53 protein-coding genes (2 of these 53 cut by a window edge) are annotated in these 57,671 nt (G+C 57.1%); 38 read left to right on the plus strand and 15 right to left on the minus strand.

Annotated features, from left to right (window positions below; translation table 11 throughout):
- A protein-coding gene (locus K7R21_RS00285) for an IclR family transcriptional regulator (protein ID WP_185244751.1) crosses the window boundary here: on the minus strand, positions 1-68 show its 5' end (the start). Its footprint begins 754 nt before the window's first position; 68 of the gene's 822 nt are visible here — the first part of the coding sequence; its start codon is at positions 66-68; its stop codon lies off the left edge, out of view.
- 870 nt (positions 69-938) lie between these two features.
- On the opposite strand from K7R21_RS00285, the gene K7R21_RS00290 reads away from it, so the two are divergent.
- The 10 genes from K7R21_RS00290 (at position 939) to K7R21_RS00335 (ending at position 12,974) form a co-directional block, all read left to right on the plus strand.
- Complete coding sequence (locus K7R21_RS00290) at positions 939-1,445, plus strand: MarR family winged helix-turn-helix transcriptional regulator (RefSeq protein WP_185244752.1); 507 nt, start codon at positions 939-941, stop codon at positions 1,443-1,445.
- 821 nt (positions 1,446-2,266) lie between these two features.
- Complete coding sequence (locus K7R21_RS00295) at positions 2,267-2,668, plus strand: MarR family winged helix-turn-helix transcriptional regulator (RefSeq protein WP_224981187.1); 402 nt, start codon at positions 2,267-2,269, stop codon at positions 2,666-2,668.
- Positions 2,669-2,702: 34 nt separating this feature from the next.
- Entirely contained in the window at positions 2,703-4,493 is a 1,791-nt protein-coding gene (locus tag K7R21_RS00300) for a glycoside hydrolase family 15 protein (protein ID WP_224981189.1), read from the plus strand.
- 46 nt (positions 4,494-4,539) lie between these two features.
- Entirely contained in the window at positions 4,540-6,090 is a 1,551-nt protein-coding gene (locus K7R21_RS00305) for a TIGR00341 family protein (RefSeq protein WP_224981191.1), read from the plus strand.
- 7 nt (positions 6,091-6,097) lie between these two features.
- Positions 6,098-6,865: a 4-hydroxy-tetrahydrodipicolinate reductase gene (locus K7R21_RS00310; protein ID WP_185244755.1), complete on the plus strand. Its 768-nt coding sequence runs from the start codon at positions 6,098-6,100 to the stop codon at positions 6,863-6,865.
- Positions 6,866-6,886: 21 nt separating this feature from the next.
- Positions 6,887-9,145, plus strand: a complete 2,259-nt coding sequence (locus K7R21_RS00315; protein ID WP_224981193.1) for an alpha,alpha-trehalose-phosphate synthase (UDP-forming) — start codon at positions 6,887-6,889, stop codon at positions 9,143-9,145.
- Positions 9,145-9,930, plus strand: a complete 786-nt coding sequence (gene otsB, locus K7R21_RS00320) for a trehalose-phosphatase (RefSeq protein ID WP_185244757.1) — start codon at positions 9,145-9,147, stop codon at positions 9,928-9,930. The genes K7R21_RS00315 and otsB overlap by 1 nt, the downstream gene beginning before the upstream one ends.
- A 24-nt stretch (positions 9,931-9,954) precedes the next feature.
- Positions 9,955-10,821 (plus strand): GNAT family N-acetyltransferase, encoded by an 867-nt coding sequence (locus tag K7R21_RS00325; protein WP_224981195.1) that lies wholly within the window; start codon positions 9,955-9,957, stop codon positions 10,819-10,821.
- A gap of 193 nt (positions 10,822-11,014) precedes the next feature.
- Positions 11,015-12,175 (plus strand): Na+/H+ antiporter NhaA, encoded by a 1,161-nt coding sequence (gene nhaA / locus K7R21_RS00330; RefSeq protein WP_224981197.1) that lies wholly within the window; start codon positions 11,015-11,017, stop codon positions 12,173-12,175.
- A 334-nt stretch (positions 12,176-12,509) separates the two neighbouring features.
- Positions 12,510-12,974 carry a universal stress protein gene (locus K7R21_RS00335; protein WP_185244760.1) on the plus strand — a complete coding sequence of 155 codons (465 nt, stop codon included), beginning with the start codon at positions 12,510-12,512 and terminating at the stop codon, positions 12,972-12,974.
- A 40-nt stretch (positions 12,975-13,014) separates the two neighbouring features.
- On the opposite strand, the gene K7R21_RS00340 is transcribed toward K7R21_RS00335, so the two are convergent.
- Both K7R21_RS00340 and K7R21_RS00345 read right to left on the minus strand, forming a co-directional pair.
- On the minus strand, positions 13,015-15,618 hold the full coding sequence (locus K7R21_RS00340) for a plasma-membrane proton-efflux P-type ATPase (RefSeq protein WP_224981198.1): 2,604 nt from the start codon (positions 15,616-15,618) through the stop codon (positions 13,015-13,017).
- A gap of 9 nt (positions 15,619-15,627) precedes the next feature.
- Positions 15,628-15,990: a SpoIIAA family protein gene (locus K7R21_RS00345; RefSeq protein ID WP_185244762.1), complete on the minus strand. Its 363-nt coding sequence runs from the start codon at positions 15,988-15,990 to the stop codon at positions 15,628-15,630.
- A gap of 1,802 nt (positions 15,991-17,792) precedes the next feature.
- Here K7R21_RS00345 and K7R21_RS00350 point away from each other — a divergent pair.
- The 10 genes from K7R21_RS00350 to K7R21_RS00395 all read left to right on the plus strand — a co-directional run bounded on the left by K7R21_RS00350 (position 17,793) and on the right by K7R21_RS00395 (position 27,140).
- Complete coding sequence (locus K7R21_RS00350) at positions 17,793-18,266, plus strand: hypothetical protein (RefSeq protein WP_224981199.1); 474 nt, start codon at positions 17,793-17,795, stop codon at positions 18,264-18,266.
- 187 nt (positions 18,267-18,453) lie between these two features.
- Positions 18,454-18,756 carry a hypothetical protein gene (locus K7R21_RS00355; RefSeq protein WP_224981200.1) on the plus strand — a complete coding sequence of 101 codons (303 nt, stop codon included), beginning with the start codon at positions 18,454-18,456 and terminating at the stop codon, positions 18,754-18,756.
- 309 nt (positions 18,757-19,065) lie between these two features.
- Complete coding sequence (locus K7R21_RS00360) at positions 19,066-20,616, plus strand: hypothetical protein (RefSeq protein ID WP_224981201.1); 1,551 nt, start codon at positions 19,066-19,068, stop codon at positions 20,614-20,616.
- A 454-nt stretch (positions 20,617-21,070) separates the two neighbouring features.
- Positions 21,071-21,715, plus strand: coding sequence for a hypothetical protein (locus tag K7R21_RS00365; RefSeq protein ID WP_224981202.1), 645 nt, complete (start codon positions 21,071-21,073; stop codon positions 21,713-21,715).
- 48 nt (positions 21,716-21,763) lie between these two features.
- The gene (locus K7R21_RS00370; protein ID WP_224981203.1) at positions 21,764-22,138 is read left to right on the plus strand and encodes a hypothetical protein; all 375 of its coding nucleotides are present in this window, start codon (positions 21,764-21,766) and stop codon (positions 22,136-22,138) included.
- A 56-nt stretch (positions 22,139-22,194) separates the two neighbouring features.
- Positions 22,195-22,767 (plus strand): hypothetical protein, encoded by a 573-nt coding sequence (locus K7R21_RS00375; RefSeq protein WP_224981204.1) that lies wholly within the window; start codon positions 22,195-22,197, stop codon positions 22,765-22,767.
- A gap of 199 nt (positions 22,768-22,966) precedes the next feature.
- Positions 22,967-23,854, plus strand: coding sequence for an ArdC family protein (locus K7R21_RS00380; protein WP_224981205.1), 888 nt, complete (start codon positions 22,967-22,969; stop codon positions 23,852-23,854).
- Between the two features lie 254 nt (positions 23,855-24,108).
- Positions 24,109-25,110, plus strand: coding sequence for a tyrosine-type recombinase/integrase (locus K7R21_RS00385; RefSeq protein WP_224981207.1), 1,002 nt, complete (start codon positions 24,109-24,111; stop codon positions 25,108-25,110).
- A gap of 87 nt (positions 25,111-25,197) precedes the next feature.
- Positions 25,198-26,082, plus strand: coding sequence for a PIN domain-containing protein (locus K7R21_RS00390; RefSeq protein ID WP_224981209.1), 885 nt, complete (start codon positions 25,198-25,200; stop codon positions 26,080-26,082).
- Positions 26,083-26,816: 734 nt separating this feature from the next.
- Positions 26,817-27,140, plus strand: a complete 324-nt coding sequence (locus K7R21_RS00395) for a hypothetical protein (RefSeq protein ID WP_224981211.1) — start codon at positions 26,817-26,819, stop codon at positions 27,138-27,140.
- Positions 27,141-27,333: 193 nt separating this feature from the next.
- Here K7R21_RS00395 and K7R21_RS00400 read toward each other — a convergent pair whose 3' ends face one another.
- Positions 27,334-27,663, minus strand: coding sequence for an Ig-like domain-containing protein (locus K7R21_RS00400; RefSeq protein WP_224981214.1), 330 nt, complete (start codon positions 27,661-27,663; stop codon positions 27,334-27,336).
- A gap of 49 nt (positions 27,664-27,712) precedes the next feature.
- Positions 27,713-28,186, minus strand: a complete 474-nt coding sequence (locus tag K7R21_RS00405) for an Lrp/AsnC family transcriptional regulator (RefSeq protein WP_224981215.1) — start codon at positions 28,184-28,186, stop codon at positions 27,713-27,715.
- Positions 28,187-28,352: 166 nt separating this feature from the next.
- On the opposite strand from K7R21_RS00405, the gene ald reads away from it, so the two are divergent.
- Positions 28,353-29,468, plus strand: coding sequence for an alanine dehydrogenase (ald, locus tag K7R21_RS00410; RefSeq protein ID WP_224981217.1), 1,116 nt, complete (start codon positions 28,353-28,355; stop codon positions 29,466-29,468).
- Between the two features lie 163 nt (positions 29,469-29,631).
- Here ald and K7R21_RS00415 read toward each other — a convergent pair whose 3' ends face one another.
- Together K7R21_RS00415 and K7R21_RS00420 are read right to left on the minus strand one after the other, a co-directional pair.
- Positions 29,632-30,483, minus strand: a complete 852-nt coding sequence (locus K7R21_RS00415) for an ABC transporter substrate-binding protein (protein ID WP_224981218.1) — start codon at positions 30,481-30,483, stop codon at positions 29,632-29,634.
- Positions 30,483-32,360, minus strand: coding sequence for a TonB-dependent receptor plug domain-containing protein (locus K7R21_RS00420; RefSeq protein ID WP_224981219.1), 1,878 nt, complete (start codon positions 32,358-32,360; stop codon positions 30,483-30,485). The genes K7R21_RS00415 and K7R21_RS00420 overlap by 1 nt, the downstream gene beginning before the upstream one ends.
- Before the next feature lie 362 nt (positions 32,361-32,722).
- Here K7R21_RS00420 and K7R21_RS00425 point away from each other — a divergent pair, with 362 nt between their 5' ends.
- The 6 genes from K7R21_RS00425 to K7R21_RS00450 all read left to right on the plus strand — a co-directional run bounded on the left by K7R21_RS00425 (position 32,723) and on the right by K7R21_RS00450 (position 37,296).
- A complete protein-coding gene (locus K7R21_RS00425; RefSeq protein WP_224981220.1) occupies positions 32,723-34,666 on the plus strand; it encodes an ATP-binding protein in 1,944 nt (647 codons plus the stop codon).
- A gap of 172 nt (positions 34,667-34,838) precedes the next feature.
- The gene (gene hgcA / locus K7R21_RS00430) at positions 34,839-35,984 is read left to right on the plus strand and encodes a mercury methylation corrinoid protein HgcA (protein ID WP_263630503.1); all 1,146 of its coding nucleotides are present in this window, start codon (positions 34,839-34,841) and stop codon (positions 35,982-35,984) included.
- Between the two features lie 9 nt (positions 35,985-35,993).
- On the plus strand, positions 35,994-36,287 hold the full coding sequence (hgcB, locus tag K7R21_RS00435) for a mercury methylation ferredoxin HgcB (protein WP_224981223.1): 294 nt from the start codon (positions 35,994-35,996) through the stop codon (positions 36,285-36,287).
- Positions 36,288-36,369: 82 nt separating this feature from the next.
- Positions 36,370-36,669: a DUF1540 domain-containing protein gene (locus K7R21_RS00440; protein WP_224981225.1), complete on the plus strand. Its 300-nt coding sequence runs from the start codon at positions 36,370-36,372 to the stop codon at positions 36,667-36,669.
- A gap of 145 nt (positions 36,670-36,814) precedes the next feature.
- A complete protein-coding gene (locus K7R21_RS00445) occupies positions 36,815-37,003 on the plus strand; it encodes a ferredoxin (protein WP_224981227.1) in 189 nt (62 codons plus the stop codon).
- Positions 37,004-37,023: 20 nt separating this feature from the next.
- Positions 37,024-37,296 (plus strand): hypothetical protein, encoded by a 273-nt coding sequence (locus K7R21_RS00450; RefSeq protein WP_224981228.1) that lies wholly within the window; start codon positions 37,024-37,026, stop codon positions 37,294-37,296.
- Between the two features lie 126 nt (positions 37,297-37,422).
- Here K7R21_RS00450 and K7R21_RS00455 read toward each other — a convergent pair whose 3' ends face one another.
- Positions 37,423-37,902: a ferritin-like domain-containing protein gene (locus K7R21_RS00455; RefSeq protein WP_224981230.1), complete on the minus strand. Its 480-nt coding sequence runs from the start codon at positions 37,900-37,902 to the stop codon at positions 37,423-37,425.
- A gap of 488 nt (positions 37,903-38,390) precedes the next feature.
- On the opposite strand from K7R21_RS00455, the gene K7R21_RS00460 reads away from it, so the two are divergent.
- Both K7R21_RS00460 and K7R21_RS00465 read left to right on the plus strand, forming a co-directional pair.
- Positions 38,391-39,437 (plus strand): DMT family transporter, encoded by a 1,047-nt coding sequence (locus tag K7R21_RS00460; protein ID WP_224983390.1) that lies wholly within the window; start codon positions 38,391-38,393, stop codon positions 39,435-39,437.
- Positions 39,438-39,482: 45 nt separating this feature from the next.
- Positions 39,483-40,010, plus strand: a complete 528-nt coding sequence (locus K7R21_RS00465) for a DUF4337 domain-containing protein (RefSeq protein WP_224981233.1) — start codon at positions 39,483-39,485, stop codon at positions 40,008-40,010.
- A gap of 282 nt (positions 40,011-40,292) precedes the next feature.
- On the opposite strand, the gene K7R21_RS00470 is transcribed toward K7R21_RS00465, so the two are convergent.
- The 4 genes from K7R21_RS00470 to K7R21_RS00485 all read right to left on the minus strand — a co-directional run bounded on the left by K7R21_RS00470 (position 40,293) and on the right by K7R21_RS00485 (position 46,282).
- Complete coding sequence (locus K7R21_RS00470; RefSeq protein WP_224981235.1) at positions 40,293-41,981, minus strand: amidohydrolase family protein; 1,689 nt, start codon at positions 41,979-41,981, stop codon at positions 40,293-40,295.
- A gap of 234 nt (positions 41,982-42,215) precedes the next feature.
- Positions 42,216-44,342 (minus strand): methyl-accepting chemotaxis protein, encoded by a 2,127-nt coding sequence (locus K7R21_RS00475; protein WP_224981237.1) that lies wholly within the window; start codon positions 44,340-44,342, stop codon positions 42,216-42,218.
- Positions 44,343-44,818: 476 nt separating this feature from the next.
- Positions 44,819-45,940, minus strand: a complete 1,122-nt coding sequence (locus K7R21_RS00480; protein WP_224981239.1) for a glycosyltransferase family 61 protein — start codon at positions 45,938-45,940, stop codon at positions 44,819-44,821.
- Between the two features lie 111 nt (positions 45,941-46,051).
- The gene (locus K7R21_RS00485) at positions 46,052-46,282 is read right to left on the minus strand and encodes a hypothetical protein (RefSeq protein WP_224981240.1); all 231 of its coding nucleotides are present in this window, start codon (positions 46,280-46,282) and stop codon (positions 46,052-46,054) included.
- Positions 46,283-46,670: 388 nt separating this feature from the next.
- Here K7R21_RS00485 and K7R21_RS00490 point away from each other — a divergent pair, with 388 nt between their 5' ends.
- On the plus strand, positions 46,671-47,498 hold the full coding sequence (locus K7R21_RS00490; RefSeq protein ID WP_224981241.1) for a transporter: 828 nt from the start codon (positions 46,671-46,673) through the stop codon (positions 47,496-47,498).
- A gap of 92 nt (positions 47,499-47,590) precedes the next feature.
- Here K7R21_RS00490 and K7R21_RS00495 read toward each other — a convergent pair whose 3' ends face one another.
- Entirely contained in the window at positions 47,591-48,499 is a 909-nt protein-coding gene (locus K7R21_RS00495; RefSeq protein WP_224981242.1) for an AEC family transporter, read from the minus strand.
- Between the two features lie 146 nt (positions 48,500-48,645).
- Between K7R21_RS00495 and K7R21_RS00500 the strand changes: the two genes are divergently transcribed.
- The 7 genes from K7R21_RS00500 to K7R21_RS00530 all read left to right on the plus strand — a co-directional run bounded on the left by K7R21_RS00500 (position 48,646) and on the right by K7R21_RS00530 (position 55,018).
- Positions 48,646-49,410 carry an NADPH-dependent F420 reductase gene (locus K7R21_RS00500; RefSeq protein ID WP_224981243.1) on the plus strand — a complete coding sequence of 255 codons (765 nt, stop codon included), beginning with the start codon at positions 48,646-48,648 and terminating at the stop codon, positions 49,408-49,410.
- A 170-nt stretch (positions 49,411-49,580) separates the two neighbouring features.
- The gene (locus tag K7R21_RS00505) at positions 49,581-50,231 is read left to right on the plus strand and encodes a fibronectin type III domain-containing protein (protein ID WP_224981244.1); all 651 of its coding nucleotides are present in this window, start codon (positions 49,581-49,583) and stop codon (positions 50,229-50,231) included.
- A gap of 1,017 nt (positions 50,232-51,248) precedes the next feature.
- The gene (locus tag K7R21_RS00510; protein WP_224981245.1) at positions 51,249-51,836 is read left to right on the plus strand and encodes a hypothetical protein; all 588 of its coding nucleotides are present in this window, start codon (positions 51,249-51,251) and stop codon (positions 51,834-51,836) included.
- Positions 51,837-52,203: 367 nt separating this feature from the next.
- On the plus strand, positions 52,204-52,878 hold the full coding sequence (locus tag K7R21_RS00515; RefSeq protein WP_224981246.1) for a hypothetical protein: 675 nt from the start codon (positions 52,204-52,206) through the stop codon (positions 52,876-52,878).
- An 88-nt stretch (positions 52,879-52,966) separates the two neighbouring features.
- On the plus strand, positions 52,967-53,398 hold the full coding sequence (locus K7R21_RS00520; RefSeq protein ID WP_224981247.1) for a phosphate-starvation-inducible PsiE family protein: 432 nt from the start codon (positions 52,967-52,969) through the stop codon (positions 53,396-53,398).
- Positions 53,399-53,717: 319 nt separating this feature from the next.
- On the plus strand, positions 53,718-54,500 hold the full coding sequence (locus tag K7R21_RS00525; RefSeq protein WP_224981249.1) for an enoyl-CoA hydratase-related protein: 783 nt from the start codon (positions 53,718-53,720) through the stop codon (positions 54,498-54,500).
- Between the two features lie 257 nt (positions 54,501-54,757).
- Positions 54,758-55,018 carry a hypothetical protein gene (locus K7R21_RS00530; RefSeq protein ID WP_224981250.1) on the plus strand — a complete coding sequence of 87 codons (261 nt, stop codon included), beginning with the start codon at positions 54,758-54,760 and terminating at the stop codon, positions 55,016-55,018.
- Between the two features lie 100 nt (positions 55,019-55,118).
- On the opposite strand, the gene K7R21_RS00535 is transcribed toward K7R21_RS00530, so the two are convergent.
- Positions 55,119-55,877, minus strand: a complete 759-nt coding sequence (locus K7R21_RS00535; protein WP_224981252.1) for an AraC family transcriptional regulator — start codon at positions 55,875-55,877, stop codon at positions 55,119-55,121.
- A gap of 134 nt (positions 55,878-56,011) precedes the next feature.
- Between K7R21_RS00535 and K7R21_RS00540 the strand changes: the two genes are divergently transcribed.
- Positions 56,012-56,785 carry a class I SAM-dependent methyltransferase gene (locus tag K7R21_RS00540; protein ID WP_224981254.1) on the plus strand — a complete coding sequence of 258 codons (774 nt, stop codon included), beginning with the start codon at positions 56,012-56,014 and terminating at the stop codon, positions 56,783-56,785.
- Positions 56,786-57,001: 216 nt separating this feature from the next.
- Here K7R21_RS00540 and K7R21_RS00545 read toward each other — a convergent pair whose 3' ends face one another.
- Positions 57,002-57,671 carry the end of a vitamin B12-dependent ribonucleotide reductase gene (locus tag K7R21_RS00545; RefSeq protein ID WP_224981255.1) on the minus strand. It continues 1,565 nt past the right edge of the window, so the window shows 670 of its 2,235 coding nt (coding positions 1,566-2,235); its start codon lies beyond the right edge, outside the window — the gene reads right to left on this strand; the stop codon is at positions 57,002-57,004.

The raw sequence follows: 57,671 nt of genomic DNA on the forward strand, positions 1-57,671 counted from the left end.
AGTTTCTCCAGCAATTCCAAAGCCTTTTTGACGTTACGGATAGTGTAATTTGTGTCGGTTTCTCGCATGGCGACCTCTTATTAGAGACACCGCCCAATCGGGACGTCGAATGGCGGGTCCTAATCGTAAGTTGGACATCGGAGGCAGGTCCTGCCCCACCACCGCATAAGCGCGCAACTGTCCGTATTGGGTCACGGAGACAGCCGACGAGCGAAGTCGCAGCCCCAGTTCATCGCCTTTGACCAAAGGGAGGATGAAGTGAGGGGCCCTTCAGGAAACTTAATGGGCTGTGGCTGTGGCACCTATTCTGTAATTGGCATCAAAGCGGTGCTAAGACAATGCGGAGGCGAGTGACGGAGGAGCTCTTGAGTGGAGTGAAACGGGGAAAGCGGCAAGGGCGCCGATAGGCTGAAGCGTGACGAGGTCTTTGATTTCGACTAGGGACGCAACAACGACGACTGGTGGAGAGAGTTCCAATTCCCACTGCTGGTTGCACGATTTTACAGCGGGTGCTTTCGAAATTTTTTCAACGACCGCGCGTGGCCGTTGCTTGGGACCATGGTTATGCTCCAACGCAGGATTCCTCATCCCCAAAATGACGAGGAAGAACACTGGTGCAACAATTGATAATGTCAAAAGGAGTCTTCTTTGCATAACCAGATCGTTTGTGCTCAAATTTTTGGTATAGCAACTTATGTAAAATATAACGTGATTTTATATTTTTGCAACAAAAAAGTTGCACCACAATCTAGCAGACAGCAACGTGTTGTTTTTATGTGACATTTTAACCAAACATTCTGACATTCGTGCAACGACATGGCAGCGTCAGGACAAGGTGTTTGGGCGTTTCGAACGTGAATCAACTCATTATTGGAAATCACTTTCTACGTGCAACCAGCTGTGATATACCACGAGAAACTTCCAGACCAGAGGGGCTTATGAAAGAGCGCGAAAAGGCCATCGTCGTAGGCGAAATCATCGATAACATCCGTCGCGTGTTTCAGGCAGTCAACGAATACTCAAAGAAGGCGGAACGGGAGACGGGACTGACCGGACCACAACTATGGGCTATAAAGGTGATAGCGGAGAGAGGCCCCTTGAAGGTCTCGGAACTGGCGCGACGGATGTACCTTCATCCTGCCACTGTTGTGGGGGTCGTAGACCGGCTAGAAGGACGGGGGCTGGTATCGCGCATGCGCTCACGGGAGGACAGGCGTGTTGTGAAGATAGAGTTGACTGAGCATGGAAAAAATCTCATCGTCAATGCCCCGGAAGTGGCTCAGGGGCTGCTCGTCAGGGGACTTGAGACTCTTGAGCACGAGCAACTACTGCGCATGTCGGTAGATCTCGAACGGCTTGTCGAAATCCTGGGCGCTCAAGAGGTCCCTCCCAAACTCCTACTTTCATCGGAAATCAACCTACCAGGTCGTTCCGTTCCGAAATGACCCTAGAAACTATTGATTACAACTACCGGTGCGGTATTGTGGGGAGTGATTTCCTTTCCAAGTCTGCAACCCAACAAAAAATCCGCGCCAGCGGCAATACGCAAAATGCCGGACGCGACATTCCGACAGCTAAACTGGTGGCGATTTTGGGAGCGAATGAGGAGCTGGTTGGGCGGTGGTCTGCTATTGGTGCGCGCAAAGGTCGGCCGGCCGTAGGCTGAGCTGCATTCCTGCAGTTCGCACATCAGCATATACGCCTCCGCCATACTCCCCGTGCCTTCACTGGCTAGCTATGGCTCACATCCTGTAACAACGAATAGCCCGATGCTCCCTCGGCAATTGTGGGCCATTACGCTTTGCCTGACCTGTAGAGTTTTGACCTTCTCCATCAGCCACCAGAGTGCCGCCAGCCGCCAGACTTCATACATAACTTCCCGCGTGAAAACAAAGAATATTACCCGTCGTTGCAAGGTAGGAGTCATAAGCGTTGACACGAAGCGGCTTGAGCGAACTCAAACGCCATTTTTCAACCCTTCAGTTTGTTACAGCTGACTCAACCTTTGGCATCCTGGCATCTAATCGTGGATCACGTACTGAATGAGTAGACTCGCCAGCACATGACCAATGCTTTGCAGGTTATACATCGCTATGAGGCTATGGGAGTTGTCCGATCAACTTGACTCTTCTTAGAAACCCCAGTATAATTTGTAAAGCTAATTATTCGTTGCACTAACGTTATAACCAAATCTTTGGAGTACAGCATGGGACGCAGTGAGCAGATTTCGCAAGTTATTGACAACTTAAGGAGGATCTTCCAGGCCGTGGGTGAGTACTCACGCAGCGCCGAAAAAGAGACCGAACTTACCGGGCCGCAGCTATGGGCCCTGAAGATCCTCGACAAACAGGCTCGTTTGCGTGTCTCCGAGCTGGCCCGGCAGATGTACCTGCGACCGGCTACGGTGGTAGGGATACTGGACCGTCTAGAAGCAAAGGGACTGGTGAGCCGAACCCGGTCGAAGCAGGACCGCCGTGCGGTCGACCTAGAACTGACAGAAGCGGGCAGGGGGGTCGTCGCCAAGGCACCGGAGGTTGCCCAGATCATGCTTGTAAACGGGCTATCAGCGCTTGAAGAAGAAGAATTCAACCGCGTCATCGATGGGATGCAGCACATGGTAAAGATACTGGGGGCGGAGCACCTGATGCCGCAGCCACTGCACAGCTGAGCATCCCCCCCGAAAACGATGGAGGAAGCTCCCTATGAAGCATTCTCTTGACCTTGCGCTGATCGGCAACTGCCAGGTCGGCGCGCTCATCGACACACAGGCGGAGATCGTCTGGTACTGCCTGCCCCGCTTCGACGGCGACCCGGTCTTTTGCTCCCTGTTGCAGGAACACGAACCGGGCGAGGGGATCGGTTACTGCGGCATCGAACTCGTGGACCAGGTGGCGAGCGAGCAGCACTACCTCCCCAACTCGGCGGTCCTCGTCACCACGATGACCGATTCCCGGGGGGGCGCGGTCGAGGTGACCGACTTCGCGCCCCGCTTTCGGCAGTACGGCAGGATCTTCACCCCTATCATGCTGGTCAGGCAATTGCGCCGACTGCACGGGACACCGAGGGTGGTCGTCCGGGTGCGCCCAGCCCGCAACTACGGCGCCGAGCGCGGCGAGTTCACCTACGGCAGCCACCACATCCGCTACGTTTCCCCGTACATGGTGCTGCGCCTTTCCACCGACGCTTCCGTCACCGCCATTCTGCAGGAACTTCCGGTGCTGCTCGAGGACGAGCTCAACCTCGTCCTGGGCCCGGACGAGACGGTGCATGAGAATGTCTCGGAGCTCGCGCACCGTTTCAAGAAGGAGACCGTCGCCTACTGGCAGGAATGGGTGCGGGATCTGGGCATACCGTTTGAGTGGCAGGACGAGGTGATCAGGGCGGCCATCACGCTGAAGCTCAACGCCTTCGAGGATACCGGCGCCATCGCCGCCGCCCTCACCACCTCGATACCGGAGGCGCCCGACTCGGGGCGCAATTGGGACTACCGCTACTGCTGGCTGCGCGACGCCTACTTCGTGGTCAACGCGCTGAACCGGCTCGGCGCCACCAAGACCATGGAGCGCTACCTGCGTTATCTGGTCAACGTGGTGGCCGGGAGCGATGGTGGCTACCTCCAGCCCGTCTACGGCATCGACGGCAACAGCAACCTCGAGGAGAAGGAGATGCCGTCGCTGCCGGGCTACCGAGGCATGGGGCCGGTGCGGGTGGGGAACCAGGCTTGCTTGCAGGTCCAGCACGACGTCTATGGTTCGGCGGTCCTGGCGGTGACCCATGTCTTCTTCGATCACCGCCTAATGCAGCGCGGCGATACCACCCTGTTTTACCGCCTGGAGCCACTGGGGGAGATGGCGATCCAGGTGCATGACCAGCCCGACGCGGGGTTGTGGGAGCTGCGGGGGAGCCGCAGGGTGCACACCTTCTCCAGCATCATGTGCTGGGCGGCCTGCGACCGGCTGGAGAGGATAGCCGCCCAGTTGGGGCTCAAGGAGCGGGCCGCCTACTGGCAGGCCCAGGCGCAGCGCATCCACGAGACGGTCTGCCGGCACGGCTGGAATGCGGAGAAGAAGAGCTTCACCGCGGCCTTCGAGGGGGAGACTTTGGACGCGAGCCTGCTGCTCATCCACGACGTCGGTTTCCTCGCCGCCGACGACCCGCGCTTTGCCTCCACCGTCGCTGCCATCGAGCGGGAATTGCGCCGCGGAGATTACATCTTCCGCTACGTGGAGGATGACGACTTCGGCACCCCAAAAAACGCCTTCATCGTCTGCACCTACTGGTACATCTACGCCCTGGCCGCCCTCGGGCGCACCGACGAGGCGCGTCAGCTCTTCGAGAACCTGCTGGCGCGCCACAACCGGCACGGCCTCATGGCCGAGCACGTCGATGTCGCGACCGGAGAACAGTGGGGCAACTTCGTCCAGACCTACAGCATGGTTGGGCTCATCAACGCGGCCATCCGACTCTCCAAACGGTGGGACACCGCGTTTTAAGGATAGAGCGATGTACGGAAGCGGCACGGGACTATACCGAGGCAAGATGAAGGCGTTCTTGGCGCTGAAGGCCGGGATGGTGCAGCACCGCGAGGTGATGAAGGAGGTGGCGGCCTCCGTCGACGGCTCCTGGGTCTACTACGTCATGCTGATCCTGGCCGCGCTGATCGCCCTGCTGGGGCTGCTCATCAACAGTGTCGCCGTCGTCATCGGGGCCATGCTGATCTCGCCCCTCATGGGGCCCATCATCTCGTCGAGCCTTTCCTTCACCATTGGGGATCTCGCCCTCGCCAAGCGCACGTTTCGTACGCTGGGGATCAGCGTTGCCCTGACCGTTGCGGTGAGCGCGCTGGTGGCGCTGCTCTCCCCCCTGAAAGAGCCGACGGCCGAGATCCTGTCCCGGGTGAGGCCCAACATCCTGGATCTCTTCATAGCGGCCCTATCGGGGGCCGCCGGGGCGATAGCGCTCTGCACCAAGCGCAACTACCTGATCACCTCGACCGGAGTCGCGGTGGCGACGGCAGTCATCCCCCCCTTGAGCGTGGCTGGCTACGGCCTGGGAACCTGGCAGCCGATGCTCGCCCTTGGGGGCTTCCTGCTGTTCTTCACCAACTTCGTCGCCATCATCCTGAGCTCCGACATCGTCTTTTTCATACTCGGCTTCAGGACCAGTCACGTTGAGGAGCCCCAGCACTCGCACCGCACCCGGCTGGCAGTCATCACTGTACTTTCCGTCCTTATCTCCATCCCGCTGGTCTACACGCTGGCAACCGACGTGGCGAGGATAAAGAACGAGAAGCGGATCGGGCGGGTACTCAGGAGCCAACTGGACCGGGAGCTCGTCTCGCGCCTGACGGATTACCGGTACCGGCAGGAGGGTGATCAGCTGTTAGTTATGGCATCGGTCAACACGGTACGCTTCCTCAACAAGCCTGCACAAAAGGAGATCGAGAAGGACCTGGCGCGGGAGGTGCGGCGCCCGGTGCGGCTGGAATTGGAACAGGTGATCGTCGCCTCGGAAAGCCAGCTCAAGGATCAAACCGCAAAGGGGGCGCTGGAGCAGGCAAAGGCGCCAAAGGAGAGCCCGGCGGAACTCGCCGCGAAGGTAAGGCCGCTTGTGGCGCGGGTCGAGCAGGAACTTGCCGGGGCGCTCGCTCCCTGCCTGGTCGGCCGGACCACCGTCGCTTTCAGTGGGGACCAGGAGCCCCTGCTGGTAAGCGCCACGCTTGGCAGGGACTACCCGGTGGCGCGAGACGAACGTCTGCTGCTGAGCCGACTGCTGGAGCGGGCGCTAGGGGTCCCGGTCCGGCTCCAAATCACGCTCGCCCCGATGCTGAAGCCGATGGTTTTCGCCAAGGATGGCTCCCTCGCGGGGCAAAGCAGAGACGAACTGGAAGTGGTGCGCCATCTTCCCGAGGGACCAGCCGCGTTCCGGTTCATAGTGACCGGGCCGAAGGAGAGCGGGAGAGAGCAGAGGAGCGTTCTCTCGCGGTATCTGACTGAACAGCTCGCGGTACCGGCGCAGGCGGTGACCACGATCAAATCCCCCGGCGGGGGGGGCGTGGTCACGCTGCGCGTCGTGCGCAATGACAAGTGAGGTGATGATGAAAGTAGGACTTATAGGATTCGGCAAGACGGGCAAGGCGGTGGCGTCGGTGCTGCTGCAGAGCAAGGAAACAAACCTGCAATGGGTGGTGCGCAAGTCGCACAACCTGGAACACAGATCGGTGCCGGAGTTTCTGGGCATCGACTCGGACGAACCGGGCTACATCTACTCCTCGGAAGAGTTTGACGCTGAGGAACTGCTGGAAAGGTTCCCCGTGGACGTCATCATCGACTTCTCATCCGAGCACGGAGTCCACTACTACGGGGAAGCGGCGCGTAACCGCGGCGTGGCGGTCGTGAGCGCCATTTCCTCCTACTCCGCGCAAACGGTCGCATACCTGAGATACCTGGCTCATAAGACCAGGGTGCTATGGTCGCCCAACATAACGATCGGCATCAACTTCCTGATCATAGCGGCCAAAATCCTCAAGAGCATCGCCCCGCACACGGACATCGAGATCGTCGAAGAGCATTTCAAGGCAAAGCCCGAGGTGTCGGGGACGGCGAAAAAAATCGCCACCGCACTGGGACTTGAGGACGAGGTCATCAAGACGGTGCGTGCCGGCGGCATCATCGGGGTGCACGAGATCCTGTTCGGCTTCCCCTATCAGACGGTGCGCCTAAAGCACGAGTCGATAACCCGCGAGGCCTTCGGCAACGGCGTTCTCTTCGCCGCGAAGCACCTGTACGGCAAAAGCGTCGGGCTCTACAGCATGGAGGATCTCATGATCCCCTATTTCAACGCGGGACCGGCCCAAGCTGGATAGGGGCGGCCGCAGCGAGGCGCTATGAAGAAGGCGATATCGAGCTCATCCCTGAAATCGCTCAGGCTCTCCCTGAGGTTCGTCGTGCCGCTCGCGGTGGCCCTGGGGCTGCTGGCCGTCACGGTGGTTCCCCTGGTGGACCGGCTCACCATGCACTGGTTCATGCGCGACATGGACATCCGGTCGCGCCTCATTGCCAACACCCTGCACGACCAGTTGGTGGAGTTGCTGCAGCAGGAGAACGCCGCCAAGGTCCGGTCGCTGTTGAACAGGGCCGTGCAGGACGAGCGGCTTCTGGCGCTGGGGTACTGCGACCGCCGCGGCAAGCTTTTGTACAAGACCCCCGCCTTCCCGGAGGCGCTCGGCTGCCCGACGCCTGCGGCCGCGGAGACTGACAAGGGGCGGGTGCTCCACCTCCCCCAGGGGGCGGTACACGTGGCGGTGCACCCGGTCGGCATACCCTCGGCCGGGGCGGGGTCCCTGATCCTGGTGCACGACATGAGCTTCGTCGAGCGCCGCAGCGAGGATACCCGAAATTACATCATCGCCTTCTTTGCGCTGCTCGGCCTGATGGTTTCCGCCATTACCGTCTTCGTCGCCCATCTGAGCTGGCGCGGCTGGCTGGAAGGGGTCCGGGCCATGCTGCGGGGGGAGGGAATCGTGAGGCCGTTCTCTCAGCCGACGGTCGAGCCCGAACTGCAGCCGCTGGTGGGAGACCTGCGGGCGTTGCTGCGGGCCATGGACAGCGAAAGGCGCCTCGCCGACGACGCCACCGTCACCTGGAGTCCGGAAGCGCTGCGCAACCTCCTGCACAAGCAGTTGACCGGCGAACGGATCATCGTCGTTTCCAACCGAGAGCCCTACATCCACAGCAAAAAGGGGGACGGTATCGAGGTGCACCGCCCGGCAAGCGGCCTCGTCACCGCCGTCGAGCCGGTAATGCGCGCCTGCTCGGGGACTTGGATCGCCCATGGCAGCGGCAGCGCGGACCAGCTGGTCACCGACCGGCAGGACCGGGTGGCCGTCCCGCCCGACCACCCGGAGTACACCCTGAGGCGCATCTGGCTCACCAGGGAGGAGGAGCAGGGATACTACTACGGCTTCGCCAACGAGGGGCTCTGGCCCCTGTGCCACATCGCCCACGTCCGCCCGATCTTCCGCTCCAGCGACTGGCGGCAGTACCAGGAGGTGAACCAGCGCTTCGCCGATGCCGTGGTGCGGGAGGCGGACAGTGACGACCCGGTGGTGCTGGTGCAGGACTATCACTTCGCCCTGCTGCCAGGCATGATCCGCAAGGCCCTCCCCAAGGCCACCATCATCACCTTCTGGCACATCCCCTGGCCCAACCCCGAGTCCTTCGGCATCTGTCCCTGGCGCGAGGAGTTGCTGGAGGGGATGCTGGGGTCGACGATCCTGGGCTTTCACACCCCGTTCCATCGCAAGAACTTCCTGGAGACGGTGGACCGCTACCTAGAGACCCGCATTGAGCATGAATCGTCCACCATCAGCCGGGGGGGGAACCTCACCATGGTGGAGAGCTACCCGATCTCGATCCAGTGGCCCCCCCCGTGGCAGGAACGGCAGCCCCCGGTGGCGCAGTGCCGGGAGGAGCTCAGGAGGGAACTGGGGGAAGGGGCCGGGCACCTGGTCGGCATCGGGGTCGATCGCCTCGACTACACCAAGGGCATCCTGGAGCGCTTCCGGGCCGTGGAGAAGCTCATGGAGCAGCACCCCGAACTGGTGGGTGCCTTCACCTTCGTGCAGATCGCCGCGCCATCCCGCTCCGCCCTGGATGATTACCAGGCCTTCGACGCCCAGGTGCATACCTTGGCCCAGCGCATAAACCAGCGCTTTTCCCGCAAGGGGTGGCAGCCCATCCTCCTCAAGGCCGAGCACCACGAACCCGAGGTGGTGAACCGCTACTACCGCGGCGCCGACGTCTGCATCGTAACCAGTCTTCACGACGGTATGAACCTCGTTGCCAAGGAGTTTGTGGCCGCGAGGGACGACGACCAGGGGGTGCTGGTCTTGAGCCAGTTCACCGGGGCCGCCCACGAGATGCACGAGGCCCTGATCGTTAACCCTTACCATATCGAACAGACGGCGGAGGCCATTTTCCGCGCGCTCACCATGCCGCAGTTCGAGCAGCGCGAGAGGATGCGCAGCATGCGGGCCCTGGTGCGCGACTTCAACGTGTACCGATGGGCCGGACGCATGCTCCTCGACGCGGCGCGCGTACGCCAGCGCGAGAAGCTCTCGGCCCGCATCAGGAGAGACCAGTAATGCCCAGTTACCTGTTCCAATGTGAAGAACTCGCCGCTTTCACGCACCACGTGGCACCCGACACCCTTTTTGCCTTCGACCTGGACGGCACCCTGGCGCCCATCGTCGATGAGTACGGAGAGGCCCGGGTCGCCAAGCCCGTGCGCAACGCCCTGCAGAGGCTGATGGGGCTGGCCAAGGTCGCCGTTATAACCGGGAGGTCGCGTCAGGACGCCATCGGCATCCTTGGGTTCCAGCCGCACCTCGTGATCGGGAACCACGGAGCGGAGTGGCCGGGACTAAGCGGCGGACGGCGCTGGGAGCACGTCCAGCTCTGTCTCAAGTGGCGGGACCGGCTGCACACAGCCCTCTTCTATGAGCAGGGGGTGGAGATCGAGTTCAAGGGGGAGTCGCTCACCCTGCACTACCGCAAGAGCGACGACCCGCAGCGGGCGCTGGCGATGATCCAGGCGGCCATCGGTGATCTCCAGCCGCAACCGCGCACCATCGGCGGCAAGTTCGTGGTCAACGTGCTTCCAGCGGAGGCCTGCGGCAAGGGGGAGGCGCTGGCGGCCGCCATGGAGGAACTGGGGTGCAGCAGGGCGATCTATTTTGGCGATGACGAGACCGACGAGGAGGTGTTCCGACTGCCGCGCAGCGACGTCTTCGGCGTGCACGTCGGCAAGAACGAGCTGTCGGCGGCAACGTACTACCTGAACCAGCAGTCGGAACTACTGGGGGTGCTCAATTCCATGGTAGGCATCCTTGAGAACTGTGAGTACGAGGCACAGTGCTGTGACGGCTGAAAGGGTACCACTATAGGAGGAACTATGGCTGAGCACGTAGAAATCTTTGGCAATTCATTGGTGCAGCATGATCCGGCTGCACGTAGGGCGACACTGGCCCTGTTGGATCCGGAGGAGGCCCCGGGTGTCATCCGTCACTTGGAACTTCTGGCCAGCTCCCGTGGGTACACCAATGTCAGTGCCAGGGTCCCCGCCGCCCACGTCCGGCACTTCGTCGGCGCTGGGTATCGGCTGGAGGCCGCCATCCCACATTTTTACGGGGAAGGGGAGACTGCCTGTTTTCTCGTCCGCCATTTCGGCGAAGCCCAAGATACTGAAAGGATGCCGCTACTTTTGAGTAGAATCCTGGCGGCCACCGAGATGCATTCTCTGGCAGGTCCGGTGTCGTTACCCGAAGGTGGAGCTCTTAGGTTAGTGGAACCTTCCGAGATCGGCGACGTGGTCTCGCTGTACCGCAGGGTCGGAGTTGCCAAGCCAGCAGCGGTGGACGATCCGATCTTCCTCCACAACTTCCTGGGGCGGGGCGACCTCTTCCTTGGACTGTGGATCGAAGGCATTCTGGTTGCGGCATGCGCAGCGATCTTCGATCCGACAACGGGCACGGCAGAACTGGCTCACTTCGTCGTACTGCCCGAGCACCGGGGGAAGGGACTCGCCCTGCTGTTGCTGCAGCGCATAGGGGAACTTTCTGCAGCTTGCGGCGCCAGGCTGCTGTGGTCAACCGTGCGCGCCTACGCCCCCGGAATTAACATTACCTTTGCAAAGGGGGGGTACCATTTCGGGGGAACCCTTACCAATAATTCCTACATTTACGGTGCGACGGAGAGCGTTAACGTCTGGCACAAGTGCCTTGCTGACGATCCTGCTCTGGCATGGAGTTCCCTCTTTTAACAAAATTCGGACGGAAGGTGCGATCATAAGCAAAAAGATCATACTTTTTAAACAGGGACGCGCAATATCTTTTGATGGTAAACGTTTTTGAAAATTTACCTCATATATGCTTGAAATTAACATACAGCTGAGCAATCCATATTTGTAGTGCAAAGGCAGCAATAACCTTAATATATTTTATTGTGGAGTAAAAATGGTGGCAAGGGTTGTAAGGAAAAATTACAAAAAAATTACGGGACTTTTTTTCGACTTTTTCGAGAGCGAAAAAACTTCAGGAGTTCTGCTAATTGTTTGCACCGTTTTTTCCATACTAATGGCAAATTCATCCGGTCGGTCCCTGTATATTGGTACGTGGCATTATGAAATTCTTGGACACAGCCTACAATACTGGATCAACGACGGACTTATGGCTATTTTTTTCTTGCTGATCGGGTTGGAAATCGAGAGAGAAATATATGTTGGCGAACTATCTAACCGACAAAACGCTTTGCTACCGATTGCCGCAGCCATTGGTGGCATGGCGACACCGGCACTGTTTCACTTCCTCCTCAATCGAGAGACAGCAACAGTGCACGGCGCTGGAATCCCCATGGCAACGGATATCGCTTTCGCACTTGGAATCTTATCCCTGGTGGGAAACAAAGTGCCAACTTCGCTTAAGGTTTTTCTGGCAGCTCTGGCCATCATTGATGATTTAGGCGCTATTATAGTCATTGCTGTTTTTTACGTGGCAGACTTTTCATTGATTTATTTTACCTTGGCTTTAGCGATATTTGGTCTACTCCTGCTGCTAAACCGCTGCAACATAAATCGCCTTTCTGTTTATCTCATTCTAGGTGGCATCATGTGGTTTTTTATGCTCAAGTCTGGTGTCCACGCCACCATTGCCGGGGTCTTGTTAGCATTTGCTATTCCATTCCGGCAAATCCGGAACAATTCGCCATCATATAGGCTACAGCACTTTTTACATAAGCCTGTTGCCTTTTTCATTATGCCAATTTTCGCTCTAGCCAATACAGGTATCACGTTGACTGGAAACTGGGCAGAAGGACTTGCGACTTCCAATAGTCTAGGCATTATAGCAGGCTTACTGGGAGGCAAGCCGTTGGGAATATTCTTGTTTAGCTACCTCTCAGTTAAAGCAGGACTGTCAAAGTTGCCGAATCGTGTTGGCTGGAAGCATATCATCAGCGTTGGTTTTCTTGGCGGAATAGGATTTACAATGTCTATTTTTATCACGCTGCTTGCTTTCGGAGACTCCACAGTTGTTGAGAGCTCTAAGCTCAGCATTTTGCTCACTTCCGTGCTCTCCGGTACCATCGGCTTCATGTTGTTGAGCCGACAGTCAACATAGGTTGTGGCTAATTTTTAAACAATACGTTGCCCAAATTAAACGGTATTTTGCCCCAGTATCGACATCCATGTTTGTGGAAAGGCTTCGAATTTTAAGCCAGTATCGGCGTCCCCACGGTGCCCCCCCTATGAACTATTGAGCCTTTACAGATTGAGAGGTGAGTCTCAAAATACCGATGTTGGGTTGAAATTGGATGACGATCGACAACTTATTATGCGATGTACTACATCAGCTACGGACTAATGAATTCAGCAAAGTGTGCGCAAAGCGTATAATGAGTGGAGAGGCTGCCGGTACGGAGTCTTCATTCCATTGTACTTTCGGAGGAAAAGCCATGAGATTCGCGAAAATTCTCGTTGTGAACCGCCTTTCCCAGTATACGCGGGACGCCGTGCGCTACGGGGGCATGCTGGCTACATGCTTCCAGGCCGACCTCCTCGTACTGCGGGTCATCTCAAATCCTGTGGACCAGGAGGCGTTGAACGCGCCGAGTCTGTTCATCAAGGGGGAAAAATACAAAACGATCAGCAGCATCGAGGAGCAACCCCGGGAGGATCTGGAGAGGGTGATCAGGGAAGAGGTGCCGACAACATTGTCGGTTACCGGATTGGTGACGGATCGTGATCCCCTCCCCGAGATAACCAGGATAGTACGGGAGGAGAAGGTCGATCTGCTGGTTGTCCTAGCCCACGAGCAGTCCCGTCTTGAGAACCTGCTGTTCCCCGATAACCACGGGCTGATCAGGACGCTGCCTTGCTCCATCCTCCTCATGAAGCATGAGCCGCGTCCGGTAGGATAGGGGAAACGATGAGCGACGATATGCTGCAGCGAGGAGAGGGTCAGGCGATTACCCGCCCCTTGCGCAGCAGTCGGTAGACCTCGATCTTGGCCAAATCGTTAATGAAGAACCAGACAAGGGCGTAGCCCCAGACCAGCAGGGCGTAGCCCCAGCCGATGGGTGCGATGAACCAGCCGTAGACCGCGAAGAGTGTGGCCGCCATCTTGGTCGAGACTGCCGCCCAGAAGAGCAGTGAGGCCGGGTAGGGCGGTTGCCAGAACCGGCGTTCGGTACGGGTCACGAATATGGTGAGATGACCGGCGATGGCTAGTTTTAAAAAGACGAAACTTTGCACCACGTCGGGGGGGAGTTTCAGATAGAGTTTGGCTAGGTAGAAGATACCGAAACTCGCGATTACGCCCAGGACGCCGAGCACCGTCGCTATGGTCATCACTTCGGTCATATTCCAGCGGATCGGCCGATCATCAGCCTTGGTGTTGTCTAAGGCTGTGGCGAGGATAGGGATGTCGTTAAGAAACGCCAGTATGATGATCATGATCGCGGTGACAGGGTAGAAGTTGAATATGAGAATCGAAGCGGTCATGAAAAGAATCACCCGGATGGTCTCCGCGATCCGGTAGATGCTGTAGCTTTTCATCCTCTCGAAGGTGATCCTCGCCCCCTTTATCGCCTCGACTATGACCGATAGTCCTGGTGTGAGCAGAATCAGATCGGCCGCGGCCCGTGCCGCGTCTGTCGCTCCGGAGACCGCTATGCCGGCATCTGCTTTTTTCAAGGCGGGAGCGTCGTTGACTCCGTCGCCGGTCATGCCGACGATATGGCCTCCCTTCTGCAGTTTGTCCACGATGAGATACTTGTCCTCGGGGAAAACCTGGGCGAATCCGTCGGCACCTTCGATAAGCGTGATGATCTCCGATTCGTGACTGTGCACGTATCCCTTGGGCAAAGCCAAAGCTCCGAATTCCCTTTCAAGGGCCTGCGCCACCGACTTCCCGAAACGCAGTGCCTCCTCTTCTTTCACGTCGGGTGACAGCTTCCCAAATACCGCCTTCGCAACCACCTCACCCAAAAGAACCAACTCCCGGGTGCTTGCCCCACTCAGTTCCTGCGCGCTCGAAATTTCAGCGCCGATTCCGAGTTCCTCGGCTATGTGCCTGGCTATGGCGATGTTGTCGCCGGTGACCATCTTGATATCGATGCCGAGACGTTTGGCCTCATCAATGGTGCTGCGCGAATCTTCCCTGGGTGGGTCGAAAAGGGGGATGAGTCCAAGGAAAGTGAAGAATTGCTCCTCGGGCCGCTTCCTCGCAACCCCCAGGGTCCGGAAACCGCTCTCGGCGAATTCCTCAACCCGCCTCGCTGTCTCAAGGTGCTCGAGACGCTCATCGCAGAGAGAGAAAACCACCTGCGGGGCCCCCTTGGTGACAACGGAACGCTCGCCCCCCGCTTCGACAACAGCCTCTGTCCTCTTGTTCACCGGGTCGAACGGAGTGAAGGATATCTGCCTGTATTGAGCAAGTTCGGTACCGCCACTGGCCTTGAGCAGGTCGAAGATGGGGCGCTCGATCGGGTCTTCGTTTTCTTCCCTGGAGGCGAGGGCGGCACAGAGGAGCAGTTCGTTCAGGTCATGGCCCTTGGCGGGCGACGGGTCCGCGACGGTCATCCTGTTCTGCGTCAAGGTCCCGGTCTTGTCGGAACAGAGGATATCAACCCCGGCAAGTTCTTCGATGGCGACCAAACGGCTAACTACCGCATGCTTCTTGGCAAGGTTCATGGCTCCCACCGCCATGGTCACCGAAAGTATGGCAGGCATTGCCACGGGAATCGCGGCGACCGTCAGGACCAGGGCAAATCTTAGGATCTCCAGCATGTTCTCGTGGCGAAACATCGCGGTGAACAGGATGAGTGCCACAAGGAAGACGGTAAGAATGATCAAGTAATTGCCGATGTTGATGACCGCTTTCTGAAAATGGCTCTTCTCTTCCTGCTGCGCCTGAGCGACCAGCGCCACTGTTTTGCCGAAGAAGGTGTTTAGCGCGGTGTTGGTAACGACGCCAAGCATCTCCCCCTGTTTCACCACTGAATTGGCGTAGGCTATGTCACCTTCCTTCTTGCTTGCCGGCAAAGACTCACCAGTAAGCGCCGACTGGTCCGCAAGGATGTAATCCCCCGCGATGAGTTTTATGTCCGCTGGAATCAGGTCGCCGATCCTGACTTTGACGATGTCACCCGGCACAAGGCTCTTGGCATCGATGGTCTGGAACCCGCCGTCGCGAAGTACAAGGGCCGTTTTGGCCAGCTTCTCTTTCAGTACCGTGAGGGCGTTAAGGGCCTTCGATTCCTGCCAGAAGTCTATCCCCACATTGGTCATCAGGAGAGCCAGAATGATGGTGAAATCGTCCCATTTGGCGACTAACGCGGACAAAAGCGCGGCGATTTCGATCATCCCCGGGATCGGTCCCCAGAAACGCCTCAGTAGCCTATGCCCCAGCGACTCGATCTTTTCTGGTATTTCGTTGTACCCGTAGAGTTTCAGCCTTTGGCTTGCCTCGCTCGATGAGAGGCCGTTGGCCCTGTCCGTCCGCAACTCTCGCAGGGTCTCCTCAACGGATAATGACGAAAATGATTCGGTGCTCTTGGCCATGGCGCCACTCTATTCGCTCAGCCAGCGCCGAGCATGTTTCAGGTCGTCGTTAGAGAAAATCCTGACCTGTCCGGGCATGAAAAAGCCGAACCCCTTAACCGCCGTGGCGATCCATCCCACGTCCGTGACCACCGCCACCCGCTCCCAGGCGGCAAGATGCTGCAATCCAACTTTGGCATCCTCCCAAATGGCTTTAGCTTCAAACCCGGTGAACTCCTGCCCCAAGTGGTAAAGGAACCGTATCTTAATCTGCCGAGCCAACAGTTCCTCAACCGCCGGAATGAGCACCGACCGATAGTCGGCCCCGGTCACCTCTCCCCTCGCCTCAAATTCGAGCATATCGTCAGGCAGTTCGTTGATTCGCACCAGCATGATCGCCTCCTGATCTTAGACTGCTTCCTTCGTAATATTCTACCATCAGTGTATTGATTCGGCGTCACACTTTAACCCAATATCGGCCTGCAAAGTCCCCGGTCATGTATGAACGCGGCGTCCTGCGCTGCCAAAAGCGGCGGTTGTCGCAGGACCGCCTGTGACTTTCTCTGAATTGATGTGATGTCGTAGCGGCGACGGGCTGTATCTTTGTCGGACGCTAATTTAACCGGAGAGTTGGGCAAATGCTGATAGGGACCCTCATGGTGCCCGCTCAACCGGTCGACCCGTTGAGGCCATGGTGTAACGGTCACCACCTTTGGCACGGGCAACCGAAAATACGGCACCTGCGCTGGCGCAGTTGATGGGGCACAGACAGATGATGACGATGGGATTTGGTGTGCGCACGAGCGCTACCAAGGCGGTGCTCTTTGACGGGAGGTCGATCGGCTTTGAAAATTGACCCAACATCGGCGTCCAAGGCCGACCCATCTCTTTCAAAATATCGGGCCATTACAGTTTGAAGTCGAAGAATGCCTATGGTAGGTTAATTGACATCTGGATTTCGTTTTTCGGTAGCCTTCGAAACAATTTTTCGTACCCTGTGTTGTACCCTAAAGTGTTGCAAACATGGTTAACATGTGATACACGGTAAATCATCAGTGAGCGGCTAACCGCTCGAGATTTTAGCAAGTTGTTGGTTTTCTTTAAGTGGGTGAGAACGGTCGGTTGCTCTCATAACCCGAAGGTCACAGGTTCAAATCCTGTCCCCGCAACCAAACGATAACGGCCAGTTAGCTTTCATAGCTAGCTGGCTTTTTTGTTATGTAGGCGCAGATAATGACGCAGGTAGAGGCTAGAACCCTGTCAGTGCTCATTCCCCCACAACAGCAACATTCTCACTATTCCGCATACCCCCCTCGGCACAGACCAGACTACCCACCTGAGGCACTCTCTCCAACAAACAGAACACCAATTATCATCAGCATATTAAACATACTCCTCATCTTCGACCTTAAGTGACCAGCATGCAAATGGAATAGACAACTTTTCATGTATGAATGGTTGCCGAGTGGAATAGTGCGGTTATTGGCATTTAAAGGGCATGGGGTGAGTAGTACCAACACATCCACCTACCGTACGTTCGCCAAGTCTCGACGCCTTTGAAGAAACATGGAGGTGGTAGGTGCTCAAGGTATCCGGTCACATAAGCAGATAGTAAGAAAAGCAAATCCCCAAGGTGATTTCATTTTATATATATAGGCCGAGTAGAGTGGTTGATATGGCAGAGTCCATTTGCTCCGAAAGACAACCCCGGCATGACTTCTGCCAGAATATAAGAACCTCTTAGTCGGAAGCCATGGTCAAGTGTCACCCTGTAAGAGAACACCAGCTAGAAGGCTAATATGGTCGTCGGTTGAGAAGAAACCTGTTTCGGCCTCAGTCGCTTATTTGCTTCGCAAACAATCGCCTTCGATCCGAGTCGCCAGAACCTAAACCTGCTGATATGTATTGGTTTCCCAGCAGTCAGATAGACACAGTTTTTCAGAGTTAAGCGTCATAGATGTGTCGGTTGTTGTCTAAGTGGTTGATGTAGTGGCATTGTCTCAGGGTGTAGAACCCGTTGCTCCAAATCAAAGTAATAAAAACGGGATGTTGTGCTGGTGCTAACAGGGGTGAATGGTTCACAGAGAGGCCGCGGAAGTGCATGACGACCAAGAAATTTCACACGCCATGATTTTTTCGGATTGACAGTAATAGTCTATGCGCGTATATATGCTCATACGCAGAACGGAGGAGCGATGCCAAACAAAAATATCTATGTTGCAGACGAAGACATGCAGATCTTTCAACGAGCGCAGGAGGTCGCAGGAGAGTCTATCTCCAAGGTAATTGTACAAGCTCTGCGGCAGTACCTAGTACAAAAGGACCTTGAAGGGACGGAGTTTAAGGAATGTGAAGCTATGAAGGGTATCTACCGTAATGGCTTGAGCATTGAAAAGGCTAGGTTCATCGGCAAGCATTTGTCGACTATGACGATTGGTGAGCCAGATGATACCAAAATGTTCACCTACGACCTTTACACCACTCGCAAGGGTAAGTTTCTTCTCCAAAGCCAGGTTTGGTATGCAGATGATCCTGAAATAGGTGTGAGCTACGACTTTGAAGTCATAGAAGATTTTAGCAAGCTATACACAAGAGGTTTGCCCTCTAAGTTGATCAAAGATGCAGAAGAACAGTTAGGGAAGTCTCACATTAGATTCCTTGATATCTAATGCAAGGAGGTCTTTGGCTTGAGGATGGTCCGACAGCCAAAAAGTAAAAAGCCCCAAGAGACTGCGGGAACAGTCCAAGGGGCAAGGTCAATGAAACCCTGAGGGAGCACATCAACCAACGTCATCATAAGGGATAACACCCTGTGGTGCAACAAGAAAGACAGGGCTGGAGGCCCAACGAAAACACATGGAAGTAAAGAATTACACCGTAGAAGAAGTCACTAAGCTGTTTACCGATACCGTGATAGCCACGTTTGCTGGTACGGACGATGGCCAGAAGCACCTTAACCGCATTGCTAAGGCGATCACCAACGAGAGCCTAGACAAGCGCATTCAGAGTCAGAGAGAAACGCTTGCTGGGATCGCCTTCAACAAGGAACTCGCCAAGGTGGCTACTAAGACACCTGACAAGGTTTCTGATCTCGTAAGCCGGAAGGCTGCTTGGATCGCTGACTACATTGTCAGGAAGTATGGTGAAGGCGATGAGTAGTCCGACAGTTGCCGACCAGGATACGAGGCCGTGCAAACCGCCTTATGTAATCATTAATGATGCGGCCACTGATTCGTGCATGAACTCTGGGATGAGAACCATCGTCATGCATGAAGCTCACGTCGAAGAGCAGGCTGACGGAAGTGTTGTGGTAAAAGGAACCCCTGCATACGTGAACAGCTTAGATGCTGCCGTGACATGGGTGAAGATGCTTAGAGGCGACATCAAGCCGAAATAACCGACACTACCGGTATCTTGAAAACAGGGGAGGCTAACACAGCTCCCCTCTTTTTGTATGGAGCTGATGCAATGAGCGATGGCGGTAAACAAAATCCCTTTGACAATTCGCGTCTTTTAGATGTCCACCGATGGAGCCAGCACCCTAATGTCGTGAAGGCAATAGAAGCCTTAGCTGTTGAATTTGGATTCAAGGACAAACGGTTCGTGAAGTGTCTCCGTATGGTGGTGATGGATCTGTATCAAGCGTGGAGAGTTGACCGGACCCAGTACCTGACCTATTCACGTGGAGAGAATGAGTACCGTGGCGGCACACGGTATAACAAACTCAGAATCAAATACGACGCATTGACGAAGACAGTGGATGCGCTTAAGGCCGAGGGGTACATTGAGCATCACATCGGAGGGTACTTCTTTAACGAGCACACCGGAACATATTACGGCTTCACCTCCCGCATGAGAGCGGCTAGGAAACTGATCCGTTTGATTGTTAGCCACAAGGTTAAGGCCAAAATGATATCCAGGTGGGAAGATCAAGAGCTAATCGTTAAACGTTCGGTGCCGGTAGAGGTAAAGCAAGGCAAGAAGACCATCTGGGTTAAGGAAGATCTGGAGTATGAAGATGAACCCGCGACCATCACCCGCATGCGGAAGAGGCTGATGGCCTACAACGACCTCCTCAACAAAACCTACATCGACGTGGACGATGATCACCTAACGGCAGAGGAGCAGCACGAACTGAGACAATACAGACTTGACCTCTCCCGAAAGAAAGTCCATCGGGTGTTTAACAACAACAGTTGGACACAAGGAGGCCGCTTCTATGGGGCGTGGTGGATGGAATGCCCTAAGATCCTGAGAAAGTACATCATCATCGACGGGGACCCGACAGTAGAGCTTGACTACTCAGGGATGCACATACACCTCCTGTATGCGATTGAGAAGATCAATTATGCTGCTGAAGGTGAAGATCCCTACGTCATTGAGGGATTTCCAAACAGGGGACTGAACAAGTATGTCTTCCTCATAGCCGTAAATGCTGAAGATGATGAGGACTGCATTCGGGGGGTGTGGAAACGATTGGTCGACAAGAGGAAGCTCAAAGAGTACGGGATCACTAGTCAAGACCAAATACGAGATGTTCTGCTAGCCATTAAGGCAAAGCACCAACCGATTAAGAAATACATCGCGTCTGGATACGGTGTGAAGTTGCAATACATTGACTCTTGCATTGCGGATAAGGTGACAACCTACTTCACTGAACGTAACATCTCGATATTGACTGTCCACGATAGCTTCATTTGTACCCAGTTGACTGAGATGGTGCTGCTCGATGTCATGAAGACAGCGTTCGTCTTTGAGATAAAGAAACTGGTCGATGTTGCTTATGTTAGCGATGCAGATGAAATTTGGTATAACACTGGTCTGGTAGAGAAAGAACAGGCCAATGACCCCATCATCGACGTTGACAGGAAAGCACTCTCTTATGAACAGTACATTGCTATAAAGAACAGTGTGAAACTGTATGACCAGCGGAGGCGGGAACTCAGGTGGAAGCTGACTGGTGACACAAATCTGCTGTGCAAGCTGACGAACAGAGAGCACTCGACTCAGGTAGGATGATCGGCACTGTATCCGGTAAAGGTGGCAGAAGTACAAGGCTGATCTGATGCTACCCCCAGTTCCTACATTACTTGCGGCTTTTCTGGTGTAAGGATTTGAAAACATTATATATTTGTGAGCGAGGGCGATTGTGGTGTTGGAGGGTGGTTGGAGTCATTTGGGGTATTAAGGCTTCTCTCTATTCCACTACGTAGGAGATTGGTTGAAATGTTAGTGGCAATTAAAATTAAAAAGCTTCCACCTCGGTATGCCTCTATAGTATAGGTTTTTAAAACGCACTCATGTTGACTTATTCAGGTGTCATCAAAAGGGAAGGCGGCGAGGTGGTTGTTGTCGGAGAGGTGCCCAGATTGCTGTCGTTATAACTATTAGCCTTTGGATTGCCTCTTTTGCTGCGGAATTTTAAATAGTTAGAGTAATAGTATTCTTATGATACTTGAGGAGGATTAAGTTTATGAGTGACTCCAGTCTAATTGATGCTGTGTCTGAGGCTGCGTACAGCGAATTTAATCAGCTTGTGAGTATGTATCAAAGGACAGATGGTTTAGAGAATTGTATTCACTTGATGCAACCAAATGTTATTATCGAGATAGTGCAAAATGCAAGTAATAATCTTGCAGAATTGGGTGTAGATGTTATGAATAGTATGTATGAGTTTTATTATGATAGGCTTGATTATCAACAAAAGATGAATTATCAGCCATCGTTGAAGATACAAAAAGGACTTCACGGCAGTCTACTGGAAGGATCTGACGCTCTGCAAAGGGAGATTGATCACTATGGTGTTGTTTTTAATAGATCACTAGAAAGACTGCAGCATGGTTCCGGTGCTAATTCTATTGGTGGTGCAGCACTTGGTGGCGTAATAGGGTCAATATTTGGCCCAATAGGGAGTGTCCTTGGCGGACTAGCTGGAGGAGCTTTAGCCGGGGACGCTGCAAATAATGACTTGTCACAGGTTGCCCAACAGTTGTGCGTCGAGTTTGGTCATGTCGTTGAGTCAACCAATACTTTTCTTGAAACAATGGCTAATAGAATGCTTGAGACTATACGCAAATACAACCTCCTGTTCGAGGGCGATAGTATGTTGAACTATTAATAATCATCTATGCAGATTTTATAGTTACAGTAATGCTAAGGGGGGGGTATGACTGTTGATGAGCGTTTCCTTGCGTTGATTAGGTCAAAGTCGGTAGATGAATTGAAAACGTTTATAGAGGAGAAATACAATTATTTTATTAAAAGACATGGTATCCCAGATGTTTCATTCGGAATCAATGGCGCTAACGAGTTCATAGCTGCACTGTTCTTAGCAGATTATGACCAAACTACTACAAAAAAGATCTACGACAATTTGGATATGTACTTCGGATCAAGGTGTAGGAATCCCCTCCATTTCAGTGATTTTATGGATACAGTCGTAAACGAAAGTTGCATAAAGTACCAAACTTGGAGTGAGGCCTTTAAATATTTTTATTATAGCCACAAGGCCTGGATTAGGTATCTTAGGTGTGCTAGTTAAATTTTTCCGTACTCATAGTGTGGTGTAAATTCAATATTTAAAATGGAGTGAATGTTATGTCTGTTAATCCATGGAGTGGACCCAGTGTAGATGCTGCATTTAACCACTACGATCAGTATGTACAAAAAAGTGGTTTCGGATTTAACGAGAAACTTTACAGCTCTTACTTCCCTAACTATGACATTCAACAAATAGTGGCGCCAGGCTTCAAAGTTGCAGAGTATGTGCACACACATTACTTCAAACAATTTGGTACCAGCGATGTTAAGAATAAAGCTTGGAGTGAGCTGTCAGAGTGGTATCATAGGATTATTTTGACTGGCGCCATGGTAGCATATAAATTGATCGAAAAGTCACTGTCTAATTACAATATTGATGCCCAGTGTAACAATGTTCATTCTCTCCTTATTGACTCTCAGAACACTGATAAAATGGTAACTCTTTTTCATAAAGCTGCTGAAATCGATGGAGTTTTATTTCAGCTTTTTGAAAAACAATTTTACAGGCTTATGGATGATATCCGAGGCACTTGGATAGATGATGGGCAGTTAGTAGCAACAATCATGTACAGAAATTTCCATCATGGTTACTTTGGATTGCTGTTGAGCAATACTTATTTAAAGTCATAACAATATAATGAATACGTCTTAGTAGGCCTTGCATGATGTGCAAGGCCTTTTTTTATGTCTTTTACTTTATATCCAATCTAGTCTCGCCTTCAGTCAACCGCAATCTTGTTTCCAGGCAATCATTAACTAGGACAATATGTATATGCCATCGAGGCACAGGTGCGTCTACTGTCCTACACAATCAAAAGGAGGAGTAACCATGTGTAAAGTCTACGATCTCATCAACAGCCGAATCATGGAGTTATTGGAGCAAGGAACCGTACCATGGAGGAAGACATGGAGTGCAGGTGGCAACTATCCGAAGAACATCAGTGGTCGTGAGTACAGAGGTGTCAATGTTTTCATTTTGGCATGTCAGGAGTTCAGCTCTCCATATTGGATGACTTTCAAACAGGTGCAAGATCGTGGTGGTCATGTCATCAAGGGATCACGCAGCGTACCTGTGGTGTTCTGGAAATGGGTTAATCGTAAGGATGTCGATGGTGCTGATAGTGAGGAGGGCCGTAATGGCAAGGTTCCATTAGTCCGGTACTATAGCGTGTTCAACCTTGAGCAGACTGAGGGTGTCACGCATCCAGAGTCTCCGGTGGCAATCAACGATCACCAGCCATTACCGTTGCCAGAGCAGATTACTATGGGGATGCCACACAGACCAGACATTAGGTTCGGAGGCAACAGAGCATACTACTCACCAACTCTTGATTATGTGCAGTTACCACACCTTAGCTCGTTTGAAACACCAGAGGAATACTACTGCTGCTTGTACCATGAGTTGTCACATAGCACCGGCCATGCCAGTAGGGTTGGCCGTAAAGGGATCATTGAGCTGAGCTACTTTGGTTCCCACGAGTACAGCAAAGAAGAACTTGTGGCTGAGATGTCAGCAGCATTCCTATGCGGGTACACTGGGATTGAGAACATCACCATCGAAAATAGTGCTGCTTATATCGCTGGGTGGCTGAAAGCTCTTAAGAACGACAAGACGCTCTTGATCCATGCCGCAGCACAAGCTCAGAAGTCAGCAGATTACATCCTTAATAGAAAAGGAGGTGAAGATGACCAAGTAGCAGATGACACCGCAGAATAGACCACGAAGTAATCCCCCCCCTTGGCAGCCCTCTTATTTTACCACTAGTAACATTCTTTCAAACTAAGCCTCTATTAATCCCACTAGTTAAACCCATATCCTCACCTGTCCCTAAGTCTAAATTCCCGTCAGAAATCAAATTTGGAAGCCTATTAGCCAGGTCTGTCACTCATTAATCCCACTAGTCCAAGTAGCAGTCAACTAAGGAGCTAACCAGCTCCTATTTTTGTGTCCAAACCACAGGAGGTATTACAATGTCAGTCTACAAACGTGGAGCTAAAGGTGTGTTCTACATGAACTTTACCGTTAACGGTGTCCGTGTGTTCAAGAGCACTGGTAAGTTTACCAAGAAGGAAGCTAAGCATGCTGAAGCAATGGAACGTCAGAAACTGATGGAACAGGCTAGTCTGACACCGCAGGAGATAGCAGCACGTACACCGTTATCGGAGGCTATTGAGCAGGTCTACCAGACTCGTTGGAAGAACAACAAGGACGGTAAGCAGTCCCGCACCAGAGCGCTTAGGCTAATCGAGCTGATCGGTGATGTACAAGTCGGTTCAATTAACGAGGATGTTGTCAGGACGATCATCTACAAGTTGGAAGTCACCAAGGTCAAGTCTGCTACTGTGAACCGTTACCTTGAGGTGCTGAAGACCATCCTCCGGTATAAGAGGCAGGAGTGGGATTTCATTCACCTGAAGAAACAACCGAAGGGGCGTATCCGCGTACTGTCCAAGCAGGAGGAAGATAAGGCTATCAAGCTGTTACGCGAGACGGATCATTGCAGCAGGAGACATTTCTACCCTCAAGTAGCCGATCTAGTTGAAATCCTTCTTGATACGGGATGCAGGTTAAGCGAGGTACTGAACCTCCAGTATGATGATGTCAACTTCGACACGAACCTGATCTCTATCTGGATCAACAAAGGTGACCGACCGAGGAGCATTCCGATGACCTCCAGGGTGCGCGGGATTCTACTGGAGCGACAGAAGAGTAATAAGAAGAAGCCTTTTACGGTTACCATCTATCAGGCAGGTAAGGCGTGGGCATGGGTACGCAAAGAGATGGCGCTTGAAAGGGATAACGAGTTCGTGTTACATGCTCTTCGACACACTTGTGCTACCAGGCTAGTTAACAAGGGTGTAGACCTTTATGTTGTCAAGGAATGGCTTGGCCATAGCAGCATTCAGGTCACGGAGCGGTATGCTCATTTGTCTCCGCATAAGTTAGCCCATGCTGCTAAGATGCTTGAATAGTATTCTGCGGTTATAGGCAAGGGACCAGTCACCATTAGCTGGTCTCTTGCTGTGTATTTACGTTAATTCTGTAAAAGGAGGTCGGAGGTGACACACAAGTACTATCGCCTTCTTAATAACGATGATAAAAGTCTTGATACTTCTTCTATATCACAATCACTTAGTAAGATAACTGGTTTTGGCTCAAACGATTATATAAGGCCAGTAGTTGCAGGAGGGGGAGATATAATCTCAGTTGTAGCTGACGAATCAGAATTTAAGGGGCATTTTTCATCTGGCATGGTGGTTCTACCATATCAAAATGTTAAGGTGGAGCTGCCGAGTGTTGAGCGCAAGCTGGAAGCTTTGATAAATAAATACGGTCTCGTCAATATTCACTTTACTGAATTATTTGGTAGAAGCAAAATCTTAAAACACAAACTACCTGATTTTCTTGCTGACTACTTAGAAATAGTAAGAAACCCACATATGACATGCTTGTCTATTTCTAAAACAGATAAAGAATTATTAGAGGTGTTTAGGTGTAGTAAGGCAACAAGGGAAGAAATATTTTTCATGTTATTTTGGAATAATATGGATAGACTGGTGAATGCCATACCAAATAACAGCATCATTCATATCTACATGGAGCAAGAATACAGTTTAGACAATAGGTCGTTTATCAAACCAGCAGATAAACTGTTTTCAAAATTGCATTCTGGTATAAGTCAACTCATCGAGAGAAGGCCTGATAAATACATATCTATTTGTAAACACCCTCATTTTTTCACCAAGAAGGCACTTTATTACAGTTCATTATCAGATCTTATATCTTATGCTTCAAATAAAATTCAAAATAAAATCGATGTTGGAGTGAATGAAAAGAAAATTATCAAAGAGTACAGACCCGTATTGCGTTTATTAAAGGCACTATTCCCAAACACATCAGGATTGGCGAGCGAGAAGTTAGTTGAACTGATTGATAAAGGTTAGCAGCCTCTGTCGGAAAAGCTCGCACATGCAGCAGCTATACTAGAGACATATCATGGTTCCGCTGACGCAAGGTTGACGCAGATATAAGAAGATAGTGTTACAAGGACCATGTAGAGTGAATGGCTAAGTGTCCGAAATGATGAGGGGTGAGGTGTAGCCGAGGCTCTCATAACCCGAAGGTCACAGGTTCAAATCCTGTCCCCGCAACCAATCAATCAAGGCCAGTTAGCTGAAACAGCTAACTGGCTTTTTTGTTATTCAGCCCGCAGGCAATGACTTAGGTGGAGGCAAGGACCTCCATCAAAACTCATACAGAGCAGGAAGGCTTTTCCCCTACCTAGCAGCCCACCAAGTTCATCCTGTCATTCAACACCTAAAAATATAATAAGAACAGGGATGTCAGCAGTCCCGGAGCATTTCTCCATCTCGCCTAATGTCATTGCCACGGACGTATACATCGGATCTTCCTTTGTTGCCTCTGCTATCTGTGGGGCTTCACCAGGCAATCTGCCGTAGTTATCATAGGTTCTCCCCCAGGCAAAAATCGTGTCAGAGTGGTGGTGCTCAAAAATTGGTTCCTTCTGTTCAGAAAAAGTTCACTATACGCAGCTCTTCGGCTCAAGTACACAAATTCATTTGATTACATTTTGCTAATTTTTGGCCTGTATTTTGTATTCCCTAATGGAGGTATCCGGATACCAGCGGGAAGAGACTATGCACCCAAAGGGGGAATTATGAAAAAGATCTTGGTAATATTGGCGTTCACGCTGCTACAGGTAGGTATTGCTACAGCGGGCGATCACAGTGGCAGCTACGGGAGTGGTTACGGAAGTAGTTACGGAATTGGCAGCAGTTATGGAAGCAGGTACGGCTCTTCTTCTGTCACAGTTCGAGACTCCGGCAGCATGAATACATACCGCGGGTATAGAGATAACTCGGATGGTTACACACGAGTTAGGGACTACGAAGGCAATACTCTTCGTGGAACAATAGACAATGATGGATATGGCCGACTGAGGGATCAAGACGGTAATGTACACAAGGTAAGGGGATGGTGATTGTGAGGTGGACTGGGCAGTGGTTATGTTGTCCAGCGCGCTAGAGCAATACAAGCAGTGAATCTGGCTGTGGTGAGCAAATGACAAGTGAACAATGATGGGAAGCAACAACCCCGCCTCGGAGAGAGGCGGTGGCAAGTGGGCCACCTCCTTACGGAGGTGGCTTTTTTTCATGCCGGGCCAATGCCCCGCGTTAGTCGTTGTAGCGTTCCTTGCGCTTGAAGCCGAGTTCGCTGATGGTCGCCTTACGGTAGATCACGTTGCGGGTGACAGTGCTGCTGTTGCCGGCCGCGTCGGTCGCGGTCACGGTGATCACGTACACTCCGCTTTTCAGGAACCTGAGCTGCTGCTTAAAGACACCGGTGCTGTCGACCCTGGGCTTGTAGGTGCGGCCGCTCATTTTTACCGCGACGGTGGCGTTGCCGGCGGTGTCGGCGACGCCACCGGTCAACACGATGCTGCTCTTGCTGGTGGTGATGTCCTGCGCCGGATTGGTGACCGCCATGGTTAGGGCACCGTGCATAGAATGTTGCTCCCGGCGACGGCGGTGACGATGGCCGGAGCGGGGCTAGCTATAGGGGCAGGGAGGTCTTGCTCACCACGGTGCGCAGGGCGAAGGAGGACTGCACCCGCAACACGCCGGGGAGGCCGGTCAGCTTGTTGTGCAGGCGCAGGTAGTCGTCGGTGTCCTTGACGATCACTCGCAGCAGGTAGTCAACGTCGCCGGACATGAGGTAGCACTCCATCACCTCGGGCACGGTGGTGATCGCCACCTCGAAGCTGGACAGCTTTTCCCGCTGCTGACCGTCCAGGGTGACGCGCACGAAGACGTTGCCCGGCTTGCCAATCGCCCCCTGGTCCACCAGCATCACATAGCGATCGATGATGCCGCTTTGCTCCAGATGGCGCACCCGGCGCAGACAGGCCGATTCTGAAAGGCCGACCAGTTCGGCCAGTTGCACGTTGGAGAGCCTGCCGTCCCTTTGCAGCTCGGTCAGAATGGCCCGATCAATCTTGTCTACGGCTCCTGGCGCAAGATCCTTCATCCTGCCTCCTTATCCTTGAAATATTCTGCGAAAAAGTACCCTCTTCGCCCGTGATTCGCAAGGAAAAACGGGCCCTTTTTTGGTATGCTTTCCTACAGGTGCCGGAACTCCGGCCGCGGCTGGGTGAACAGCTTGCAACTGACCAAAAAAAGGAAAGGAAACTAAGATGATCGTCGGGATTCTCAGGGAAATCAAGGTAGAGGAAAATCGCGTCAGCATGACCCCGGCGGGGGTGGAGGTCATGGTGAGTCACGGGCACACCCTGCTGGTGGAGGCCGGCGCTGGCGCCGGCAGCGGCTTCGCGGACGAGGCCTACCTCAAGGCCGGCGCCGAGATCGTGGCCACGCCCGCGGAGATCTACCGCCGCAGCGACATGGTCATGCACGTCAAGGAACCGCAGCCCAGCGAGTACGACCTGATCCGCGAGGGGCAGATCGTCTTCACCTACTTCCACTTCGCCGCAGCCGAGGGGCTGACCCGCGCCTTCATCAAGAGCAAGGCCGTTGCGGTCGCCTACGAGACCATTACCGGCCCGGGTAACTCGCTGCCGCTTCTGACCCCGATGAGCGAGGTCGCCGGCCGCATGGCGGCGCAGCAGGCGGCCAAGTACGCCGAGCGGGCCCAGGGCGGGCGCGGCATCCTCCTGGGCGGGGTCCCGGGGGTGGCGCCTGCCACCGTGGTGGTCATCGGCGGCGGCGTCGTCGGCACCCACGCGGCGCAGATGGCGTGCGGCATGGGGGCCAAGGTATACCTGTTGGACATGAGCCTGGAGCGCCTGCGCCACCTCTCCGAGGTGATGCCCAAGAACTGCTTCCCGGTGATGTCGTCGCCGGCCACCATCCGCGAGCTCGTCAAGGAGGCGGACGTGGTGATCGGGGCGGTGCTCGTGCACGGCGCCAAGGCCCCCAAGCTGGTCACCCGCGACATGCTGAAAACCATGAAACCGGGTGCGGTGCTGGTGGACGTCGCCATCGATCAGGGTGGCTGCTTCGAGACCTCACGCCCGACAACGCACCGCGAGCCGACCTACATCGAGGAGGGAGTGCTGCACTACTGCGTGGCCAACATGCCGGGCGCGGTGCCGCTTACCTCGACGGCGGCGCTCACCAACGCCACGCTCCCCTATGCGGTGGCGCTGGCGGACCGCGGCTGGCACGACGTGGCGCGCAACAATCCCGGTGTCAGGGAGGGGATCAACATCGCGCTGGGGCAGGTTACCTACCGCGGCGTCGCCGAAGCGTTCGGGCTCGAGTACACCCCGGTGGACGAGGTGCTCGCCTAAGCGGGACGGATATGCAGTAGTAACAGGAAGAGGCCAGCCGGTAGACGGCTGGCCTCTTTTATTTTCGTGGGTGTTGTTGTCACGCCGTGTGCACCCGTGGCGGCGTTATGCTGGAGCGGTTGCGGTAAGAAGCAGCGGGTGCCGCTGGAGTGGCTGCAACGGGTTACGGCAACCTCAGGCGCAGTTTGCGCAGCACGCTGTCGTTCACCTGGAGCCGGACCTTGCGGGGGTCGAGCACCGGGATTTTCTGGTAGGTGCCGTTGCGTAACAGGGAGGAGACCAGCTCGCCAGTCTGCACCCCGATGTCGTAGGGGTCGACGTCAAGGGAGGCGGCCGCGCCGTCTCTCAAGTACTGGCCGGTGAATGTGACGGTGGGGATGCCCTGGGTCATGGAAAACAGCAGCAGCGCCTCCATGTTGACCGTGGTCACCACGGTGCTGTCCGGCAACAGCCACAAGAGGTCCACCTCTCCCTTGAGCTTCTCCAGTTTCCCCTGCAGGTCGCGCGAGTGGCGCACCGGTTCCATGGTCAGGGTGATGCCATAGTCGGCCGCATCGGCGGCGGCCCGCTTCAGGTAGAGTCCCGACAGCTTCGGGTCGTAGAGGACCCCGACCCGCTTGGCACCCAGGTGGCTGAACACCTCCAGGTAGCGCTCGGGGGGCGCCACCATGGCGATCCCGCCGACCCGGTCCGACTGGGGCTTTTGCGACAGCGACAGGGAGAGCATGGATACCACCGGCACCTCCCTGATCTTGCGACAGGCGCTCAGGGCCTGGTCCCCGACGGCGACCACCAGCCGCGGGCGCTCCTCCCGGACCAGGCGCTGCACGTCCACTTCGGCGTAGTCGGAGAGTACCAGGGGCTGCTCGTTGGTCCTCGCCGCGGCGCGCAGACCGCGCAGGGCCTCGGAGTAGACCGGGCTGCGGCTCGACTGCAGGATCAGGAGGTCCGAGGCCAGCGCCGGGGCAGCAACGGCACAGGCGACCAGCAGTATGCACAGGAACAGGGGGCGCATCAGAAGCGGAACCTCCCCCCGAATTCGAACCAGCGCGGCGCAGCCTGGCGGAAGTCGTACTCGTACAGCTTGGTGTCGAAGATGTTGCGCAGCGAGAAGAACAGTTCCGGCGAGTAGTCATGGGACGGCAACAGCTTCTGGTTCACGTGCAGGTCGACAAGGGTCGCCACCGAGTGCGCGCCGGGGGTATCGAGGTCCCAGTTGGTGTAGTTGCCGGTCAGGACGCAGGTGAGGCCGGCTGCGGCGTTGTTGTAGCTGAGCGATCCCTTGGCGGCGTGGCGGGGGCCCCTTTGGTTGCTGTCGAGTTCGGCGCCGGTGTTGCTGTTTCTCGCGTCGGTGAAGGTGTAGGCGCCGGTGAGCGCGAAGCCGTGCCAGGGGGAGGTGCGCAGCTCCAGGTCGACGCCGTGGCGGTGCTGGCGCTGCTTGCGCATCGTACCGGACTGGTAGTCGTACTCCTGGACGTTCCAGACGTTGTTGTGAAACAGCATCCCCTTGAGCCAGAGGTAGGGGACTGCGTTGCTCTCCATGCCCCACTGTACCGTGGTTACCTGCTGCAGCTCGTGCTGCACCTCGCCGTTGGTGGAGCCGAAGAAGCTGATCATGGGGAGGCTGTAGCCGCTTGCGGCATAGCCGCGCATGAGGGTGTTTTCGCCCATACGCATGGTGGCGCCCAGGGTGGCGCTGACGGCGTCGTCGAGCAGGTTCAGGTGGTCGACGCGCACGCCCGGGAGCAGCGAAAAGCGGCCGAGGGTGAAGGTACCGTTGGCGTAGGCGGAGTAACGGGTGAGGGTGAGGTCGGCGTCGCTGCCGGGTGCGTGCCGCACCAGTTCCTGCTGGGTCACCCCGATCCGCTCGTACTCCACGCCCGCCTTCACCCCCTGGTGGGCGTCACCCAGGTTCAGGGCGGCCGTGTACCCCTGGTGCACTTCGCGCGCCTCGGCGTTGAAGACAACGAGGCTTTGGGAGAGCAGGCTGCGGCGGTCCACCGTGTCGCGCAGGCCGCCGCGCCCGGTGACCTCGAGGCTGGCGCGTTCGGCCAGCGGCACCTGCAGGGCGAGGTAGCCGTCCACGTAGTGCGTCGTGCCGGTCTGGGACATGTCGAAGAGCGTCGAGCTCATGGTGCCGGCGTCGGTGTAGCGGGCGTCGACGCCCAAGGTGGCCTTGGCGCCTCCCAGGAAATCGTAGGTGATCTTGCCGAAGCCGTGGCGGAAGTCGACGTCGTTGCCGGGGACCAGCCCATCGGAGCGGATGGTCCCCCCGGTCAGGTAATAGCCGAACCGGTCGCTGGTGCCGCTTACCTCGCCCCTCAGGTCGCTGGTCGCCCTCTTGCCGATGGAGGCGGAGGCGAGGCCGGCGGCGCTACGGTCAGCCACCGGTGACTTGGTGACGACGTTGATGACGCCGCCCAGCGCCGAGCCCCAGGCAGCCGAGGCCGCACCCTTGACGATCTCGATGCGCTCGATCATCTGGACCGGGATCATGCCCAGGTGGGCCAGGTTGTCCGAGGAGACGAAGTTCTGGGGCACCCCGTCGATCTGCACCAGGATCTGCCGGTTGGTCGTGCCGAGGATGTCGTAGAGCACGATGCCGCCCGGGGTCTGCAACTGGTCTATCTGCACGCCGGGAACGGTCTGCAACACGTCGGCCACGGTGTGGGCGTTCAGTTGGGCGATTTCATCTGCGGTGACTACGGTGACGTTTTCAGCGATGAGTGATGCGGGGCGGGGCAGGCGCGAGACGCCGACGGGCTGTTCCTCGGAGAGGCCCAGCGAGCGGGTCACCTCGTCCCCGTCTTCTCCCCTGGCGTTAAAGGGCGCCAGCGGGATCAGGAGCATCAGTGAGGCGAGCAAAGATTTGCGGAGAAATTTACCTGTCAAATATCCTGCCCATCAAAAAAAGAACGTTGACAGCTGCATCTTTTTCTGGAAAAACTGACTCAAAAGAGGTGGTATACGTATCAGCTTGATGTGTTGCTGTCAAAGCAATTTCCATTAATACTATTTGATCTCTCTTTTGTGGTTAGTAGTCTACAGTGTTGTTGCTGGATCCTCACTGCAAGCAATAGTTCTACTGTTTCATATCCTTTTGTCACACAAGCATGGCGTCAATTGATCCGGGTTCCGCACCTGCCGCCTGACAAGTGCCCCCTGATCCTACGCCGACCGCGACCTCGGTCATTGCACTCCTGTCCGCCACCCGGCCAAGGGCACTGACGGGGCCAGCCCGGAAAGGGCCCTCCATGAACAGGTTGCCGTTGCCCCAGCGCTTTTGCACCTTCCGCTCCAGCTTTCAATTCAAGCTGCTCCTGCGCTTCACCCTTTTCTCCGCGGTGATAGCCGTGGTCTGCGGCACGCTGTTCGTGCTGTACCAGATCCACCAGAACAAGAGCCATGCCGAGCAGATGCTGCAACTGCAGGCGCACGCCCTGGCTGACTCGGTGCGCCTGCCGCTGTACGCGGAAAGCATCGAGCTATTGGAAGCCCATGCCATCGACAGCCTGCGCCTTCCCGAGATCCGGGGCGTCGAAATCGTCAGCGCCCGCGGCAAGGTGCTGGTCCGGCTCCCCGCCTCCTTTGCCGGCCCGTCCGATGACATGATCCGTCAGCGGGTCGAGGTGCACGGCCATCCCATAGGCCTTGCGCCGGAAGAGGTCCTCGTCGGCGAGTATGGCACCCCGGGAGACCTGGTGGGGGAGGTGCGGCTGTACCGGGGCACCGACGATCTGTGGCGGGATGGGCGCCGCCTGGCGGCCCTGAGCGTGATCCTTGCCACCGTCTGCTGGCTCTTCGTGAGTCTTTCCTGCTACGTGATCCTGAGACGCGTGACCGCCTCCTTCAACAGCTTGATGCGCGGGATGGAAAAGGTTCACGGCGGGGACTACGTCTCGCGCATCGACATCGTTTCCGACGACGAACCGGGGCGTGCCTCGGCGTCGCTCAACGAGCTGGCCGAGTCGCTCAGGCAGCGCGAGGAGGAGAACCGCCGTCTGCACGCGGAACTCATGGCCGCCATGGACTTCGAGATCGCCTCCAAGGAGCAGCTGGTCTCCGTCAACCTGGACCTGGAAAAGGAGATCGAGCAGAGGACCCAGGCGCGCCAGGAGCTGAAGAACCTGGTGCAGCAGCTCCCCTTGGGCATCGTCTGGTCCGATGAAAAGGGCGACATCGAGTACCTCAACTCGTTCATGCTGGACACCTTCGGCTACGGTGCCGAAGAGGCGCCCGATCTGGACGCGCTGTTTACCCTCATCTGCCCCGATCCGGACTACCGCGCCGCGGTCCTCGAAAAGCGGCGCGGCTCCATCGCGGCGTGGGAACAGGGAAACCTGGTCACCTTCTACGAGGTGCGCGCCCAGTGCCGGGACGGGTCGCCGCGCCACCTCAACTGCAGCAGCCAGCGTTCCGGCACCAGGATCGTCGACCTCATGATCGACATGACCGAGCGCGAACTCTTGCAGCAGCAAATCGTCCGCAACCAGAAGCTGGAATCGATCGGCGTCTTGGCCGGCGGCATCGCCCACAACTTCAACAACGCCCTGACCGGGGTACTCGGCTACATCTCCTTCGCCAAGAAGTTCCTGGACCCGGGCCACGGCGCCCACGAACTGCTGCTGCAGGCGGAAAAGGCGACCAAGCGCGCCGCCGGTTTTGCCAACCAGCTCCTGTGCTTCGCCAATGGGGGCGCCCCAATGAGAAAGGGGGTGCCGGTCGCGGCGCTGGTTGAGGAGGCGGTGCAGTCCTCCACCATGGGGACCCGGGTTCGTGCCGCCATCGAGCTCGCCGATGATCTCCCGCCGGTCTTCGTGGACGACGGGCAGATGCGCCAGGCCTTCAACTGCATCTGCATCAACGCGGTGCAGGCCATGCCGGAGGGGGGGGAGCTCATCGTGCGGGGGAGACTGGTCTCCAGCGACCGGGAGCGGCTGCCGGCTCCCTTGCACGGCTGTTACGTGGAGCTTTCCTTCCGGGACCAGGGGTGTGGCATCCGCGACGAGCACAAGTCCAGCATCTTCACCCCGTATTTCACCACCAAGGCGGAACTGGGAACCGGGCTGGGACTCGCCACCGTGCACTCCATCGTCACCAGGCATGGCGGCATGGTCACCTTCGACTCGCAGTGGGGGAAGGGGACCACCTTCACCCTCTACCTCCCGATCTTCTGCATGGAATCGTCCGGGTCCTAGCCGCATGGTCAATAAAAAAGCAGCCAGCCCGCGAGCACCTTCTGCTCCAGGTCGGCGATGGGGACCAGGACGGCCCGGACCGTCCTTCTTTTTTTCTGGACATAAACTTGACCGGCACCTCAGAAAACCGCTATAGAGAGAAGGTGTCTGAGACAACGGGCAAGAGGTGACTATGGAGATCAGGCAGTTCAAGAAAATCGCGGTCAAGCAGAACGCATGCAACAGCGCGCCAGGTGTAGCGGGGGACACCGCGACTCCTCCCTGCTGAGGTCCCCCCACCTCCGCGGGCGGCGGAGAAATCAGCGAAAAGGTTCCCGGTTTCCTACAGTGGGTCCCGGTGCTGTCCGGACGGGCGCCTCGGATCGCTACCGAACTCACGTTCAGGGACCACGCTGGCGCCTGCCTCGCGCGCTGGGGGATCAACCGGATGACCTTCATGGTCCCTCCCGGCCTCTACGCCATCGGTGTGCCCGACAGCGAGGCGCCGGTCGTGGTGACCGCGAACTACAAGATGAGCTACGACCTCGTGCGCCAGACGCTCGCGGGGAGGACCGTCTGGCTCCTGGTCCTGGAGACCTACGGTATCAACGTCTGGTGCGCGGCGGGGAAGGGGACCTTCGGCACCGGCGAACTGGTGCGCCGCATCGAAGCGACCGGGCTTGCCGGCGTGGTGAGCCACCGGCGCCTCATCCTCCCCATCCTGGGCGCGGCCGGTGTCTCGGCGCACCGGGTGAAGCAAAAAAGCGGCTTCGAGGTCGCCTACGCCACGGTGCGCGCCGCCGATCTTCCCGCCTACCTCGACCGCGGCGAGGCGACGCCCGCCATGCGCGAACTGCGCTTCAACTGGTACGATCGCCTGGTACTGATCCCGGTGGAGCTGGTCCTGGCCGCCAGGCCGGTGCTCCCGGCGACGGCGCTGGTCTACCTCGCGGCGCGACTTTTGTGGGGTGCCGATGTCGCGGCCGCCGCGGCGCTGGCCCTTTTGGGCGCGGTCTTCACCGGTATCGCGATCGGGCCGCTCTTGCTGCCGGTGCTGCCGGGACGGAGCTTCGCGGTCAAGGGCGCCTGCGCCGGAGCCGTCTACTCTGCGCTTCTGTACGCCTGGGCTGGAGGCGCGGGGTGGGTTTGGGCGGCGACGCTGGCCTGTTTCCTGGCACTGCCGGCGGTCTCCTCCTTCTACACCCTCAATTTCACTGGCTGCACCACCTACACGTCCAAGTCGGGGGTGAAAAAGGAGATGCGCCTGGGACTCCCGGTCATGGGGGGAGCCGTGGTCGCCGCGCTGTTCATCGTCATAGCCGGTCGCCTTCTGGCCTGAGGGGAAGGTATGAAAGGATTCAGATATCTGGAAGGGGTGGCCACGCTGGAGCTGGACGGGGCGCTGTGCATCGGCTGCGGCAGGTGTGTCGAGGTATGTCCGCACCAGGTCTTTTGCATGGAGGGGAAACGGGCCGTCATAGTGGACCGTGACGCCTGCATGGAGTGCGGCGCCTGTGCGCTCAACTGCCCCGCCGCCGCGCTCAAAGTGGACGCCGGGGTGGGGTGCGCCAGCGGCATGATCCACGAATGGCTCAGGGAGAAGAAGCTTCCCGGCCTCAACGGCGGGGGATGTTGCGGGTAGTCTCCACGCCGGCTTGACTATCAAACCTGTTCTGTTAAAACCTCCTAATGTGCGAAGGGGGCTACCTAAAAGGAGGCAGAACATGGAAGAGAAGCAGATGGTCAGGATCAACTCCTGCAACGTTACGCAGTGCGCCTACAATAAACATAATTCCTGCCACACGCTCGCCATCACGGTGGGGGGACCCGGCGACCTCTGCCCCGAGTGCGATACCTTCATGCAGGGGAGCCAGAGGGGGGGGATCATCGACGTCCAGGGCGGCATCGGCGCCTGCAAGGTGGAGAATTGCAGCTACAACCAGTCCCTTGAGTGCACCGCTCCCGCCGTCGACGTCGGCATGCACGAGTCGCATCCCGACTGCTTCACCTACAAGCCGAAATAGCCCGTCACTGTATCGCCATTCCCCACGAACCGCAGCCCCCTTCGCAGCGTAATCTCTTTGTTCCCGCCCCGCCCCGGGCGGGTTCGACATTTACCGATCTTCGTGTATCTTTAATCGGTTGCGAGTTTGGATGCGGAGGGAGCCAATGTCGAACCAGGTGTACGTTGATCAGCAGGTCTGCATAGGGTGCGGGCTTTGTGTGAGCATCCTCCCGGGGCTGTTCCGGTTGAACGCCGACGGCGTTTCCGAGGTGCACGGCCAAGGGGGCGCGGACAGGGAGAAGATCCAACAAGCCATAGACAGCTGCCCGGTCAACTGTATCGCTTGGCGCTGACTCGCACCCAGGGAGGGACCATGACATCCGGATTGAACGATGAACGGCTACAGGAGCTTTCCGAGAGCAACTACGTGATGCTGAAAGAGGCGTACTGCCTGTCGCAGCAGTTGAAGGGGCTGGTGGACGGTCTGCACCTGCGCTATCTCAAGCAGGGGATCGTCGAGGAGATGGACATGGTGATGGCGATCAAGCTGACCTCCGACCGTCTCTACGAGGGGCTGGAGCGCTATCTCCGTCCGGAGTGCGACCCCGACAGCGCCTACGACCCCGCCAAACCCGAAACCGAGTAAATCGTTAGCCACGGAGAAAATCTGGGCCAGAAGAACTCAGATGTTTCCCGTGGCCAATGAGTTTGCCGTTGAAAAGAGAAAGCCCGCCGTTGCCGGCGGGCTTCTTCTTTGTTCGCGCAGGCGCTGCTAGAGCTCCTGCCTATTGCTGAACTCGCTCCAGGCCAGGAAAGTTTTCGGCGTCTCCACGAAAGAGTAGATGTTGGTCACCTTTTGCAGGTGGCGCCGTTCTTCCTCGGCCAGTATGAGCAGACACTTGCGTGTGGTCTCGTCCGTTGCTGCTGTTGCCAGTTCTTCGTAGAAGCGGATGTCCTGTTCCTCGTTGGATACCGCGAAGCGGTACAGGTTCGGGTCCCGTTCCGTTTCCTCCAGCAGTTCTTTCTGGCTGAGCAGCGGTCTGAACCTGCAGACGTTGACGGTCAGGCCATCGAGGTGGGCCGCCGTCATCCTCTTTCTGAGTCTTCTCAGTTTCCTTTGGTGTTCCTCTTCGGAAGCGGCAAGCATCGAGAACAGCACCTTCATCTCGGGTTCCATGGCTTCGGCTTCCAGTCCCTGGTAGTACTCTTTTGTTTCTTCCTCTATCTTTATGGCGCAATCGAAAATGTTCATGGTGCTCCCCCTTACTCTCAGACAAAGCGTGACAGGCAACTCTGGTGCCGATGCCTAATTATAACAAAAATGACAACAAAAGATACTGATCATCACTATCAAAAAAAATCGCATCCCCTCTACCCCTTCATCCCTGCTTGTCCGTGGTTTTTGCTTTCGGGGAAAAGAAGACCGGCTCCGCCAGGTGCCTGCCCCTTGAGGCTCTGTGCCTTTAAGGGGCGTAGCACATTTAGAGCGTTCGGTTTCGTGTTGTCTCTGGGGCTTTGCGTTTTTGCCTACCAAAAACGAATTGAAACGCAAAACCGCAGAGCTGCAAAGAAAAACGGAGGAATAAATCCTTCAGGTTTACACCTATAGTCTTTGCGCCTTAGCGCCTCGGCGTCTTTGCGTTAAGTCTTTTGTTCCTTTCGTCTACGCTCTGGAAAAATCCCGCCGATTCGGTTATTGTTCTTCTCCCAAGAAGGGACGACCGTTCCCGGAGGTGCCGCCTGCCCGTCTTCACCGGACAACTTTTTGCCATGCTTTCCGCCGCGCTCTTCGGCGTGTCGCCGGTCTTTTGCAAGCTGCTCATTGGCGATATGTCGCCGGCCCTGCTCGCCGGGCTGCTCTATTTGGGCTCCGGGCTCGGGCTGCAGCTGCTGCTCCTGTTCCAGCATAAGAGCTCCCTGGCCGAACTGCGCCTGCTCTCCCCGGGGCACCGGCTGAAACTCGTCGGCGCCGTCATCGCCGGCGGCATCGTCGCACCGCTCTGCCTCGCCTTCGGGATCAAGTACGGCACCGCCTCCGAGGTCTCGCTGCTGCTCAACCTGGAGACCGTCGCCACCACCCTGATTGCGTGGCTCGTCTTCAGGGAATACATCGGCCCCTACGTCTGGACCGGCAAGGTTCTGATCCTGTTCGGCGCCGGGCTCGTCATCCTCAGGGCGCAAGGGGGGCTTTCCTTCTCGCTCTCGGGACTCCTGGTCGTGGTCGCCTGCGTCTTCTGGGGCATCGACAACAACCTGACCCGCGACGTGGACGAGATCTCCTCCACGGTGCTGGCGTCGGTGAAGGGGCTCGCCGCCGGGCTCTTCTCCATCATCCTGGCCCTCGTCTTCAGCACCGGCACCGCGGCGCCTGGGCAGATCGCGGGAGCCCTCGGCGTGGGCGCCATGAGCTACGGTCTCAGCCTGGTCCTCTTCGTAGAGGCCCTGCGCCAGATCGGCGCTGCCCGTACCGCCACCTTTTTCGCGGTCGGCCCCTTCTTCGGCACGCTCCTCTCGGTTGCGCTGCTGGGTGAGCGTCCCCCCGCCGCCTACTGGGTTGCCACCGCGCTGATGCTGGCCGGGATCCTGCTCCTCTACGTGGAGGTGCATGGCCATCGCCATACCCACGAGGAACTGGCCCACGCCCATCCGCACCGTCACGACGAGCACCACGATCATGAACACCCGGAAGGGGAGCAGGCGGAGACCCACGACCACTTTCACGTGCACCGGCCGGTCACGCATTCCCACGTGCACTGGCCCGACCAGCATCACCGGCATGAGCACTAGCTGCCGCCGTAACGACACAAAACACTACCAGCAGGAGGTATGACAATGGCAGAAGAAAAAAAGGAGCCCTGGCTCAACTATCTCGCACTCACCACCGTGGTCCTCGCCGTGTGCGCCACGCTGGCCACCTTCAAGGGGGGCGGCTTCTCGACCAGGTCCGTCCTGGTGCAGAACCAGGCCTCGGACCAGTGGGCCTTTTACCAGGCCAAGAGCATCAAGCAGTCCCTGGCCGAGACGGAGCAGGGGCAACTGGAGCGTGAGCTGTTGCGAACCGGCGACCAGAAGGTAGCCGCCGCCATGGAGGCCAGGGTGCAGGCGCTGAAAGGAAAAATCGCCAAGTATGACCAGGAGAAGGCGAAGATCCAGGACGATGCCAAGAAACTGGAAAAGGAGAGGGACGACGCGCAGCGTCACGGCCGCCCCTTCGGGCTTGCCGTCATCTTCCTGCAGATCGCCATCCTGCTTTCCTCCATTGCCGCGCTCTTGAAGAAGAAAATCGTGTGGTTGGCGGGTCTTGCCGTTGGCATCTGCGGCCTGATCCAGTTTGCCAACGGCTTCATGCTCTTCATGTAGCCAAGGTGCCGACCTTGAACGCAAAAAGGGGACGCAGCCCACGCTGCGTCCCCTTTCTTTATGTTCATCGAAGCACCCGTGAGCGAGGAATACCTCACCGGCAAACGTTGCCCTGACAATGAAAATGCCAGCTGACAGCTGGAGTCCCCGTTGACAGGGGGAGAGTTGCACGTGGCGATGCCTTTGGCCACGAAGCACTGCGCGAACCGACAGGTCCCCCCCCTTGCGAAAGGGGGGGCAGGGGGGATTTGCCTTGCCTGTTGCCCCCTCGCTCGCTTCCCCCTACCTCTTCCCGAAATACTTCCCGTAGTTGCGCCAGTACTCCGTCAGCCGCGCCTCGTACTTCCACTGCGCCGCCGCCTTGGCACTCTGTTTCAGAAAGCTTGCACAGCGCTGCGATGGCGCTGTGGCACCGGGCACCTCTCCGGCGCACGCCTCGACCGTCTTCCCCTTGGCCACGTCCGCCCACAGCGGGGCCCCCGCCATGAAGCTGTACTGCAGGCTGTTGCGCCCAAGGTACTGCAGGTCATCACGGGTGAGGCCGTATTTTCTGACCCCATAGATCCATTCGTCGGTGAGGTTCGTGTGGGACACCCCCTCGTCGTCGCTGGCGAAGGCAACCGGGACTCCGTAAGTCCGGTACTGTGCGAAGGGATGCGCCGTACCGGCGATGCCGAGGATCTGGGCGTTGCTGGTGAACATGATCTCGACCAGCGCGTTGTTGCGCCTGAATAGCTCCGCCACTTCCGACTTCTCCTTGTCCTTCAGAAAGGCGAAAGAGACCCCGTGGCCGACCCGCTTCGCCCCCGCCTTGAGTGTGCCGGTCAGGTGCTCCTTCAGTGCCGGGTTGTCCCTCCCCACGAAACAGGGGGTGAGTTCTCCGGCGTGCAAGGCGATGTTGACCTTGGGGAAGGTCTCGTGGAAGTAGCCGAAGATGCGCATCTGGTCCCGGAAAGCGGCCAGCGACACCGGGGCGTCCTCCTTGCTCAAGAGGTTCACGCCGACCACGCGCTCCTCGGAGGAGGAGAGCAGCATGGAGAAGGCGGCCTGGGTGAATACCTTGGCCAGATCAGGACTGCCGTCAGCCAGCACGGAGGTGCGGTTCACGGTCGCCACGAAGGCATAATCGACGCCGCAGGCCGGTTCGGCGTCGGCACCGCCGCAGTTGAGCAGCGTGCGGGTCCTGTTGACGTACTGCGCGATTTCGGTGCGCGCGGCGGCTACCACATCGGCAAGTCCGGCATCGAGCAGGAAGCGCTGCATTGCGGGGAACTGGCCGTTGTCCCGGTACGACGCCTGCGCGGGGAACTGCTGCCTCAGTTGCCTGGCCAGCGCGCTCACCGACGAGGACTGGAACGAGAGCATGGTCTCCAGGTAGGAGACGCCGTCCTGTTGGGACTGCCTCAGCACCTCCGCGAGCATGGGGGGAGTGTTGCAGGCGTTGTCGGAGACTGCCCGGAACCTGGCGAAGGTGGCGAAGAAGTGGTCGTGTCCCGCCTGGGTGTCGGGATAGCCGAAGCGGTACATGGACAGGGATTGCAGGAGCCGCTCCTGCTCCGTCGCGGAAGCAGCTGAGATCGGCCTGAAGCCGTCGCCGCAGCGGCCGGATGAGTTCGCCGCCTCCAAGGTCAACTGCGCGGTCGTCCCCTCGGGCCCATAGCAGGCACCGTCGGCACCTGCCATCGCCAGGTACTTTTCCGCCTGGACCGTGCCGGAGAGATGGTTGTGCAGATCCGCTCCCTTCGGGAACAGGCGCAGCGCCTCGGCCAGCTCCGGTTGCTCCGCCCGTGTCTTTTCGATCACTCCGGCGTACTCCCGCACCGCGTCGTTGGACTGGGCGCAGATCTCGTGCAGTCCCGCCGGTCCAGGGGATGCGGCATGGCCGCCGGCCGCAAGGGACGGCGCGACGGTAAAAAGCGATGCCGTGACGAGCGCAGCTAGGGTGCGGCCTGTCATGGTGAAAAGGTTCATCGGGTCTCTCTCTTGATCGAAGATAGGTCGCGCGGGATGCCTTCGGCAAAGGGAATCTATGCCCGTTGGCCCTTGTTGTCAACGGCTTAAAGCTCGGGGCAGGGAGGCGAGAGCATAGTACAGGCCATGCGCCGTTGTGAAATCCACAGTGTCCGGCAGCTGGCATAAAAAGAGCCGGCGCCTTCTACTCGCCAGCTCTTTCTCCTTCACCACTTGAGGTCTGGATTTTTACCCTTAGCCGCGGGCCGCCGTCTCGCCCTGGAGCCGGAATGCACCCGCTCCCTGCTGCAGCACGTCCACCTGGCTGGCGAGATCGCTGGCGCCGGCCTCCAACTGTGCCGCAGCCTGTAGGCAGCGGTCGGCATCGGAGTGGATCTCGGCCACCGCCGCCGCTATCTGCTGGTTCTCCTGCGCCTGCACCGCGCAGGCCGCTTCGATCTTCCTGGACATCTCGCTCACGTCGAGGATCGAGTCCGATATCGCGCGTCCCACCTTGCTCTGCTCGCGGGTGGCGCTGTGGAACTGCGTCGCCAGCTCCCTCATCTCCTCCGCTGCCAGCATGATCGCCTCCTTGGCTCCCGCCTGTTCCCTGATGGCCCTTTCGATCTTCTCGGTCATATGGGTGACCCGGTCCATGGCCTCGCGGATCAGGCTGGTCCCCTTGGCCTGCTCGGCGGTGGCCAGCGCAATGCCGCCGACATGGCTGCGGGCGCTGGAGACGCCGCTGACGATCTTTTCCAGCGCCGCGCTGGAACGTGAACTCAGCTCCTCGCCCGCCGCGATGCGCTGATCTGCCTCCTTGATCGCCTTCACCGCGTGCTCGGTCTCCAGCTGCACCGCCGCGATCAGGGCGGCGATCTCGTTGGTGGAGTTGGCAGTGCTCGATGCGAGCATCTTGATCTCCTCGGCCACAACGCCGAAGGGCTTGCCGTGTGCGCCGGCCTGGGCCGCGATGATGCTGGCGTTGAGGGCGAGCAGCGAGGTCCTCTTGGCGATATCGTCGATAACCGAGGAGATGACCCCGATCTCGTGAGTCCTGGAGGTGAGCGTCGCGATGACTTGGTTGGTGACGCCGGAGGAGGCGCGGATGTCGCTCATTCCCTGGCGCATGGCCCGCATCGCCTCCACCCCTTTCAGTGCGTCCGCCTCGACCCCTTCGGCCACCTCGGCGGTCAAAAGCGCGTTCCCCTTGACGCTGTTGGTGGCCGCTTCCATCTCAAGGATCGAGGATGCGGTGGAAAGCGACGAGGAGACCAGCGACCCGGTGTGCTCGCCGATCTCGCTGGTGGCGGAAGCGCTCTGCATCATGGCCGCGGTCACCTCGGCAACCAGGTTGGTCAGTCGCCCCGCGTTCAATGCCACCTCGTCGGTGCTGGCAGTCATCTCCAGAATAGCCGAGGAAGACTCGGAGGCCGCCTGGGCCAGCCGCTGGGTCCCGTTCTGGATCTCTTCCGCCTTGTCGGCGATGGTCCGCACGTAGGCCGAGGCCTCGGTCACCTTGTCCTGCTGGTGCTTGGCGGCTGCCACGGCATGCACCGCTTCCGATGCCAGCCGCCCGGAGATCCCTTGTAGCGCGGCGGCCGAGCCGGCAAGTCGGCTGATCATGCCGCACAACCCGGCGACCATCGTCTTCAGCGACCCCAGCAGCTTGCCCGCCTCGTCTCCCCCGCCCGCCGGGATGGTCACGGTGAGGTCCCCTTCCGCCACGGCCTCCGTTATGGACACCGCCTTGCCCAGCGGGAAGAGCAGCATTCTGGTGAACCAGGCCGCGATGCAACTGGCCAGCAGGGTAAAGCCGATGGCAAGGGAGATCACCACGGTCCGGGTATGCTCGAAGGACTGCAGGAAGTCGGCGGTCTTCACTCCAACGTAAAGCGCGCCGATGACGTGGCCCTCCTCGTCAAGAATGGGATCATAGGCAGTAAAATAGGGGACATTGAGGATGGGGGCAACGCCGCGGTAGGACTCTCCCTTGCGGAACACCGCGTCGAAGGCCGGCCCTTGCAGTTTGGTCCCCACCGCCCGGCTGCCATCCTCCTTGATGACGTTGGTGGCCACCCGCTCATCGTTCATGAATATGGTCGCGGTCCCGCCGCAGATCTTGGCCACCTTGTCGGGGAGTTCGTTGTTGCCATTGATGGCGTAGTCGCCGGCCATGAGGCGATTGCCGACGATCTTCAGCTCCCCTTTCTGTCTCAAAAGCTCCCAAAAGGTGTTGATCCTGCTCTCTTGCGACGCCGTTGCCACGCGCACCATCTCCTGCCTCATCTGTGTCAGAGATATATATGTCGTGACGGTCACCGCCGTGATGACGATGATGATAATCAGGGATGTGATCTTTTTTACAATACTTACTTTCACAAAGACGTCCTTATTTTACTATCTTGTTGCTTTCGACAACATGAAATACTGGTCGAAACCATGTCAATATTCGTATTGGTTGGTATATCCCGGCTGTCAGTGCGGTTTTTTGTTGAAATGTAGAAATGATTAATTGGTTTAAGTGTATAATTTGACGGTAGATATTTGTATTACATTACGCGCTGGCGTTTATATCTGAAAAAAGTATCGCCATCAAGTTTTTCGTAAACGACAAAGTGTATACACATTGTAGAGATGGGAATGTGTGAAGGGCAAGTACCTAGTGCACAGATCATGAAGTTCATGCCGAGATAAATCCATCGCTCGGACGCCGCGGGAACGACATTGAGAGGAGGGGGTATTGGGGGGGGATTGCGGAGGAACTAACCGGAAAGGAAACTATCAAGTGCTGGACGTGCCCCCACGTCCTCCCCTTTGCGAAGGGGGGACAGCGGGGGGATGCCGTTGCTGCTTTCTCACTGTACTGCCGCGATAACAGCGGACATAGCCGCTTCGTCAATCCTGTGTCCTGTGTCGCAGATGACATGGCGGTAATCAAGGCCGTGGCTGAAGCTGAGCCAGGCGAAGCAGTCGAGGATGTAGTTTCTCGGGAAGATCTCCACCACCCGGCAGGGGGAATCGCACCAAGCGAGGTTGCTGAGGCCGGCGCCGTGGCACCCCACCACGACCTCCGCCTGGTGGAAGGCGCGGACCTGTTCCGCGAAGGAAAGTTCTTCGCAATGCAGTACGGTGAAGCCTCTCTCCCGCAGTCTCGCCTCGAGTTCGGCCTCGCCAGCGAGGCGGCGCCTGCTTTTCTGCCGCGACACGTAGATCCTGGCGTCGGTGCGGTCCCCTCTAGTGCTGGAGTGCCCTTGCGGAACCACCTGGGCCTTTACCGCCGACCGCAACAGCTCCAGCACCTGGGGCGGGGTGAACTCAGGCTGGGTGTGATACTGCGGCACCACCAGCCGCTCCACCCGGATCGGCCCGGAGCAGAACAGGAAGCTGTGCTGCACATCGGGACCTAGCGCGGTGGCCAACCCCTCCATAACGTAGCGCGGAGGGTTTTCCGGCAGCACGATCTTCACGTCGGGGAATGTGGCGACGGCATAGAGGACGTTGGGCAGGACCTCGAGGAGCCAATGGTAGTAGGTGCCGGGATGGCAGACGACCACCGGTTCGGGGACGCGCAGTTCCCTTGCCGACAGCAGAGGTTCGTGCAGCACGTCCCCCCAGTCCATGATGCGGCGCAGGGAGCCCACGCTCTCCTCGATGATCCTGTTGCGGATCCAGGCCATGCCGGAGTGGGGCGAGACGGTGGCGTTATGCAGCAGGTACAGGTTTTTTTTGCCGAAGACGGCCTCGGTTCGTATGAATGGGGGGAGTTTGGCGGTGACCTCGTGCTTGACGATGCACGCCTGGGCCACCGGGACGATGTCCAGGATGTGCTGCTGCACGTTGGTGTGGTATGAAGCTTTCTCCAGCGACTCGATGCTCGACTTGGGCATCCTGCCGGAAACCGGCCCGAGCAGGTCGCTGGCAATGAAACGCAGCAGCTGCTGGCACCTTTTAGCGTCTGTTTTGCTTAAACCCGTCATGCGGGCGATCCTAGCACAGGAGCTGTTTTCTTTCCAGCCGCACGGATAGCTGAGCTGATTTTCGAGCTCCTGGATGGACTCCGCAGTAATCTCGGCCCGCGTGCTTGCCGACTAGTACTCCTTGGGCGGCTCCGTATAGAGGCACTCGGGGTTTTCCTTGACGTGCACGAAGTGCGCGACGTGCTTGTCTCCGGCGGCGCGGGGGCGCACCGGCTTGCCGCACTTATCGCACTCGAACAGAAGCGAGTGTCGGTGCTGCGGCGTCGCTCCGTCCCTTACCGACAGCGCCTTGTCGATGGTGATGATGTGACCGAAAAACTTGCACTGTTTTGCCAGACCCATTGTCCTACTCCTTTACGGAATTGTTCGGGAACCTTCCCCGCGGAGGCGACTGCCGGCGCAGTGGCGTCCGGATACCTAGAACAATGTATTATTTTCCTTCTTTTTTGTCAATCCCCGCGACACGGGGAGTCTGCCGGGAGAGGAGAGGAGTGTCTGTATCAGGCACCCCACTTGAATCGGGACCGTATAAACGCCGTTTAGTGCATTGGACGTGGAGGGGGGCGTCTTGGTCCGGCGGGGAAAGGAATGGAATGGGTGGTTTGGGGTTGTAATAACAGGGGCTTCTGTTGTATTAAAACATTTTGCCCCTTCACCCCTGTTCTCCGACAAACGTCCAGATACAGGTAGTGTCGGTGCATTAATTTCAATGCAGGAGGAGACTAGCTACATGAAAAAGATGGTTTTGGCAGTACTGGGCGGGATACTCATGACAACGGCCAACGCACATGCGGAGCACAAACTGCTGGTAACGGACGTCCTCGACAAGAAGCAGGTCGAGGCACAGGCTCTGTTCGAGTATTCCCACCTCAAAGGAGACGTAACTATTCTCGGTGATTCCGGGAAGCGCACCGTCAATGCCACCGAGTCGCTCTATTCCGTGGGCGTAGGTCTCGGTCACGGCCTGGAAGTGTCCGCGTCCGTCCCCTACATTTTCAGCGAGCGCGATAAAGTTGAGCTCGACGGTTTCGAGCCCGAGTACGGCAAGACTGATGGTTTTGGCGACTTGGCGCTCGAGGCGAAATACCGCCTGCTTGGTGGTGAAGAGGCGCCGTACACTGTGGTTGCTGGTCTCGGACTTAAATTCGACACCGCCGGCGAGGCGGGGACTGGCACCACCAACGTGAGCCCCTTCATCGCGGCGAGCGCCAACCTTGGGCACCACAACACCCCGTACGCCATCTACCGTGCCACCATCAGGAACCACGATGAGTACGATACCCATACCGTCTCGGTGGGCTTCGAGAAGGAGCTGAACCACACCGTGACTCTCGACGCCAAGGTGGACGCCAACTTCAACACCGCTACCCGCGACGTCACCGCCAACGAGGACTTCAACTTCGAGGTCTCGAGCTACGTTCAGCTGGCGCACAACTTCTACGTGCTGCCCAGCGTTGCCTACGTGGTCTCCACCGATGTCCGGAGCAAGGACAACGCCCTCCGTGCCGGTTCCGCTGACGGCATCCGCGCCGGCTTCTCCCTGTACTACCTGTTCTAGTCGGGGCGCAGCCCGGACTTGCCGTTGCGGCTAACAAAAAACCGGAGCTCCTTTTCAGGATGCTCCGGTTTTTTTATGGCAGCGGTAAGTGGTCAGGGGATCATGCGCGTCAGCCAGTAGATGGCGGGAAGGGTGCCGAAGGAGAGGATGATGCCGATGCCGATCATGGCCACGGCGAGATCCGCTTCCATGCCAGCGACGACCGCCAGGGCGCCGGCGGTCACCATGGGCGGCATGGCCGCCTCCAGTACCGAGACGTCAACCACCATGCCGGCGAGCCCGGCCAGGCGGCAGACCGCCAGGGCCGACAGCGGGGCGATCAGGAGTTTCATGGCGAGCCCGAAGCTCAGCGGCCCGATCACCCGGCGCGGCAGCCTGAGCCGCATCTGCATGCCGATCGCGGTCATGACCACCGGTACCAGGGTGAGGGAGACGTTGTGCAGCACCTGGGCGAGTTTGTCGGGGTAGGCCCAGCCGCGGGCCAGAATTCCCACCATGAGGGCGATGCTGGGCGGAAAGAAAAGCATCTTGCGCACCATGGCTGACAGCTGCACCGAGCCATCCTTGCCGTAGAGGGCGAGGATGAAGGACCCATAGGTGACCATGATGATCATGGTCCCGATCTGGTCGTAGATGATCAGGTAGGGAAGCCCGGCCGCGCCGAAGAAGGCCTGGATCATGGGGACACCCAGGAATGAGGTGTTCCCCAGCGGCACCACTAGGAGCAGCACCCCGCGCGTGGCGCGGTCCCAGCGCCAAAGGCGCGCCGCCGCGAGCACCGATGCGATGGAGAGGAGCAGCATCCCCCACGGCACGACCGCGGCGGTCACGATTTCCCGGGACAACACGATCTGCGGCACCTTGAGGAGTATCAGCGCCGGCAGCGATACGTAGAGGGCGAACATGTTGAGGGTCTGCGCCGAGTCCTTGGGGAAGGCCTCAAGGCGACGAAAGAGCATCCCCAAGAGGACGAAGACCCCGATCAAAACGAAATTTTCCATCCTGCCACATTCTCCTGCTGACATCGTGTACGGCGGCTGTACCGCCTTATGCTGTTTTCGGGAAGAATTCCTCCCAGTTTTTCGACTGCACCCGCAGGGTCACCGGCCCAAATTGATCCAGAAGCCTTTGCTGTAACACAGGTGCGATGCCGCCACAAGGAAAACAACATCATAAGCCATGGCAGCCACATGCCGCCAGGGAGTATACTCTGGTGAAGAGGGAATTATGCCGCAGAGGAGGGACCAAGCCAGCAGACAAGGAGGACCCTGACATGAGAGTAAGAAAGATTGGTATAGTCGGATCGGGCCACATCGGTGGCAACCTGGGAGTGATGTTGGGTAAAGCGGGCTACGAGGTGTTGTTCAGTTCACGGCACCCGGAAGACCTGCAGGAACTGGTGGCAGACGCCGGGCCCGCTGCCCGTGCCGGGAGCGTAGCGGAAGCGATCGCCTTCGGTGACGTGGTCCTGCTCTCCGTGCCGCTCAAGGCCTACCGGGAACTGGATAGCGCAACGAAGCAGGCGTTGCAGGGCAAAATCGTCATCGACACCTCCAACCCGTACCCCGAACGAGACGGGGCGATGGCGGTCGAGGCGAGACAGGATCCGGGAGGGATGGGGAGCGTGGTGGCGCGGCTCCTTCCCGGAGTGAGGATCGTGCGGGCGTTTAACTCGGTCTATTTCGAGGACCTGAGGAAGACCGTGAACAAAAACGGCGACACCATCGGCATCCCGATCGCCGGTGACGACCAGGAAGCGGTGGACGTCGCGGTGGAACTGGCCCGCAGTGTGGGGCTGGATCCGGTGGTGGTAGGTGGGCTGACCGCGTCGAAGCTCTTCGACGTCGGCACCCCGGTCTATGCGACCAGCGCCTCCGCATCGGAAATAAAGGCGAAGTTGAGAATAGAGTAGATCCCGCCTAGCAGCAGCCGGGGGAGTGCCTGTAAAGCGCAGGCGCCCCCGGTCTGTCCCCAGAGCCCCAGCTCCAGCGACCCAAAATGATCCAGCGAAATTCTTAGGGTTGACCGCCACAAACTCCCATGTAAAATTAGCAAAATCTAACCTGTTGGGAGGAAAAAGGCATGAGCGTCTCAGATAAATTCGAAATGAACCATGAGGAGATGGATCCGCCGACATTTGTCCTTTGGCTTGATGACGCTGCCACTTTGCAGGATGGGCATGCGAAGATAATCCAGAAAGACCAATGGGTGCCGGGGTCGGTCCAATTCAGAGCACACAAAGAGCTGATCTCGAAGGAGTGGGATAGGGCGTGCGCCCTCAACGTCCATAGTACCAGTGAATTGGAGGCGGCGGTCGCGGCAGCATTGGAGGACGTGAGCATCAACGCCAGCTATCTGGTACTCAGGGCGAAACAGGAAAAAGATGAAGCATGGCTTCACAATAACGGATACCAGCCCAAGGGAAAGCCGAAGAGGGTGTATGACAGACCGGTTTCCGCCGCCGCCCTGGGGATGAAAGCCAAGAATGGACCGGGGATTGGCGAGATCACCCTGACCTGGGATAAAGACCTTGCAGCGGGTTCTTACCAGTTGCAGATTTGTAAGGGGCATCCGCAGGGGGACGAGTCTTATGCCGACTACGGTTTCCTGAAGAAGGTCCGGATCGTCATCGGCAACCTGGAGAGGGCATCCTGGTACCACTTCCGAATCAGGAGCATCGGCCACAACCAAAACGGCCCGTGGAGTGAACCGGTTGGAATCATCGTGACATAAGTCGAATAAGTTTCTGCTCGAATGCTCCGTTCCCCCCTCGTAGCAAGGGGGGAACGGCTCCCGCCTCCACCTTCCTCGCAATCTACCGCTGCACAACAAGCTCACCTGCACCTGCAGGAATCACCTCTGCGCCGCCTGTGGCCGCGCTCGTCTCCGCCTCCTGTCAACTGCATTTTCCGCCCTAGCATCCATCGCCCACCGGAAGCATTCTCCGAGAAACGGAAGGCATCCGCCGCTCAGCGGAAGCTTTCTTCGCGAAACGGAAGGCATCCGTCACTCAACGGAAGCTTTCTCGGAGAAATGGAAGGCATCCGTTGATCGACGGAAGCTTTCTCCGCGAAATGGAAGGCATCCGTTGATCGACGGAAGCTTTCTCCGCGAAACGGAAGGCATCCGTCGCTCAGCGGAATGTTTCTCCGAGAAACGGAAGGCATCCGTCGCTCAGCGGAAGCTTTCTCCGCGAAACGAAAGGCATCCGTTGCTCAGCGGAAGCTTTCTTCGAGAAACGGAAGGCATCCGTCGCTCAGCGGAAGCTTTCTCCGCGAAACGAAAGGCATCCGTCGCTCGACGGAAGCTTTCTCCGGGAAACGGAAGGCATCCGCCGCTCGTCGGAAGCTTTCTCCGCGAAACGGAAGGCATCCGTCACTCAGCGGAAGCTTTGTTTGGGGGGAAGGCGTAGTGTGTAAATAGCCTCTTAGAATACAGGTAGCGCCTCACGGTTGGACGGCGCCACTTCAGCTTTGACAGAGATGGATAATCACTATATATTGCCGATCATGTGTTCGAACACATGAAGGCTGTCCTCATCATAACAAAAGAAGTTTTTACATGGGGGGGAGAAGGGATGGCCAGTTTTCTGGCCATCCTCCCAATCGGCACAAATTCCGGTTTTTGTCGAAAGCAATTTCAGGAAGTTGCCGTGCTCGGAGAATTATCAAACCGTTGATCATTTACGAAATGTAGTTGTTGAAGACAATTTCCAACCAATAAGTAGTTGGACAAAAAGGAAATTGATGCATGGATGAAAAAAACATGACCCCGGCGATTTCTTCTTTCGAACCCCCTCTGCCTGGAAAGGAAGAGCTTTTGGTAGAACTGCGGTGGAAGAAATGGGTTTATTTCTTCACGATCTTAGTCATTATATTGATTAGCTTGTTCTATGTCTTCGGGGTAATCATCCCATATCTGACGACCGGCGATTTTAACGAGATATGGCCGGCCCATAAATACAAAGCATCTGCAAAGGTAAAGTTTTTATTATTTTCACCGGTTTGGTTGTTGCTTTTACCGGTTTTTGCTGGTGCCTTTCGTATTGGCGTGATTTCATTCTATGAAACATATGTCGAGCAGAGACCATACCTACCATTTTTCAAGAAGGTAACTATTCCTTACAAAGCCTTACACATAAAGGAAGGAAGCAACGGACTGAGGCTTACGAACGGGGGCGTTCCGCCGTGGTTTGGAAATCAGTTCAAATATTGGAAAATATCATATTGGGACGCCATTGTTATCTCGGTGGTCGATATGGTTTATAGCAATCCGGAATGCCATCCAAAGGCGATAGAAATTGGTCGCAAATGGGCGGTCAAGATCGACAGGTCGTAGTCTTGGCATTGGGGGACGTTGCTGAGATTTTGAGATTTGCAGACGCAACAAAGACAGAAAGTCAAAATCTAACGAACGTCCCTCTGTCACTCTAACGCCAACATCCTGAAACACTTTGATCTGCCTCCTCGCACACCCACATGGCAGAGAATCAAAGGGGTTTTTCTTCAAGGTTAGGCTAAGGCCAGGTAGGCTTGGGCCATGCTTGCAAAGTTGTAAAGTCTGTAAGAATGCTGAGTGACATTGCGATATTGCGGGCCTGAAAAGAAGGCACCTCCGGGTGAAGGTGGAAAGACTTCCTGATATGCTTAAAGACCCGAATGTTTAAAGGCAGGGGGGGAATTGACTTGCCCTTGATGAGGTGGCCATGACCAGAGTAAACGAGAAAGTGGGGGGTGTTGCAACGGCTGTGAGGTCCCGCTGGCCCTCACTGTGCGCATTGTTGGCACTTGGCGGCCTGTATGCGGCACTACCTTCCTCTTTACTTCTTGGTGGTCCGCGCTGGCTCCTCTTGGCGATCATTTCGGTGCTCACGGTGCCACTTATCGTCACGCACTACAAAGGAGCTCACATCACAAACCAAGTGATCGGCTTCGTCTTGAACGGCGTGGTGACAGCAGCCATGATCATCTCTTTGGCGCTACTGATACGAGCCCTGCCCCTGCACCTGGAAAAACCGCAAGACCTGCTGTTGTCTGCCGCGGCACTGTGGCTGTCCAACATCCTGGTGTTCGCATCTTGGTACTGGAGGCTTGATGCTGGTGGCCCCCATACTCGAGCTCAACGCCGGGATCACGTCAAGGGAGCTTTTCTCTTTCCCCAAATGACGCTGCCCCCGGAGAAAAAACACGCTGCCGGCTTGAACGAGTGGACCCCGAACTTCGTGGATTACCTCTTCCTTGCCTTCAACACCTCCACAGCATTCTCGCCAACCGATGTTCCCGTCCTGTCTCGTTGGGCAAAGGTCTTAATGATGCTGCAGTCGATTATCTCACTGCTGGTGATTGCCCTGCTTGCGGCACGGGCGGTGAACATCTTGTGATTCTTTTGGGGCACCGTTACCATGGTTGTGTGTACGCTCTTTGACAGCTCCGCGTCGGGGGCTGATTGCTAGCTGATGGGGGGAGTTCATGAACAGATTTATTGATCGAGTAGAAGAAGTCATTGTTTGGACGTTGGTACTTATGCTGCTGGTGGCGGTATTGCTGGGCACACTGGGACTGGGGCGAACGCTTTTCCAAATAATAATCGACTCACCTCCCTATCTCCTCATTGACCCCAAGATGCTTTTTCAATCCTTTGGTCTCTTTCTCATTTGTCTGATAGGGCTAGAATTGTTGAAGCTTTTGAAGTTTCACGTTTCTCATCACTCTGTCAAACCTGAATTGGTTGTGGAGGTGGCCATAATCGCGTTGTGCAACAAGATAGTTACCCTTGATCTTAAAGAAACAGCACCCGTGTCGCTTTTAGGCCTTGCGGCTATGATTTTTGCACTTGCTGCCGGATATTACGTCTTCATTCGCCACGGAGAAGAAAAGGGTCAGGCCTCGTCACGAGACTAAACAGTAACAAACGAATAACGAGCAAAGTTCAACCAGAAAAAGCATGAAGACGGAAAAGGGGACAGGCTACTTTGTGGCGTGCCCCTTTTCCTCTTGGAAACATGCAGAAAGCCGGAGCTCCTTTTGGGGAGGCTCCGGTTTTTTTATCAGGTCACTTCGCCAGTTCAGACCGCGCCTGCTGCGCCATGACACCGTGTACCTATTCGGAGGGATAGATGCCGTCCTAGCAGTGACAGTTGTCACTTTGCGATTTCCCGGTATTCTCATCCGTCAAGAGCGGACAGTCACAGAGACGGTAGTATCATGCACGGAGGGGGACATGGACTTGAAGAACCTGTTACTGGAAGTAACTGATCGGATTGCGACGGTGACGGTGAATCGCCCGTCGGCGATGAATGCCATGACGCCGGAGACCCTGGAGGAGCTGCAGCGGGTGGTCGCCGAGATTGACGACAGCGATGAGATCCGCGCCGCGGTAATCACCGGGGCGGGCGCCAAGGCCTTCGTCGCCGGCGCCGACATCTCGCTCATGCGGGACATGAGCTCGACCCAGGCGCGTGACCTGGCGCTTAAGGCACACGGCATCTACGCGGCCATCGAGCGCTCCTCCAAGCCCTTCATCGCGGCGGTCAACGGCTATGCCCTCGGCGGCGGCTGCGAACTTTCCATGGCCTGCGACATTCGCATCGCTTCCGACAACGCGAAGTTCGGGCAACCGGAGATCAACATCGGCATCCTCCCGGGGTTTGGCGGGTCGCAACGACTTCCCAGGCTGGTGGGGAAGGGGAGGGCGCTCGAGATCATCCTCACCGGGGATATGGTCGATGCCGCAGAGGCGTTGCGCATCGGCCTGGTTAACCGGGTGGTGCCGCAGGACGAGTTGCTGAGCGAGGCGCGCAAGCTGGCGACGAAAATAGCCTCAAAGGGAAGGGTTGCCGCGAAGCTCTGCAAGGAGGCCGTGGTCAACGGCCTGGAGATGGACCTAGCCCGGGCCTGCGTCTACGAAGCGGAACTCTTTGGCTACAGCTTCGCCACCGCTGACCAAAAGGAGGGGATGAGCGCCTTTCTGGAAAAGCGGACGCCAGTGTTCCAGGACCGTTAGGGCGAGCTTTTTGGTGTAGAGGGGAGGCTTAAGAAAAGATTCGCAGGGGGAATATATTCACACCGGCGTAAGATCCCTACATTACAAGTAAAAATGTCGAAAAGCGTGCCGGTAGTGGAAAAAAATCTTACCCGTCCCCTTTCGTGACCCCCGCGCAAGTTGCTTATTTTATTGCTGAGAACGTACTGGCACGCCTCCTGCTATCTCATGGTGGAAAGCTTCGGAAACACAGGCCACCAATGAAAGGGAGGATGTTTATGTACGGTATCTACCAAATCGCGTCTTTTGCCGCCCCGACTCCGCTGTTGAAATTCGACCGCGAGAGCGACGCCGTCAGTTTTCTCCAGCAACTGGCCGAGGTGACACGGCAGCAGATTGAAAAGCCCGCCGACGTGCAGGCTTTCAAAAGGCACTTCAGGCATTACGGCATCCACTTAACCGACGTCGTTCTCCTCGATGACACGATCCTTGGAGTCGCCAGGCAAAAGTTCGATCCCGCCACAGTAGAAATATTCTGAGCGCCCTCTGGCCGGCGTTAGCCGCAACTATCTGAACTGGGGGGCGTGGCAGGGGAACGCTGGCGCGTGAGGCGATGGCTCAGCAAGAGGTCCCTCTTCTTCACCAGGGCTGGCACTTCACGTTGGTGGGGCTGTCCTTGAGGTATTGCCCGGGAGATGCCCCCAGGGTCTGACGGAACATCTCGATGAAGGCGCTGAGGCTCTGGTAGCCCAGGTCGAAGGCAACGGTAGTGACATTTTGTCCCGCTGCAAGGCGCCGGATCGCCTCCTGAAGGATCAGTCTTTTCTTCCATGCCCCGAAGGTGAGGCCGGTCTCGCGGATGAAGAGCCTGGCCAGGGTGCGGGGACTGGTGCAGGCGACCGAGGCCAGCACCTCGATCGTTTCGATCGCGCCGGGGTCCGCTACCATCTTCTCTATGGCCCGTTGCAGGCGCTCATCGTGCCCCATCGGGAGACGCAACTCGGTCGGCTCGGCTTGGCACAACTCGTCGATCAACACCGTCATGAGACGATACCCAGCGCTTTCGGGGGTATAGCTCTCACCGATAATGACCGCCTTGAGGATGAGCTCCCGCAGCAGGGGGGATACCTTCAGGATGGTGCACTCCCGGGGCAACCTGCCGGACACACCCCTTTCCAGGAACAGATTCCTCAACGACACCTCCCCGGGGAAATAAACCTCGTGCTCGACGTCGGGCGGTACCCACACCGCCTGCGACGGAGGAACCACGAGCACCTCTTTACCGCTCACCACCCTCATCACACCTTGGCTGGCGTAGATGAGCTGGCCGCGGGGATGGGCGTGGGGTGCGGCGCACCCGGCCTGACTCACCTCCATAGACAGGGGGATAACCGGCAAATGCGGTTCCGTTCTCCAGCCGATCTCTATGGGAGCGAGTTTTGGCAGTTTAGCGACAATCATTGGCCGTTTATAGCAAGACAGCCATGGCCATGGCAAGCTATTGTCAGCATCATTGCAAAAGGGGGATCACCATGGCCGACGACAAAGAGCAGAAGCACCGGGAAAAGGTCATCGAGCAGTTTTCACAGCAGGCAGTGCCGTTCACGCAGGTGCCGGGACATTACGATGCGCTGCAGGTCCTGCTGGAACTCTCCGGAGTAGGCACGAGCGACGAGGTGCTGGACGTAGCGTGCGGCCCGGGGCTGGTTGCCTGCGCCTTTGCCAGGCACGCGAAGCACGTAACGGGAGTCGACATCACGCCTGCCATGATCGAGCAGGCCAGGCAGCGCCAGGGTGAACAGCAACTGGTCAATCTCTCCTGGGACGTCGGCAACGCGGTGCCGCTGGCTTACCCGGACAGCTCGTTCTCCTTGGTGCTCACCCGTTACAGTTTTCACCATCTCCTTGACCCGCAGGGAGCGCTGTCCGAGATGATCCGCGTCTGTCGGCCCGGTGGCACGGTGATGGTGGCCGACGTGGCCATCCCGTCGGCAAAAGCGGCGGCCTATGATCACCTGGAGCTGATCCGCGACCCTTCGCACACCCATGCCTTGACCGAGGAAGAGTTCGAGGTGCTGTTCCAGCACTCCGGCCTGGTCGACTGCCGCCGCAGCGCCTACGGTGTGGATATCGAGCTGGAGACCCAGATAAAGGCGTCGTTCCCAAAGCCGGGAGGCGACCGGGTGATCCGGGACATGGTGACGTCCGATGTGGGCATTGACAGTTTAGGCATCAACGCCCGCGTAAAAGACGGCAAGATAGTCTATACCGTGCCGATCGCGGTGTATGCGGGGAAGAAAAGGTAAAGGGGGGGGCGGAGCAGGCGACTCCGTTAAGCGACCAATGACGAGAGGGTGGTGCTTCTCCGGTCTTTGACTCTCCTCGATACCCTGCGGCTGTTGGCAGAATGCCTATTTAACAAAGAAGGGGGACCGTGCAATCGGTCCCCCTTTTGTTTACTGCTATCCTTCTTGCCCAGCCAGTCTCTCCTGGTCTGCGCAGGAGTAATGCTCAGCTACCCTCTAGGCGCACTCGGAGTAGCCGCAGACGCGGCAGACTGCGCAGCCACCTTCGTGCTCGACGACGCCGCCGCACTCGGGGCAGGCGCCCCTCTCGAAAGACGGGGCCTCGATCACTTCACCATGACCGGTGATGGCCAGGTGCGACTGGATCGCTTTCGCGACGGCGTCGGCGCAGGAGAGCACCTTGTTGTCGCCGAAACCGCTCGGGCTGTGGCAGGAAATGCCCAAGAGCTGCTTCACGACCTGGCGGGCCTGCACGCCGCTTCTCCAGGCGAGCGACACCATGCGGCCGATGGCCTCGGACTGGCTGGCGGCGCAACCGCCGGCTTTGCCCATGGTGGTGAAGACTTCGAAGAGGCCGGTGGCGTCCTCGTTGATGGTGATGTACAGCGGACCACAGCCGGTCTGCATCTGGTAGGTCCACCCCTTGAGTGCTTTCGGACGCTCGCGCTTGATGCTGCGCTTCTCTTCGAGGGTGAGCGGTGCCGCAGCCTTGGGCTCTTCCTTCTTCCCGACGGAGAGCACCTGCTCGTCGCGGGAGCCGTCACGGTAGATGGTGACCCCCTTGCAGTTCATCTGGTAGGCCAGACGGTACACTTCCTCGACGTCGTCGATGGTGGCTTCCTGAGGGAAGTTCACAGTCTTGGAGACGGCGTTGTCGGTGTGACGC

This window comes from Geomonas agri (assembly GCF_020179605.1).
Classification (GTDB): domain Bacteria; phylum Desulfobacterota; class Desulfuromonadia; order Geobacterales; family Geobacteraceae; genus Geomonas; species Geomonas agri.

Bases quoted from the DNA above. Each gene is read 5' to 3' on its own strand.
- K7R21_RS00290 (WP_185244752.1), top strand. From the start codon at position 939: ATGAAAGAGCGCGAAAAGGCCATCGTCGTAGGCGAAATCATCGATAAC.
- K7R21_RS00300 (WP_224981189.1), top strand. From the start codon at position 2,703: ATGAAGCATTCTCTTGACCTTGCGCTGATCGGCAACTGCCAGGTCGGC.
- K7R21_RS00305 (WP_224981191.1), top strand. From the start codon at position 4,540: ATGAAGGCGTTCTTGGCGCTGAAGGCCGGGATGGTGCAGCACCGCGAG.
- K7R21_RS00310 (WP_185244755.1), top strand. From the start codon at position 6,098: ATGAAAGTAGGACTTATAGGATTCGGCAAGACGGGCAAGGCGGTGGCG.
- K7R21_RS00315 (WP_224981193.1), top strand. From the start codon at position 6,887: ATGAAGAAGGCGATATCGAGCTCATCCCTGAAATCGCTCAGGCTCTCC.
- otsB (WP_185244757.1), top strand. From the start codon at position 9,145: ATGCCCAGTTACCTGTTCCAATGTGAAGAACTCGCCGCTTTCACGCAC.
- K7R21_RS00325 (WP_224981195.1), top strand. From the start codon at position 9,955: ATGGCTGAGCACGTAGAAATCTTTGGCAATTCATTGGTGCAGCATGAT.
- nhaA (WP_224981197.1), top strand. From the start codon at position 11,015: ATGGTGGCAAGGGTTGTAAGGAAAAATTACAAAAAAATTACGGGACTT.
- K7R21_RS00335 (WP_185244760.1), top strand. From the start codon at position 12,510: ATGAGATTCGCGAAAATTCTCGTTGTGAACCGCCTTTCCCAGTATACG.
- K7R21_RS00340 (WP_224981198.1), bottom strand. From the start codon at position 15,618: ATGGCCAAGAGCACCGAATCATTTTCGTCATTATCCGTTGAGGAGACC.
- K7R21_RS00345 (WP_185244762.1), bottom strand. From the start codon at position 15,990: ATGCTGGTGCGAATCAACGAACTGCCTGACGATATGCTCGAATTTGAG.
- K7R21_RS00350 (WP_224981199.1), top strand. From the start codon at position 17,793: ATGCCAAACAAAAATATCTATGTTGCAGACGAAGACATGCAGATCTTT.
- K7R21_RS00355 (WP_224981200.1), top strand. From the start codon at position 18,454: ATGGAAGTAAAGAATTACACCGTAGAAGAAGTCACTAAGCTGTTTACC.
- K7R21_RS00360 (WP_224981201.1), top strand. From the start codon at position 19,066: ATGAGCGATGGCGGTAAACAAAATCCCTTTGACAATTCGCGTCTTTTA.
- K7R21_RS00365 (WP_224981202.1), top strand. From the start codon at position 21,071: ATGAGTGACTCCAGTCTAATTGATGCTGTGTCTGAGGCTGCGTACAGC.
- K7R21_RS00370 (WP_224981203.1), top strand. From the start codon at position 21,764: ATGACTGTTGATGAGCGTTTCCTTGCGTTGATTAGGTCAAAGTCGGTA.
- K7R21_RS00375 (WP_224981204.1), top strand. From the start codon at position 22,195: ATGTCTGTTAATCCATGGAGTGGACCCAGTGTAGATGCTGCATTTAAC.
- K7R21_RS00380 (WP_224981205.1), top strand. From the start codon at position 22,967: ATGTGTAAAGTCTACGATCTCATCAACAGCCGAATCATGGAGTTATTG.
- K7R21_RS00385 (WP_224981207.1), top strand. From the start codon at position 24,109: ATGTCAGTCTACAAACGTGGAGCTAAAGGTGTGTTCTACATGAACTTT.
- K7R21_RS00395 (WP_224981211.1), top strand. From the start codon at position 26,817: ATGAAAAAGATCTTGGTAATATTGGCGTTCACGCTGCTACAGGTAGGT.
- K7R21_RS00400 (WP_224981214.1), bottom strand. From the start codon at position 27,663: ATGCACGGTGCCCTAACCATGGCGGTCACCAATCCGGCGCAGGACATC.
- K7R21_RS00405 (WP_224981215.1), bottom strand. From the start codon at position 28,186: ATGAAGGATCTTGCGCCAGGAGCCGTAGACAAGATTGATCGGGCCATT.
- ald (WP_224981217.1), top strand. From the start codon at position 28,353: ATGATCGTCGGGATTCTCAGGGAAATCAAGGTAGAGGAAAATCGCGTC.
- K7R21_RS00415 (WP_224981218.1), bottom strand. From the start codon at position 30,483: ATGCGCCCCCTGTTCCTGTGCATACTGCTGGTCGCCTGTGCCGTTGCT.
- K7R21_RS00425 (WP_224981220.1), top strand. From the start codon at position 32,723: ATGAACAGGTTGCCGTTGCCCCAGCGCTTTTGCACCTTCCGCTCCAGC.
- hgcB (WP_224981223.1), top strand. From the start codon at position 35,994: ATGAAAGGATTCAGATATCTGGAAGGGGTGGCCACGCTGGAGCTGGAC.
- K7R21_RS00440 (WP_224981225.1), top strand. From the start codon at position 36,370: ATGGAAGAGAAGCAGATGGTCAGGATCAACTCCTGCAACGTTACGCAG.
- K7R21_RS00445 (WP_224981227.1), top strand. From the start codon at position 36,815: ATGTCGAACCAGGTGTACGTTGATCAGCAGGTCTGCATAGGGTGCGGG.
- K7R21_RS00450 (WP_224981228.1), top strand. From the start codon at position 37,024: ATGACATCCGGATTGAACGATGAACGGCTACAGGAGCTTTCCGAGAGC.
- K7R21_RS00455 (WP_224981230.1), bottom strand. From the start codon at position 37,902: ATGAACATTTTCGATTGCGCCATAAAGATAGAGGAAGAAACAAAAGAG.
- K7R21_RS00465 (WP_224981233.1), top strand. From the start codon at position 39,483: ATGGCAGAAGAAAAAAAGGAGCCCTGGCTCAACTATCTCGCACTCACC.
- K7R21_RS00470 (WP_224981235.1), bottom strand. From the start codon at position 41,981: ATGAACCTTTTCACCATGACAGGCCGCACCCTAGCTGCGCTCGTCACG.
- K7R21_RS00480 (WP_224981239.1), bottom strand. From the start codon at position 45,940: ATGACGGGTTTAAGCAAAACAGACGCTAAAAGGTGCCAGCAGCTGCTG.
- K7R21_RS00485 (WP_224981240.1), bottom strand. From the start codon at position 46,282: ATGGGTCTGGCAAAACAGTGCAAGTTTTTCGGTCACATCATCACCATC.
- K7R21_RS00490 (WP_224981241.1), top strand. From the start codon at position 46,671: ATGAAAAAGATGGTTTTGGCAGTACTGGGCGGGATACTCATGACAACG.
- K7R21_RS00495 (WP_224981242.1), bottom strand. From the start codon at position 48,499: ATGGAAAATTTCGTTTTGATCGGGGTCTTCGTCCTCTTGGGGATGCTC.
- K7R21_RS00500 (WP_224981243.1), top strand. From the start codon at position 48,646: ATGCCGCCACAAGGAAAACAACATCATAAGCCATGGCAGCCACATGCC.
- K7R21_RS00505 (WP_224981244.1), top strand. From the start codon at position 49,581: ATGAGCGTCTCAGATAAATTCGAAATGAACCATGAGGAGATGGATCCG.
- K7R21_RS00510 (WP_224981245.1), top strand. From the start codon at position 51,249: ATGGATGAAAAAAACATGACCCCGGCGATTTCTTCTTTCGAACCCCCT.
- K7R21_RS00515 (WP_224981246.1), top strand. From the start codon at position 52,204: ATGACCAGAGTAAACGAGAAAGTGGGGGGTGTTGCAACGGCTGTGAGG.
- K7R21_RS00520 (WP_224981247.1), top strand. From the start codon at position 52,967: ATGAACAGATTTATTGATCGAGTAGAAGAAGTCATTGTTTGGACGTTG.
- K7R21_RS00525 (WP_224981249.1), top strand. From the start codon at position 53,718: ATGGACTTGAAGAACCTGTTACTGGAAGTAACTGATCGGATTGCGACG.
- K7R21_RS00530 (WP_224981250.1), top strand. From the start codon at position 54,758: ATGTACGGTATCTACCAAATCGCGTCTTTTGCCGCCCCGACTCCGCTG.
- K7R21_RS00540 (WP_224981254.1), top strand. From the start codon at position 56,012: ATGGCCGACGACAAAGAGCAGAAGCACCGGGAAAAGGTCATCGAGCAG.